The 56807-nt window shown below is 70.1% G+C and carries 51 protein-coding genes and 3 tRNA genes (1 of these 54 running past the window's edge); 22 read left to right on the forward strand and 32 right to left on the reverse strand.

Going from position 1 to position 56807, the window contains the following annotated elements; all coding sequences use genetic code 11:
- The first annotated feature begins 473 nt into the window (after positions 1 to 473).
- Entirely contained in the window at positions 474 to 674 is a 201-nt protein-coding gene (locus M9914_11340; protein MCO5174772.1) for an SHOCT domain-containing protein, read from the forward strand.
- Positions 675 to 730: 56 nt separating this feature from the next.
- Here M9914_11340 and M9914_11345 read toward each other — a convergent pair whose 3' ends face one another.
- Complete coding sequence (locus tag M9914_11345; protein ID MCO5174773.1) at positions 731 to 1048, reverse strand: hypothetical protein; 318 nt, start codon at positions 1046 to 1048, stop codon at positions 731 to 733.
- Between the two features lie 339 nt (positions 1049 to 1387).
- Between M9914_11345 and M9914_11350 the strand changes: the two genes are divergently transcribed.
- Genes M9914_11350 through M9914_11365 form a run of 4 tightly spaced genes read left to right on the forward strand, consistent with a single transcriptional unit; the run spans position 1388 to position 8066 of the window.
- Positions 1388 to 2113: a TnsA-like heteromeric transposase endonuclease subunit gene (locus tag M9914_11350; GenBank protein ID MCO5174774.1), complete on the forward strand. Its 726-nt coding sequence runs from the start codon at positions 1388 to 1390 to the stop codon at positions 2111 to 2113.
- Between the two features lie 26 nt (positions 2114 to 2139).
- On the forward strand, positions 2140 to 4320 hold the full coding sequence (locus tag M9914_11355; GenBank protein ID MCO5174775.1) for a Mu transposase C-terminal domain-containing protein: 2181 nt from the start codon (positions 2140 to 2142) through the stop codon (positions 4318 to 4320).
- A 36-nt stretch (positions 4321 to 4356) separates the two neighbouring features.
- Positions 4357 to 5526 (forward strand): ATP-binding protein, encoded by a 1170-nt coding sequence (locus tag M9914_11360; protein ID MCO5174776.1) that lies wholly within the window; start codon positions 4357 to 4359, stop codon positions 5524 to 5526.
- 32 nt (positions 5527 to 5558) lie between these two features.
- Positions 5559 to 8066 (forward strand): TniQ family protein, encoded by a 2508-nt coding sequence (locus M9914_11365; protein MCO5174777.1) that lies wholly within the window; start codon positions 5559 to 5561, stop codon positions 8064 to 8066.
- A 451-nt stretch (positions 8067 to 8517) separates the two neighbouring features.
- Here M9914_11365 and M9914_11370 read toward each other — a convergent pair whose 3' ends face one another.
- The 5 genes from M9914_11370 to M9914_11390 all read right to left on the reverse strand — a co-directional run bounded on the left by M9914_11370 (position 8518) and on the right by M9914_11390 (position 12648).
- The gene (locus M9914_11370) at positions 8518 to 9318 is read right to left on the reverse strand and encodes a class I SAM-dependent methyltransferase (protein ID MCO5174778.1); all 801 of its coding nucleotides are present in this window, start codon (positions 9316 to 9318) and stop codon (positions 8518 to 8520) included.
- Between the two features lie 78 nt (positions 9319 to 9396).
- Positions 9397 to 10047: a GNAT family N-acetyltransferase gene (locus M9914_11375; GenBank protein ID MCO5174779.1), complete on the reverse strand. Its 651-nt coding sequence runs from the start codon at positions 10045 to 10047 to the stop codon at positions 9397 to 9399.
- 85 nt (positions 10048 to 10132) lie between these two features.
- Positions 10133 to 11362 (reverse strand): MFS transporter, encoded by a 1230-nt coding sequence (locus M9914_11380; GenBank protein MCO5174780.1) that lies wholly within the window; start codon positions 11360 to 11362, stop codon positions 10133 to 10135.
- A gap of 180 nt (positions 11363 to 11542) precedes the next feature.
- On the reverse strand, positions 11543 to 12346 hold the full coding sequence (locus M9914_11385) for a lipoate--protein ligase family protein (GenBank protein MCO5174781.1): 804 nt from the start codon (positions 12344 to 12346) through the stop codon (positions 11543 to 11545).
- On the reverse strand, positions 12343 to 12648 hold the full coding sequence (locus M9914_11390) for a hypothetical protein (GenBank protein ID MCO5174782.1): 306 nt from the start codon (positions 12646 to 12648) through the stop codon (positions 12343 to 12345). The genes M9914_11385 and M9914_11390 overlap by 4 nt, the downstream gene beginning before the upstream one ends.
- An 87-nt stretch (positions 12649 to 12735) precedes the next feature.
- Here M9914_11390 and M9914_11395 point away from each other — a divergent pair, with 87 nt between their 5' ends.
- Together M9914_11395 and M9914_11400 are read left to right on the forward strand one after the other, a co-directional pair.
- Positions 12736 to 13683 (forward strand): hypothetical protein, encoded by a 948-nt coding sequence (locus M9914_11395; GenBank protein MCO5174783.1) that lies wholly within the window; start codon positions 12736 to 12738, stop codon positions 13681 to 13683.
- A gap of 56 nt (positions 13684 to 13739) precedes the next feature.
- Complete coding sequence (locus tag M9914_11400; GenBank protein MCO5174784.1) at positions 13740 to 14030, forward strand: sulfurtransferase TusA family protein; 291 nt, start codon at positions 13740 to 13742, stop codon at positions 14028 to 14030.
- On the opposite strand, the gene M9914_11405 is transcribed toward M9914_11400, so the two are convergent.
- From M9914_11405 to M9914_11420, 4 genes are all read right to left on the reverse strand, one after another.
- The gene (locus M9914_11405; protein ID MCO5174785.1) at positions 13978 to 15747 is read right to left on the reverse strand and encodes an AAA family ATPase; all 1770 of its coding nucleotides are present in this window, start codon (positions 15745 to 15747) and stop codon (positions 13978 to 13980) included. The two genes, M9914_11400 and M9914_11405, sit on opposite strands and share 53 nt — an antisense overlap.
- Before the next feature lie 100 nt (positions 15748 to 15847).
- Positions 15848 to 17440, reverse strand: a complete 1593-nt coding sequence (locus M9914_11410) for a DEAD/DEAH box helicase (protein ID MCO5174786.1) — start codon at positions 17438 to 17440, stop codon at positions 15848 to 15850.
- A gap of 223 nt (positions 17441 to 17663) precedes the next feature.
- On the reverse strand, positions 17664 to 18635 hold the full coding sequence (locus tag M9914_11415) for a hypothetical protein (GenBank protein MCO5174787.1): 972 nt from the start codon (positions 18633 to 18635) through the stop codon (positions 17664 to 17666).
- Entirely contained in the window at positions 18632 to 19330 is a 699-nt protein-coding gene (locus M9914_11420) for a hypothetical protein (protein ID MCO5174788.1), read from the reverse strand. Before M9914_11420 ends, M9914_11415 begins: the two co-directional genes overlap by 4 nt.
- 227 nt (positions 19331 to 19557) lie before the next feature.
- Between M9914_11420 and rpsT the strand changes: the two genes are divergently transcribed.
- Together rpsT and M9914_11430 are read left to right on the forward strand one after the other, a co-directional pair.
- On the forward strand, positions 19558 to 19836 hold the full coding sequence (gene rpsT, locus M9914_11425; protein MCO5174789.1) for a 30S ribosomal protein S20: 279 nt from the start codon (positions 19558 to 19560) through the stop codon (positions 19834 to 19836).
- A 177-nt stretch (positions 19837 to 20013) separates the two neighbouring features.
- Positions 20014 to 20814, forward strand: a complete 801-nt coding sequence (locus M9914_11430; GenBank protein MCO5174790.1) for an RNA methyltransferase — start codon at positions 20014 to 20016, stop codon at positions 20812 to 20814.
- Positions 20815 to 20822: 8 nt separating this feature from the next.
- Here the strand turns inward: M9914_11430 and M9914_11435 are convergent, their stop codons facing one another.
- The 4 genes from M9914_11435 to M9914_11450 all read right to left on the reverse strand — a co-directional run bounded on the left by M9914_11435 (position 20823) and on the right by M9914_11450 (position 25464).
- Positions 20823 to 21500, reverse strand: coding sequence for a uracil-DNA glycosylase (locus M9914_11435; GenBank protein ID MCO5174791.1), 678 nt, complete (start codon positions 21498 to 21500; stop codon positions 20823 to 20825).
- A 116-nt stretch (positions 21501 to 21616) separates the two neighbouring features.
- Positions 21617 to 22060: a hypothetical protein gene (locus tag M9914_11440; protein MCO5174792.1), complete on the reverse strand. Its 444-nt coding sequence runs from the start codon at positions 22058 to 22060 to the stop codon at positions 21617 to 21619.
- Between the two features lie 13 nt (positions 22061 to 22073).
- Entirely contained in the window at positions 22074 to 25202 is a 3129-nt protein-coding gene (locus tag M9914_11445) for a DNA polymerase III subunit alpha (protein ID MCO5174793.1), read from the reverse strand.
- A 185-nt stretch (positions 25203 to 25387) separates the two neighbouring features.
- Positions 25388 to 25464 (reverse strand) — tRNA-Arg (locus M9914_11450).
- 149 nt (positions 25465 to 25613) lie between these two features.
- Between M9914_11450 and M9914_11455 the strand changes: the two genes are divergently transcribed.
- Positions 25614 to 26813 carry an MFS transporter gene (locus tag M9914_11455; GenBank protein MCO5174794.1) on the forward strand — a complete coding sequence of 400 codons (1200 nt, stop codon included), beginning with the start codon at positions 25614 to 25616 and terminating at the stop codon, positions 26811 to 26813.
- Complete coding sequence (locus tag M9914_11460) at positions 26810 to 27658, forward strand: DUF817 domain-containing protein (protein MCO5174795.1); 849 nt, start codon at positions 26810 to 26812, stop codon at positions 27656 to 27658. Before M9914_11455 ends, M9914_11460 begins: the two co-directional genes overlap by 4 nt.
- Before the next feature lie 51 nt (positions 27659 to 27709).
- On the opposite strand, the gene M9914_11465 is transcribed toward M9914_11460, so the two are convergent.
- Together M9914_11465 and M9914_11470 are read right to left on the reverse strand one after the other, a co-directional pair.
- Positions 27710 to 27803: transfer RNA gene (locus M9914_11465), tRNA-Ser, on the reverse strand.
- 23 nt (positions 27804 to 27826) lie between these two features.
- A tRNA-Ser gene (locus tag M9914_11470) sits at positions 27827 to 27916 on the reverse strand.
- A gap of 289 nt (positions 27917 to 28205) precedes the next feature.
- On the opposite strand from M9914_11470, the gene M9914_11475 reads away from it, so the two are divergent.
- A complete protein-coding gene (locus M9914_11475; GenBank protein MCO5174796.1) occupies positions 28206 to 29300 on the forward strand; it encodes a hypothetical protein in 1095 nt (364 codons plus the stop codon).
- Here the strand turns inward: M9914_11475 and fes are convergent.
- The gene (fes, locus tag M9914_11480; protein ID MCO5174797.1) at positions 29279 to 30688 is read right to left on the reverse strand and encodes an enterochelin esterase; all 1410 of its coding nucleotides are present in this window, start codon (positions 30686 to 30688) and stop codon (positions 29279 to 29281) included. The two genes, M9914_11475 and fes, sit on opposite strands and share 22 nt — an antisense overlap.
- A gap of 117 nt (positions 30689 to 30805) precedes the next feature.
- Between fes and fepB the strand changes: the two genes are divergently transcribed.
- From fepB to M9914_11500, 4 genes are read left to right on the forward strand one after another with little or no spacing between them, the layout of a single operon-like run.
- Positions 30806 to 31753 (forward strand): Fe2+-enterobactin ABC transporter substrate-binding protein, encoded by a 948-nt coding sequence (gene fepB / locus M9914_11485; GenBank protein ID MCO5174798.1) that lies wholly within the window; start codon positions 30806 to 30808, stop codon positions 31751 to 31753.
- An 8-nt stretch (positions 31754 to 31761) separates the two neighbouring features.
- Positions 31762 to 32757, forward strand: coding sequence for an iron ABC transporter permease (locus M9914_11490; protein MCO5174799.1), 996 nt, complete (start codon positions 31762 to 31764; stop codon positions 32755 to 32757).
- Entirely contained in the window at positions 32754 to 33839 is a 1086-nt protein-coding gene (locus tag M9914_11495) for an iron chelate uptake ABC transporter family permease subunit (protein ID MCO5174800.1), read from the forward strand. The genes M9914_11490 and M9914_11495 overlap by 4 nt, the downstream gene beginning before the upstream one ends.
- Positions 33836 to 34633, forward strand: coding sequence for an ABC transporter ATP-binding protein (locus tag M9914_11500; protein ID MCO5174801.1), 798 nt, complete (start codon positions 33836 to 33838; stop codon positions 34631 to 34633). The genes M9914_11495 and M9914_11500 overlap by 4 nt, the downstream gene beginning before the upstream one ends.
- A gap of 7 nt (positions 34634 to 34640) precedes the next feature.
- Here the strand turns inward: M9914_11500 and M9914_11505 are convergent, their stop codons facing one another.
- The 7 genes from M9914_11505 to M9914_11535 form a co-directional block, all read right to left on the reverse strand.
- Entirely contained in the window at positions 34641 to 35366 is a 726-nt protein-coding gene (locus M9914_11505) for a putative N-acetylmannosamine-6-phosphate 2-epimerase (protein MCO5174802.1), read from the reverse strand.
- Entirely contained in the window at positions 35363 to 37048 is a 1686-nt protein-coding gene (locus tag M9914_11510) for a DUF4127 family protein (protein ID MCO5174803.1), read from the reverse strand. Before M9914_11510 ends, M9914_11505 begins: the two co-directional genes overlap by 4 nt.
- 16 nt (positions 37049 to 37064) lie before the next feature.
- The gene (locus M9914_11515; protein ID MCO5174804.1) at positions 37065 to 37895 is read right to left on the reverse strand and encodes a carbohydrate ABC transporter permease; all 831 of its coding nucleotides are present in this window, start codon (positions 37893 to 37895) and stop codon (positions 37065 to 37067) included.
- Positions 37895 to 38776: a sugar ABC transporter permease gene (locus M9914_11520; protein MCO5174805.1), complete on the reverse strand. Its 882-nt coding sequence runs from the start codon at positions 38774 to 38776 to the stop codon at positions 37895 to 37897. The genes M9914_11515 and M9914_11520 overlap by 1 nt, the downstream gene beginning before the upstream one ends.
- 96 nt (positions 38777 to 38872) lie before the next feature.
- Entirely contained in the window at positions 38873 to 40183 is a 1311-nt protein-coding gene (locus tag M9914_11525; GenBank protein ID MCO5174806.1) for an ABC transporter substrate-binding protein, read from the reverse strand.
- Positions 40180 to 41676: a DUF4434 domain-containing protein gene (locus tag M9914_11530; GenBank protein MCO5174807.1), complete on the reverse strand. Its 1497-nt coding sequence runs from the start codon at positions 41674 to 41676 to the stop codon at positions 40180 to 40182. The genes M9914_11525 and M9914_11530 overlap by 4 nt, the downstream gene beginning before the upstream one ends.
- On the reverse strand, positions 41677 to 42750 hold the full coding sequence (locus M9914_11535) for a discoidin domain-containing protein (GenBank protein MCO5174808.1): 1074 nt from the start codon (positions 42748 to 42750) through the stop codon (positions 41677 to 41679). It lies immediately after the preceding gene.
- Positions 42751 to 42933: 183 nt separating this feature from the next.
- Between M9914_11535 and M9914_11540 the strand changes: the two genes are divergently transcribed.
- Positions 42934 to 43758, forward strand: coding sequence for a MurR/RpiR family transcriptional regulator (locus M9914_11540; protein MCO5174809.1), 825 nt, complete (start codon positions 42934 to 42936; stop codon positions 43756 to 43758).
- A gap of 3 nt (positions 43759 to 43761) precedes the next feature.
- Positions 43762 to 44634 carry an ROK family protein gene (locus M9914_11545; protein ID MCO5174810.1) on the forward strand — a complete coding sequence of 291 codons (873 nt, stop codon included), beginning with the start codon at positions 43762 to 43764 and terminating at the stop codon, positions 44632 to 44634.
- Between the two features lie 116 nt (positions 44635 to 44750).
- On the opposite strand, the gene M9914_11550 is transcribed toward M9914_11545, so the two are convergent.
- Complete coding sequence (locus M9914_11550; protein ID MCO5174811.1) at positions 44751 to 46148, reverse strand: hypothetical protein; 1398 nt, start codon at positions 46146 to 46148, stop codon at positions 44751 to 44753.
- 132 nt (positions 46149 to 46280) lie between these two features.
- Positions 46281 to 46853 (reverse strand): thiol-disulfide oxidoreductase DCC family protein, encoded by a 573-nt coding sequence (locus tag M9914_11555; GenBank protein ID MCO5174812.1) that lies wholly within the window; start codon positions 46851 to 46853, stop codon positions 46281 to 46283.
- A gap of 72 nt (positions 46854 to 46925) precedes the next feature.
- Between M9914_11555 and M9914_11560 the strand changes: the two genes are divergently transcribed.
- Positions 46926 to 47393 carry a hypothetical protein gene (locus M9914_11560; protein MCO5174813.1) on the forward strand — a complete coding sequence of 156 codons (468 nt, stop codon included), beginning with the start codon at positions 46926 to 46928 and terminating at the stop codon, positions 47391 to 47393.
- A 164-nt stretch (positions 47394 to 47557) separates the two neighbouring features.
- On the opposite strand, the gene M9914_11565 is transcribed toward M9914_11560, so the two are convergent.
- The 4 genes from M9914_11565 to M9914_11580 form a co-directional block, all read right to left on the reverse strand.
- Entirely contained in the window at positions 47558 to 48451 is an 894-nt protein-coding gene (locus tag M9914_11565) for a carbon-nitrogen hydrolase family protein (GenBank protein MCO5174814.1), read from the reverse strand.
- A 25-nt stretch (positions 48452 to 48476) separates the two neighbouring features.
- Positions 48477 to 49448 carry an ABC transporter permease gene (locus M9914_11570; protein MCO5174815.1) on the reverse strand — a complete coding sequence of 324 codons (972 nt, stop codon included), beginning with the start codon at positions 49446 to 49448 and terminating at the stop codon, positions 48477 to 48479.
- Complete coding sequence (locus M9914_11575) at positions 49445 to 50467, reverse strand: ABC transporter permease (protein MCO5174816.1); 1023 nt, start codon at positions 50465 to 50467, stop codon at positions 49445 to 49447. The genes M9914_11570 and M9914_11575 overlap by 4 nt, the downstream gene beginning before the upstream one ends.
- A gap of 97 nt (positions 50468 to 50564) precedes the next feature.
- Complete coding sequence (locus M9914_11580; GenBank protein ID MCO5174817.1) at positions 50565 to 50702, reverse strand: hypothetical protein; 138 nt, start codon at positions 50700 to 50702, stop codon at positions 50565 to 50567.
- A 27-nt stretch (positions 50703 to 50729) separates the two neighbouring features.
- Here M9914_11580 and M9914_11585 point away from each other — a divergent pair, with 27 nt between their 5' ends.
- Complete coding sequence (locus tag M9914_11585; GenBank protein MCO5174818.1) at positions 50730 to 52739, forward strand: tetratricopeptide repeat protein; 2010 nt, start codon at positions 50730 to 50732, stop codon at positions 52737 to 52739.
- On the opposite strand, the gene dapB is transcribed toward M9914_11585, so the two are convergent.
- Both dapB and M9914_11595 read right to left on the reverse strand, forming a co-directional pair.
- Positions 52734 to 53540, reverse strand: coding sequence for a 4-hydroxy-tetrahydrodipicolinate reductase (gene dapB, locus M9914_11590; GenBank protein ID MCO5174819.1), 807 nt, complete (start codon positions 53538 to 53540; stop codon positions 52734 to 52736). The two genes, M9914_11585 and dapB, sit on opposite strands and share 6 nt — an antisense overlap.
- Positions 53541 to 53550: 10 nt before the next feature.
- The gene (locus tag M9914_11595; protein MCO5174820.1) at positions 53551 to 54795 is read right to left on the reverse strand and encodes a winged helix DNA-binding domain-containing protein; all 1245 of its coding nucleotides are present in this window, start codon (positions 54793 to 54795) and stop codon (positions 53551 to 53553) included.
- 188 nt (positions 54796 to 54983) lie between these two features.
- On the opposite strand from M9914_11595, the gene M9914_11600 reads away from it, so the two are divergent.
- Positions 54984 to 56333 (forward strand): MFS transporter, encoded by a 1350-nt coding sequence (locus M9914_11600; GenBank protein ID MCO5174821.1) that lies wholly within the window; start codon positions 54984 to 54986, stop codon positions 56331 to 56333.
- Positions 56334 to 56477: 144 nt separating this feature from the next.
- Positions 56478 to 56807: the start of a hypothetical protein gene (locus M9914_11605; GenBank protein MCO5174822.1), read on the forward strand. Its footprint extends 423 nt past the window's final position; only the first 330 of its 753 coding nucleotides appear in the window; the start codon lies at positions 56478 to 56480; the stop codon falls past the right edge of the window.

A 56807-nucleotide genomic window follows, 5' to 3' on the forward strand; every position in this document is an offset into this window, starting at 1 on the left:
GGGGCGGCTTCATGATGCCCGCCGTGGGTCCCGACTGGAGCGACGAGCAGGTCACGGACGTGATCGCCTACATCAAGGAGTGGTGGACGCCGCAGCAGCGCGCCGCGCAGGCGCGCTTGGGCGGAACGCCCTAGCGGGAGCGCGCCGGCTGTTGGCCCTGGGACATCTGGAACGGAATAGGAGGAACGCGGTGAACACCACGGCATCGGAGTACGCCGCCGCCACGCGACGCTTGCATGACGAGAGCGAGTACCTACCAGTCGACAGCAGGAAGCCTTGGGCCGCGCCGCTTTACGCTGACTTTTCACGCTAAATACCGAGGCACAAAGCTGCAGTAATGCACCTCATTATTGGTGCCGGAAGGAGTTCTCGATGAATAGCCATTGCCAGTCCAGCAAGCAGCTACGGGCGAACGCAGGAGGCGCCCCGTGATGGGGTACGGCGGTTGTGGCCTAGGTGCGGGAGGCTTCGGAATGATCATCTTCTGGATCCTCGGCATTCTCGCAATCGTCTGGGTCGTTCGTGAGTTCGGTGCCGGCAGGATCCGTCCCCGAAGCAGCATCGAGCCGCCCACCGCTCCGCCACAGGATTCGGCGCTCGCGATCCTCCGCGACCGTTACGCTCGAGGTGAGATCGACGAGGAGGAGTTCGAACGGCGCAAGCGGAGCCTTTAAGAGACATGCCCGCACCGCGCGGGGACAGCGCATCCTCGACGCTTTCGGGGCGCAGGTCAGCGTGCGGATCGAACGCCTCGCGCCGGCCGAACAATTGTCGGGCGCGTCACCCTTGGAGGTAATACGCGAGTCCAGTCGGCCTCCGTCACGCGCGGGAGCATCTCGCCCGTCGCCTGGCACGCCGCGCGGCAGTCCTCGTTGAGGCGGATGCAGCGCACCAGGTCAGCCACGTTCGCCTCCCCGAGGCAGGCGTCGGCGCAGGTGGTGCTGGCTTGCGCGCAGGCGTAGCATTCGTCGACGCACTTCGCCAGCACGGAGAACTCGATCTGGGACTGGCGCGGGTGGGCCCGGAACATGTCGGCTGCTTGCGTCATGAGTTGCCTCTCGTCAAAACCTTAGCGGCGCCATCTAGGAGGCCAGGTACGGCTGCACGAGACTGAAGAGGCGTTTGGAGGGCCACGGGCCCGCACCCAAACCTAGGCGTGCCGGCCCAGCCGGCCCTTGGCCGTGAGTCCCGTCCAGGGCGCGGCATGCCCGTGGACCGGTCGCTTTCGATCGTTTCGGTCAGGCAAGTAGTACCGAGGTGTTGGCTCGACGCGGGGGCGCGTCAACCGCAGGTGAAGCACGGGTGGTTCGGTGTTTCTTCTTGGTTTGCGCTCAGCGCGAATACCTAATATTCAGGCATTCTTGGTGTGTTTGGTTTGGAGGCGCAGTTGAAGATCGCCATCTCCTTCCTTGATGCCCAGCTCCGGCTTCACGAGGCGGTCGCCATCGACAACGTTGCGGGCCGCGACTCCATCGGGTACCACTCCATCCGCAAGATTCCCGCCTACAAGGGGCAGGGCCACCTTCCCGGCTTCTATTGGTTCAGCGGCATCAACCAGCTCGTGCCTTACGAGAGCCGGCTCGAGATGTTCACCCTGATGGGGTTCGATTTCGATGGCGGCGTGATAGGCGTTCTTGCTCAGCCGCTGATGCTTCATTTCGAGCGCGGCGGGCAGGCGTTCAGGCACGTGCCCGACTTCCTGGTGTGGCGTGTGGGTGGTGGTGTCACGGTGGTGGACGTGAAGCGCGCGGAGCAGGCTGGCGCGAGCCGGAACCGGCGAGCTTTCGAGAGCACGGAGGTCGCCTGCCAGCACCTGGGGTGGGGCTTCGAGGTGCGCACTGAACCCGATGACAGTTACCTAGCCAACTTGAAGTGGCTGGCCGGGTACCGGCGCCGTCCACCGCGCTTCGAAGCGATGGCGAGAGAATTGATCGCCTGCTGTGCCGATGGGGCGGTTTCGGTCCGCCAACTGCTCGCCCGGATGGAGCAACCACTGTTGGCGCGCCCAGCGTTATTCCACCTCCTTTGGAAACGGGTCCTGAGGTTCGACATGACAGCGGTCCTCAACGAGCGCTCGCTGGTCTACCTGTCTACTAGCGATGTGGCGGCATGAGGCAGCGAGCGAGGCTTGAGGCCGGTGTGAAGATCTGGTGGGATGGCCAACCGTGGACCGTCACCGGATTATTCGCGGGCGAGATCGAGGTGCAGGATCTTCGCGGTAAGCGGGCGCGGATCTTGATGAGCGTGGTCACCGAGGCGCCCGACTTCAAAGTCCTGACGGGCGCAGAGCCTGGGGAGGAGGGCGCGAGCCCCGTCTACTTGGATGCGGTGCCGCCGGAGCTTCTACGGGCAGCCGAGGAGCTGGAACGGCAGCTCATGGAGGCGTTGACGGGGTACCAGCACGGTTCCCGGGCTCTGGCGCTCGAGCATGAGCCGCGTCCGCAGTATGACCCGGAGTTCACCACCGTGCGGCAGCGGACTACCGCCAAGGCGCGCGAGTTGGGGATCGGTTTCAGCACGCTCTGGCGCTACAAGCAGAAGTACGAGGAGCGCGGCCTAGTGGGCCTCGTGGACGAGCGCAAACTGAGTCCGCTGAAGGACTTCGCGCGGGTGGACGACCGCGTCAAGTTGGCTCTCGGGGCGGTGCTGGACGAGTTGACTGAGGAGTCGAACATCCCCAAGACGCAGTTGCGGCGGCGCACGAGGCGGAAGCTCAAGGACTTCTTCCCGGACGAGGCCGTCGAGTTGCCGTCCGAGAAGACGTTCAACAAGCTTGTCGACCGGATGGCGGCCGGGCGCGGCACCTTCGGGGCGGCCAAGGCGCGCCGCAGCATCGCCAACCGCCCTAGCAACCTCTACCGCTACTTCCAGGTGGTGCGTCCGGGCGAAGTCGTGCTGATCGACTCGACCTCCTTGGACGCGTTCGCTCTTGATCCGTTGACCTTCAAGTGGGTGCAGGTGCAGTTGACCATCGCCATGGACTTGTACACCAACTCGCTTGTGGCGTGGCGGTTCACGCCCGTCTCCACCAAGGGCGTGGACGCCGCGCTGTTGCTCTACGACGTGGTGAGGCCCAAGTTCATGCGTAACGGGTGGCCAGAGAACGCCCGCTGGTCATACGTGGGCCTGCCGGAAGCCATCGTGGTCGAGCTATTGGGCGATGCGGATCAGAACCTCGACGGGCAAGCGCTAGGCGGTCTGGCTGGGGTTCCGTTCCTCAACCCGGAAGCCGTGTGGGTGGACCGGGGGCGCGTGTTCATCTCGCGGGCGTTCCGGGACGCGTGCGTGCGGCTCGGGATAGACCTGCAGCTCGCCCGCCCCTACACCCCGACGGACAAGGCGCAGGTGGAGCGACTGTTCCGCACCATCCGTGACAACTTCGTGGTGAACCTCAAGGGTTACAAGGGTCCGGACGTGTACTCCCGCGGCAAGGACGTCGAAAGCGAAGCGTTCTTCTTCATCGACGAGATCGAAGCCGAGTTCGCCGGCTGGGTCGCCACCTACTGGCAGAACCGCACCCACGACGGTCTCGAGATCCCCGACCTTCCCAAGATGGACCTGAGCCCCAATCGGATGTACGAGGAAGGGCTAATGCGGGCGGGCTTCACGTACGTGCTGCCAGATCCCAACCTGTACTTCGAACTGCTGCCGACGGAGTGGCGCAAGATCCAGCATTACGGCATCGACCTGCGCGGCCTGCGTTACAACAGCGAGGTCCTTGACGAGTGGCGCGACGCGCCCTCGCCCTACCCAAACATCCGCGACGGCGCTTGGCCGATCCGCTACGACCCCCGCGACCTGTCCGAGGTGTTCTTCCACGATCCTACGCTGGGCGAGTGGCATGCCATCCCCCGGCATGGCGCTTCCCCCGTCAATCGCCCCTTCAACGACGCCACCCTCAGCTACGCGAAGTCCTTGGTCATCGCGCGCGGTGGCGCCACGGCGGCGGACCGCCGCAGGGAGCTGAACCAGGCGCTCGACGACCTGCTGGATAGGATCGCGGCGCTGGAGGTCGAGGGTCGCAAGGAGCGCCGCCTTGCCGCCGTGCACGCCATGCGCACCATCGAGGCGCATGAGGAGCGGCGGCGCGCCGCGCCCCAGCGGCAGGTTGACAGCGTGATGGAGCCCGACGCGGAAGCCGACCTCGATGACCTCTTCGGCCCCGACGAGCCCCTGCAGAATGCGGGCTCACTCGGGCCCGAAGGCGCGACCGTTCAGGGCTTCCCGGCCGCAGGCGAGCTCGACCCTGAGCCTGAGGAGCCCGGGAGCGAGCCCCGTAAGCGCCTCGCCGTGCTGGACCCCGATGACTTCAGCGTCTAGCGGGGGGCGCCGCCTGAGAGCGGCACTGGGAGGTTGATGACCATAGCCGACGTGGTGGACAACATGCTTGCCAACTTCTCCGACCTGTTGGCCGAGGACGTTCCGTTCGCGCGGGAGAACCCCGAGAACTACGTGGCGTGGCGCGAGTTCGTTGCCAGGCCCGATCCGAAGAAGCCGCTCTTGCCTTCCATGGCGCAGTACCAGGCGATGAGCGACGCGGAGAAGGCCTCGTTCGACCTGGCGCGGAAGATGTACCACAACACCTTCGGGCCGCTCACCTCCCGCACCATGAAGAAGGTTCACGACCAGGTGATCCGCCTCGCGTGGGACAACCTCCGCACCGCTCCCGGGGCCCGTCAGGGCGCGATCGTGGACGGGCAAGCCACGCTCGGCAAGACCACCATCGTGCTGCACATGGGCCGCATCTACGAGGGGCTGGCGCAGCGCGCCTACGAGGGCAAGGGCCTGCACGGAACCCACGTCGAGTTCATCCCGGTGGTCTACAGCAGCGTTCCCTCGAGCACCACGCCCAAGAAGCTGCTGCAGGCATTGAACAAGTTCTACGGCAATCCCTTCGCGGAGCGCGACTCCGAAGCGAAGCTGAAGAGCCGGCTACACGACATCGCCGTGCAGTGCGGCACCAGCCTGTTCATCCTCGATGACATCCACAACCTGCACCGCGGCAACAAGAGCGCCGACAGCGTCAACGACCTCATCAAGGAACTCGCGAACCTGATCCCCGCGACGTTCGTTTACGCCGGCATCAACTGCGAGGACTCGGTGCTGCTGATGGACAGCCGCACCGGGGGGAAGGGCCGCTTCACCCAGACCCAGTACCGCTTCGCTCTGCACAAGGTCGACCCGTTCCCGTACGACGTCCATCTGGCGGGCAAGTCGGCGTGGCTGGAGTTCCTCGCGAGCGTCGAAGAGCACCTGTGCCTGATCGAGTACAGGCCCGGCTGGCTGGTGCAGCAGGAGCGCTACCTCTACCTCCGTACCGAAGGCGGCATCGGCAGCCTGATCCGGCTGGTGCGCGCCGCCGCCAACGCGGCGATCCGGGACGGCAGTGAGACCCTGTCCCGGGCTGGCCTTGAAAACATCCGGCTCGCGGAGGGCGCCGAACGCTACTACGCCGAGAAGAAGGCGGCCCTCGCGGCCATCAAGGACTCCCCGGAAGCGGTCGCGCGCCTCCTCAATGCCTCATGAACCCACTGCCACCCGCGCCTTCGCGGCACCCCATGCCGTTACCGCGTTCCCTTAGGCCAGTGGCGGGGGAATGGTTCGCCAGTTATATCGACCGCTTGGCTCACCACCTCGACGTTCCACTCATCACCCTCCTCCAGCGCGTCGGCATCACGAGCACCGAGCGGATGAGCGACGTGCCATCCGGCTACGGGGCGTACCTCGCTCCCGAAGCCCTGGCGGCCTTCGCGCGCGCCACGCATCTCACCACCGCCCAAGCGAGGGCGCTGCTGTTGGAGCGGTACCACGATGTCTGCCTCGACTTCAGCGCGCTCTACCGGGGCGAGGTGACGCAACTCGGGGCCCTCGGGCTTAGCGAGTGGGTGTACGCCTCCGGCTCGCACCTCTGTCCTGCTTGCATGGAGGAGGACGGCGGCGCGTGGCGGGTGGCGTGGAAGCTGCCGTGGTCGTTCATGTGCGTGAAGCACTCGAACCTCCTGGCGGCAGAGTGCCCGCAATGCGAGCTGCGCTTCGCCGCCTGGCGGCGCGACGGTCAACTGCGGCCCATGTTCGGAAGCCAAGTTCCCAAGCCTGGATTGTGCACGAACACGGGCCCCTCGAGCGGCAAGCGCGGCGTAAGAGCGGGCCAGTGTAGGCACGACCTCAGGACGGTCGACGTCGTACCAGTACAACCCGGGTCGGAGCTATCCCGGGTACAGGCTCGGATCGACGAGGTCTTGGAGGCGGGCTCGGCGACGCTGGCGGGTACCACGGTGGCGGCGCCAGAGTTCTTCCGCGTGCTGCGCGGAACGGTGGCGTTGATCATGTACGCGGCATCGGCCAAGGATGTGTCGAGCCTGGTCGGAGAGACAGCGCCACGCGAGGTGAAAGAGAGCCTGGAGCGCTGGTTCGACACGCGGGATGCGACTCTCGCTAGGCTGCAGCGAAGCAAGGAGGTCGCCGCCCAGGCCGGCGAGAAGCGACGCATCGCGCCGCAGAAGATGACTGCCTTCGCACCAGCCGACCCCGCCTTGATGGGCGGGCTGCTGAGCGCAGCCACCGCGTACCTCGATGCTGGATCGGTCATGGAGGCCGCTCACAGAATGGCGCCCTTGCTCGAGATGGGTAGCGCACGTGGCGGCGGGACCTCGAGCTTCATCACCCGGCTGGGATTGCCGCCGTTCTTCATGCAACTGTATTCGCTCACGTTCGACACGAAGCGCGAGTACCTGTTCGACCCACGTCGCCCCGCCCAGACGGGCTCCAAAGGCAGCTACGCGTTTGAACCGCGGCACATCCCCCAGCTCTTCTGCCGCGACGAATACGACTCCCGGTTCCGGAAGTTCTTCGAAGGCCTGGCTCTCAGGGAGGAGACCGTACGGCTAACCCTGTCAGTCCTTCTTGCGGAGCTGGTGGTCGACGGTTCGCGCGCGGAAGGGCTCAAAGCGCTCGGAGTAGAAAGAAGCGCCGTTCGCGGCGGTGTCGATAAGGCCATCTTCCTGTTACGAGAACGGGGCGCGGCCCTTGAGGCGTTCGCTGAACTGCACGCCGTGGCTGAAGCGCTGTCGACGAGCGAGCGGCTAGTGGACTATGCCCAGCGCCGGACGCGCTTCGCCACCTTCACGTGCGTCCCGCCGGTGGACTGGGCCTTCATCGCCAAGCGGGCGACCATGAACCCCGGTCTAGCGGGCGGTCGAGACGAGTTCGCCGCAACGATGGCGTGGGAGCAGTTGACGGGCAGCGATTGGCGCGGCGCTCCTGCGTTGCGCTTCCGTACAGGGAACGAAGGGGCCTCGCGCGAGACCTACCTCCGCTTCGCGAACTCCGCCACGGCGGAGTTCGCGGCCATGATGGCGCTTTACGTGCAGTACCTCGCCGACGGCGGTGAACTGGACGGGTTCGTGTACTGGGCCAGCCCGGAGATCCTGGAGCGCCACGGCATGGAAGGAGGGTACGGGTTCGGGCCCGCGCACGTGCCGCAGCTCTTCTGGCGGGACCAGTACGACGTTCACTTCGAACGGTTCTTCCAGGCGCTTGGCGTCTCTGCGCCCACCGGGCGCGCTGCGGTCTCCGTGGCGCTACTCGAGCTCGTTTTGAGCATGCCGAGGGCTCAGATCGGCGCGCTGATCGGCATCGACGAACGGAACATCAGAGGCGGCGTTTCGGCGGCATTACAACGGGTGCGGGCCGGTGAGCATGCGGCCGCCTTCGAGGAGCGCCTCACAGCCTCTGCGGCGGCATTGGGCCGCAACGAAGCGAGGGTGGACTTTAGGGAGCGCGGTGCTCGCCTTGCCGGCTTCACAAATGTCCCCGAAGCCGAGTGGCGGGACATCTGCAAGCGCGCCGGCGTACATGTCGGCCGACAAAACGTACGTAGCGCACACGCTGCCGCCTGGATCTGGGGAGAGCTAATGCAGCGAGACGTACGTGACTCACCAGCGTTCAAGGCGCTGGTGCGAAACACTCACCAGGACTACGGCATCCATCAGAAGTTCGTTCGCGAGCAGGTCCCGATCATGAAAGGCGCGCTCCTGGAGTACGGCGAGTCCCTTCTCCACCCTTAGGTCGTGGATGATGTCTGGATGACGACGGTCGCGAGGCCACGCCGATCGCTGCTTCGCTGTGTTTCACGGCGAAGCAGAGAAACACCTGGTGTTTCTCTCGCCCTGGAACCGCTTGCCTTCGCGGGCGTTGATTGGTCGGGTGCCTTCGAGAGTAGGAAATCCTCACTTCAAGTTCCGGGTTGTGCTCTCAGATCATCTTCGGGGCTTGCCTGAAACTTCGTGATTCATCGCTTGTCTGTTCTAAGTTCTAGCGTCATGTCTACACGAGGGTAGAGGACGCCGGTGTAAGAATGGCCCAGGCCGATCTGGCACATGTGGAACCTGCTCGGCGGGGTGGTGAAGGGTTGGCGGCCGCGGGTCTAGTCGGTCTCCGGTTCTAGCCGTCCGGAGCGCTTGGTCGGCACCTGCCGATCAGGGGTCGGTAGCGAGCCGGGCGATGAAGGTCACCCACTCAGGCTCCACCTGGTAGCCGAGCTTCTGGTTGAGCCGCCTTGCGCGCCACTAGGAACAGGAACAGCGGGATGCGCAAGCGCCGCTCGTACTCCTGCTCGCTCTGGAAGTTCTCTCTTGCCGGATGGGATTCGCGAAGCCTCTCGAGCCGTAGGCCACTGTTCTCGATGAGGTCCAGCCAGTCGTTCAGCGTGTGGTGGTACTTGACCACTTCTCGACCCAGCCACTGGTGTGGCCGCGCGCCGGTGCGGAAGTAGTCGTCGACCAGCCAGGAAGTGCGGCGTCCGTCGGCAAGGCTGGCGAAGCTCGACGTGATGACGGGGTGCTCTACCGACACCACCAGCCGCCCGCTCGGGCGCAGCGCCTTTCGTACCTGCCGGAACACACCATCGAGATCCTCGACGTAGTTGAGTGCGAGCCGGGACGTCACCAGGTCGGCGCCGGCGGCCTCGGCGCTCCACTCCTCGATGGCCTGATGATCGACCCGACCGGCAAGACCCTCCAGGTTGTGCCGAGCGAGGTCGGCCATGCGCTCGGACACCTCGATGCCCAGGTACGAGCGTGCGCCTGCTTCGAGCGCTTCGCGACCGAAGGCGGTGGCGCCAAAGCCGAGGTCGATGATGTCGAGTCCGCTCAGGCCGCCGACAAGCCCGAGGAAGGTCGGGCGTTCGATGGCGTCGTTGGGGTTGTCGGGACGCTGCCGGTGCTCGAGATAGGTGCTGGCTACGCCGTCGTGGTCGTAGAACCCTCCATCGTCTGACATCGAGTGGAGGATAAGGCATGGATCGCGATGCTCGGGCACCGCTGGTGGCGGGTCGTCTCCAAGGGTCCATCGCTACCCGCTCGATCGAGTCGCTGCCGAGCTGGCCTTTCCTAGCCCTCACCCCACGAGATCGATCCGCATGACGACCCGCCCAGGCGTCGGCCTACTCACCTCCGTGAGCCCGGCGGAAGCGAAGATGCTCGGCGTTCCCACGAACAGTGGGCCGGCGGGCTGCTTGGCGCCGGGGGTCGTGTGCCGCGCGTAGCCTTCGACGGCGCTGGCGCCGTGGGCTCGCGCGTACTCCACCGCGGCGCGCGCCAAGGCCCGGCTCACGCCCTGGTTGCGGAAGCCGTGGCGAGTGACGAAGCAGGTGATGGCCCAGACGCTGGCGTCGGACTTGACCTCGTCGCGGCCGGCCCAAGGTACGCGCGCCGTCTGCAGGCGGGGGTAGGCCGTGCGCGGCTCGACGGCGCACCAACCGACGGGCTCTTCACCCAGGTAGGCGACCAGGCCGGTGGTGTGCGTGGCCTCCGGGTGGCCGCAAGCCGTCTGGCGCCTCAGGTCGGCGGCTCGTTCGGCACGGGGCGTTGACCGCCACTCCGTGCGCGACAGCTTGAACCATTGACACTGGCAGCCGGATGCGTCCCCGCCCTCGGTGAAGACCGTCTGCAGGTCCTCCCACGACGCCTCGTTGGCCGGCCGGACGGTCACGGACGCGTCGTCGGTGGTCGCCTGATCCGTAGGTGGCTTACGCTTCGTCGTGGACATGGCACAACCTAGCACCGCCGAGGGCGCCGTGCGCGACCGAAGGCACTGCCCGCTGGAACGGGTGAGCCGGTCACGCCTCACAGCTTCAATCGGCTAGTGGCGCCTTCCGATCACGCATCGCCGCCCACTGCGGCAGCAGCCCCGGCAGCGTCGTGGTCACGAAGTAGGCAGCGCCGGCGGTCAGCAGCGAGTTGACCAGCCCGAAGGCCGTCACCAACGACCCGCCCACCAGGCCGCCGAACGGGATGCCCGCCCAGGACATCGACGTCCCTAGCCCACGCACGGTGCCGAGCATGTTCCGTGGGATGCGCTCGAACTGCAGCGCGCCGATGATCGGGTTCAGGAAGCCGCTGCCCAGGCCGGCTATCAGGTAGGTGGAGAGGATGGCGGGGACGCCGGCTCCGAGGGCCAGCACGAAGAAGCGTGGCGCGCCGGCGAGGATGAAGCCCACCAAGTACACGAGCCGGCGGGGGAGCCGGTGGCCCCACGCGGCCGCGACGAGGCTCGAAGCTATCGAGGCGCCGCTGAGCACCGCGGCGAGCAGGCCGAGGAACTCGGGGCCGAGGCCGCGGTCCATGACCCATAGCGGCATCAGGATCGAGAACATGGCCCCGTCGAGCAGATTGGTGATCGCGACCATCCCGTAGATCGCCAGGAGCAGCGAGTCGCGGCGGATGAAGTCGAACCCTTGCTTGAGCCGCGCGAAGTACCCGAGCGCTGGAGCGGCGCCGCCTTCGCTCCTGGAGTCGGGCAGGCCGGCGGCCGTGATGCAGGCGCTCACGGCGGCGAGGACGGCCGTGACGGCGAGGGTCCCGGAGCCGCCCCAGATGCCGATGAGGACCCCACCGATGGCGGGCCCCAACGTCGACGCGGTCCGCTCGACGGTGGCTATCAGCCCCGTCGTCCGCTCGAGCGGAACCCCGGCGCGGCTGGTCACGTCGGGAACGAACACGCTCTTCGCGGAGTTGGCCGGTCCCTCCGCGGCCCCCGCTAGGGCGAGCAGCAGCATCAGGAGGGGCAGGCTCAGCAGGTCCGACGCGTGCAGCAGCGGTATCGCCCCCATCGCGAGCGCGACGAGCGCGTCGCCGAGGACGCTGATCCGCTTGGGCCCGACGCGGTCGATCAGCGGTCCGGAGAGGGCCTGCGCCAGCACGTACGGCGCCATCTGCGCGAAGACCACCATGCCGGTCTGCAGGGCACTGCCGGTCGTGCTGAGCACGAACCAGGGGACCGCCAGTGACGCCAGCCGGGTGCCCGTCCACGCCAGACCGTTCGCGGCCAGAAGCGTGGTCAGGCCGCGCCAGCGGTGAGGCAAAGGATCACTCGCCTGCTGCGGGGTAGGCACGTGGCGTTCAGCCTACCCGACTGGCCGGCACCGCGAGCCTGCTACCAGGTCCAGTGGACCCGCTACCGTCTGCCACGCGACTGCGGGTCCGGGCCGGGTCTCGGCATGCCGAGAGCAGCGGGTGAGGGTCGGCGCCAGTAGCTCTGCGCCTCAGGGCAGCAGGTACCGCCACTCGTCGGCCAGGAACTTCTCCTTGGCGAGCGCCTCGGCCTGCGCCAGTTCGGCAGGCGTGATCTCGTCCTCCCTGAGCCCGCGAAGACCGGCGAAGGTCTCCACGAGCCGATCGATCACGACCTGGCGCGGCAGCTGCGTCTGCTGCCTGAGAGGGGCCACGCGCTTGTTGGCGCTCACGCTGCCCTTGTCCGACAGCTTCTCCCGGCCGATGCGCAAGACCTCGAGCATCTTCGCCGGGTTCATGTCGTACGCCATGGTCACGTGGTGCAGCACCGCCCCGCCGCGCCGCGTCTGGGCGGCCCCGCCGATCTTGCCGGCGGCGGAGGAGATGTCGTTGATGGGCACGTACTCCGCCTCCACACCGAGCGAGCGCAGGCCCTGGATGACCCACTCGTCCATGAACGCGTAGGAGTCGATGAACGACATGCCCTTCACGAGCGAGTCGGGCGCGTAGAGCGAGTAGGTGATGGTGTTCTGCGGCTCGATGAACATGGCCCCGCCGCCCGTGATGCGGCGCATGACGGCGATGTCGTGCCTGGCCGCGCCTTCAGGGTCCACCTCGTTGCGCACGGACTGGAAGCGCCCGAGGATGACGGCGTTGCCTGCCCACTCCCAGATCCTCAGCGTGGGCCGCCTATGCCCGGCGCCGACCTCGTAGGTGAGCACCTCGTCGAGCGCCATGTGGAGCTCGGGCGCTTGCGGGCCCGTGCGGATCAGCTGCCAGTCGAACTCGTTCCAGCGGTGGCGGAAGCGGGTGAAGCGGTCGGCCTCGACGCTCATAGGCGCTCCCGCGGGCTGCCGTCCGTCACGGCGCGCCGGACCGCCACCGCGACCCCGCGCGCGTCGAACCCCATCAGCATGACGTCGGGTCCCAGCTTGCCGTCTATGCGGGCGGCCAGGTCGTCCTCGCCCGCCTCGGCGGGGGCGCCGGTCAGCGCGGCCACGATGTCGTCGAGCGCCTCGGGGGGCTCGAGGAAGAAGTCACCGCTGACGTGGACATCAGTCAGGCGCCCGTCGCTCAGTTCCAGATCTACCACCACCAGCTTGCCGCCGGGTTGTTTGAACTCGCCATGCAGGGGCATGAGGACGATGATATCGCCGCCAAGCCGCCGCCCAGGTTGACCAGGGTCAAAGCGTAGTAGTCGGCTCGGGATTAATCTGCGCTTGACATGGCAGACCTGCCCGTACCGACCGTCCCCGCTGTCGCGAGTAACGTGGCGGCGCGCCTCGCGAACGCGAGCGTCGAGGTCAGGACCGAGACGCCGCTCCTCCCCAAAGCCGCCTTCTTCCTCATCTCGGTGGCCTCGCTCGTGGGCGTCTACTTCACGGGTAGGCTCCACGGTCTCGAGGGCGTGGGGCTCGTGTGGCGGTGGCTCCACTTCTGGGGTCTCGCCCTGGCGTCCGGCATGCTGGCGTGGCGCCTCTTCTACCTGCGGCGCTCGGAGAGCGGCCTGAGCGACGAGCACGTCGGCGCGCTCTTCCGTGACCTCCTGGGGCAGGTCGGCGTGCTGCGCCGTTTCCTCGTCCCGCTGCTCCTGGTTGGAGCTCCGGCACCCTGGTTCGTCGCCTACCTGAGCCCGTGGCAGGCAGCGGCGCTAACGACCATCAGCCTGGCGACGGCCCTGGCCGTCCTCGGAACGCACGAGCGCCGGTCCGCGGCGTTCGCCGCGTTCTCCCTCGGCCTGGCGGGCCTCGCGCTCTGGGGCTGGTCGGACAGCGCGGGCCTCGCCCCCTTGGCCGCGATCAGGACCGTGCACCTCTGGGCGTTCGCCGCCTGGCTCGGGGGCGCGCTCTTCAACCTCGGCGCCGCCGTGCCGTCCGGGCGGCGCAACGCCAACCTCGATGCCGTCGTCGCCGGCGCGCGCCAGCTCGAGCGCTTCAGGTGGGTCGTGCGGACCGCCCTGCCGACGGTCATCCTCACGGGCGTGTGGATGGCTCTGCGCTACGGGGGCGTCACGAGCCCGTTCTGGCAGGCCGGTCTCGGCCTCCTCGTGCCCCTCAAGCTCGTGCTCATCCTCGCGCTGGTCGTCATCTTCATCACGTGCCCGCTCTACCGGGCGTGCTCGCCCGTTCGCGGCGTCTGCAACCTCGAGGACCTCGAGCCGGTCGGCCGATGAGGGCGGGCGGGGCAGTGGAGCGGCGGTCTGGCGGCCGGGAGGCACCGGAGCGGCCGGTGGCGGGTCCGGCCGGGGAAGGTGCCGTCCACAAACTGGACAACCGGGGCTCGCCCTGCTCGCTCGGCCTCCTGCGCGTGAAGCAGAGGCTCGCGGAGATGCCGTTGGGCGACGTCCTCGAGGTCGCCACGCGCGACCGCTTCGCGCCCTACGAGGTGCCGGCGTGGGTGGAGCGTCAGGGGTTGGAGCTCGTAGCGCTCTGGCGTTCGGGCTTCTGGCTCTTCTCGACGACCACCTTCACGATCCGTAAGACCGTCGCCGTGCTGCCGCCAAGGCAGAAGGTCGTCTAGCCGAACGTCCACCGGACCGCGCCATCGCGCCGGCCAGCTTCAGCACGCCGTTCCACCGCCGCTCCAGCTCGCTGGTCGGCGGGGTCCTGGCTTGGCGCCTCAACCGCTCCGCCACCGCTCCCCGGCGCGCCTCCAGGAAGACGTACTCGCGCTTGGCGCGGGTGAGCGCCACGAACAGGACGTTGGCCTCGGCTTCCTCGTCGGCTGCGTCCTTCCCGGCGATGCCGAGGCTCTCGGGGCGCAGGAGGAGCACCCGCTCCGCTTCGCGCCCCTTCGCCTTATGGATGGTGGAGAGGAGCACGCCGTCGCGGACGCCCTCGCGTGCGAGGAGGTCGTGCGCCAACGCCTCGAGCTCCGCGAACGTCAAGGACGGTGGCCGCAGCAGCGACGTCAACCGGCGCTCGGCACGCCGCTCCTGCCCAGCCCGCAGCAGTAGCGCGAGGGCGTGGTGCGCGTCCGCGCTGTCGGTCAGGCGCGCCGGCAACGCCGAGCTCGTGAGGAGCTGCCGCTCGAGGTGCGCGGCTTCCTCGCTAGCGTGTCGCTCGACCAGGCTCACGGCGGCGGCCGGCAGGCGCTCGGCGCCGCCGAACACGGTCCGCGCCAACTCCAGGACCGCGTCGACGATCTCCTCGCCCAGGACGCGCGCCGGCACCCCGGCCTCGGCGAGCGCCAGGGCGGCGCGTAGCAGCGGCGCGTTGACGCGGCTCAGCACCAGATCGCCGGGCCTCGCACCGCGGGCCAGGTCGCCCTCGATGCCGAAGCGCACGGTCCCCGGCCCCGCACCCGGAGCGGGCTCCATCTCGGGCGCGAAGCGGCGGGCGAGCATGACGTGCCTGACCGGGCAGCGGTACGAGACGGAGAGCGGCAGCACGGTGGCGCCCGTACGCTCCCCGACCCGCTCGAGTGAACGGCGGTCCGCGCCCGCGAAGGCGTAGATGGCCTGGCGCGGGTCGCCGACGAAGAGCGCCCGCGCGCCCTCGTCGACGAGGCGCAGGACGAGCTCCAGGCTCATCCTGCTCAGGTCCTGCGCCTCGTCGACGCAGGCGAAGTCGTAGCGCTCGAGCGGGTGACGGTCCGTGGCGGGCAGGTAGACCATGTCCGTGAAGTCGACCTCGCCGCTCGCCGCCGCGTGCCTCCCCTCCGCCAGGAGCGGAGCCAGCAGCCCTACCAGGTCCGGCAGCGTGGCCTGCGGCACCGGGCTCTCCAAGCCGTAGCGCGTCGCGAGGGCCATGAGGGCGGCCGCGTCCGTCGGCTCGACCAGCTCGATCCGGGCGAAGTCGGCCAGCGTGGCCAGGAAGTCGGCCACCGTCCCGGACGCGAGCTCGGGCGCGCGCGCCTCGAGCAGCACGAGGGCGAGCCTCCGGTACTTGGTGACGGCAGGCGGCCGGTTGGCCACCGCCGGATGGCTCCGCACCAACGCGGCGCGCCCGAGGGCGTGGATAGTGGTGGCCTCGACGCCGGGCGGGAGGCGCGCCCGCAGCTCGGCGGCCGTCGAGCGGTTGAAGGCGAGGAAGCAGGCCCTCGTACCCGGCGGCAGGCGGCGTGCGACGCCGACGAGCGTGGTCGTCTTGCCGCTCCCGGCGGTGGCCATGACCAGCCCGTTGCGCCGCGTCTTCTCCACGTGCTCGAAGACGGCACGCTGGTAAGGGCTCGGGGAATCCGGCGCCGGATTCCGCCCCGCGGGTCGCTTGGCTTCGGGCTCGACGGCTGTGTGCATGAGAAGGTCCCGCCTGCGAGCATCGCTCGGCAGCGGGACCGCGAACTAGCGGACCGGGCCTAGGTCTGTTGGGTGCCGGCCCGGTGGTCGCCTTCGCGCCTCAGTCCTGGCGGACGGCTTCCTGCCTGCGCGGACCGTTGCGCCGGTGCTGCGGCGGCCGACCGCTCGCTCCGCCCCGCTCGCCGCCCCGGTCGTCCGCTCGCTGCTGACGTTCGTGCTGCGGGCGCCTCGCCTGCCCGCCTTGCGGCTGGGACTGGCCGGAGCGGCCTTCGCCTCGGCCGTTGGAGGCCCGTGAGCGCTCACCGCTTTGCGCGCCGCCGGAAGGCGGGCGCTGGCCGGCGGGTGAGCCGGCGCTGGCCTGCTGGCCGCGCGGGCCGCGGCTGCTGCCGCTGCCGGAGCGCCGCCTGTTGCCGCCGCGGCGGTCGCCGCCTACGCTGCCACCGCGGGCGCTGCCGGCGCTGCCACCGCGGGCGCCGGAACCCTCGCGCTTGCTGTCGAGGGCCTCGAGCTCGGCCACCGGGCCGGCGTAGCCGTCCACGGGCCGCCGTTCGATGCGCATGTGCAACCTCCGCTCGAGCTGGCGCACGTTGTCGAGGTCGTTGATGGTGACGAACGTGAGCGCCTCGCCGCTGCGCTCGGCCCGACCGGTGCGGCCGATGCGGTGCGTGTAGGCCTCGGGCGTGTCGGGGAAGTCGTAGTTGATGACGTGCGACACGCGGGCGACGTCGATGCCGCGAGCCGCGATGTCGGTGGCGACGAGCACGTGGTACGTGCCGTCCTTGAAGCCGTCCAGCGCTTCCTGCCTACGCCGCTGCGAGAGGTTGCCCTGCAGCTCGGCGACGAAGTGGTTCGCCTTGTCGAGCGTGGCGGCCAGGCGCTTGGCGCGGTGCTTCGTGCGGGTGAAGACGAGGACGGAGCGGAGGTCCTTGCCCTTGAGCATCTTGAGGAGGAGGTCCGTCTTCGCGGCCTCGTCCACCGGGATGAGCGCGTGGTCGATGGTCTCCGCCGGGGCGACGCGGCTGATCTCGACCTTGAGCGGGTCCGTGAGGAGGTCGTCGGCGAGGTGCGCGATCTCCTGGGGCATGGTGGCGGAGAAGAGGAGCCGCTGGGCCTCTACGGGAACGGCCTTGAGGATCTGCCTGACGGACGGCAGGAAGCCCATGTCGAACATGTGGTCGGCCTCGTCGAGGACGAGCGCCTCGACCTGCGTGAGGTCGGCGTTGCCCCGCTGCATGTGGTCGAGGAGCCTGCCGGGGCAGGCGACGATGATGTCGGCCCTGCCGCGGAGCGCGTCGACCTGCGGCTGGAAGCCTACGCCGCCGTAAACGGTGGCGCTGCGCAGGCCGGTCGCCTGACCGAGGGTGCGGAACTCATCGTTGATCTGCTCCGCGAGCTCGCGCGTGGGGGCGACGACGAGGGCGCGCACGGTGCGGCGCTTGCCCCCGCCGCCGTGGCGGGCGCCCAGGGAGCCGACGGGACCGGTGCCGAGGAGCAACCGGTGGAGGATCGGGAGGACGAAGGCGGCGGTCTTGCCGGTGCCCGTCTGGGCGAGGCCGAGCACGTGGCGGCCGGCCATGGCCTCGGCGATCGTCTGCTGCTGGATGGGCGTGGGCTTCGTGTAGCCCGCGGCGCGCACGCCGAGGCCTACCCGCGGGTCCAAGTCGAACCCGTCGAACGAATCTTGGTTTTGCATGCTGTTGTGTGTATCCTTCCTGGCCAACCACGAGCCAGGAAAGTTCAGGGCAAGCGGAAAGCGCGTAGCCACTCTACGACATCGCCGCCCAGCACATGTCGGATGGCCGACATCGCGCTCGGAGACGCGCTTGCCGCCGGGCCCGCGACGAGGCGTCGACCGCGACGTCCTGGATCGCGCCTGTGGGTGCGCTGACCGCCCGACTCGCCCGGCCGGTCCACACCTAGCTCCGAGCCGCGCCGGTCGCCGACCCGTCGACCTCCCGCAGGATGGCGCCGATGGCCGCCGCGGTGGCCGTCTGGTTGTCAACGTCGTCGCCGTTCGCGAAGGCCTCGTCGTCAAGGTAGCTGTCCGGTCCGTTGTGGCGCATGGGTCCCAGCGCCACGTTCACGAGGCGCCCGTCGCGCCGCAGCCTGTTCCAGTGTGAGCCGCGCGCTATCGGCCACCGTCCGGGGAACAGGACGCGCCCGTACAGCGGGACGCGGTCGATGGGGCTCTGCAGGTGGTAGAGGCGGTCGAGCGCGTCGAGCCCGGCGTCGCTCGCCATGACGCCCGCGAGCGAGACGACCGTGAGCGGGGCGTCGAGCGCGCGCTTCAGGAAGCGCGCGGCGACTATGCCGATCTGGACGCCCCCGCTGTAGCCGAGGATCGTTATGGGCACGCCGCTGCCAGGCACGTACCCCGCCCGCAGTAGCGAGGTCAGGATGACCTGGGCCTCGCCGCGCCCGTAGACGGAGCCGTAGCGCTGATCGGCGGCCACCAGGACCTGGAAGAGGTTGCGGATGTTGATGCTGAACGCCAAGAGCGAATGCTTGCCGGCGAGCTTGTACTCGAACATGCGCCGCCAGAAGCGCGCTAACGGGCGTTCGTCGAGCAGCCCGACGTTGCGCACGGAGTAGGGCATGAGGTCGCCGAGGATGACCGCGTGCGGCAACGCGTCGTCCAATCGGTCGAGGAGCCCCTGGACGTCGTCGTAGTTCTCGGCGCCCACCTTGGCGATGCCGTCCAGGTACACGACGAACTGCCGCGGCTCCTTGTCACCGCCGATCCGGCGGTACGCGGCGTGACTGGCCTCGTGCGGGTGCTCGAGACCTTCGCCGTACCAGCCCGCCCACCAGCCCAGCGTCTCGATGGGCGAGAGGAGCAGCGACAAGGTCAGCGCCCCGATCGCGACGGCGATGATGAGCGCGATCACGCGGCCCCGCCCGCCTTGCCGCCGGGCCGCCGCCTGGTTCTTGCGCGCGGCTCGGCGAGGCCCGGTTCGGGCGCCGAGTCGATGAGCTCGAGCCACTGGTGCCTGTTGGTCACGAGCGGCACTCCGGCGGCCTGCTTGCGCGCCAGCCTGGCTAGGGCGATGAGGGGCCGACCGACGGTGCGCTGGGCGCTGACGAGGATGAGCGCGCCGAGCGCTACGGTCAGCAGCGCCTCGAGGGGCGCCAAGCTCAGGCCTTCGGCCACGCCGACGATCGTGGCCACCACGCTCCAGATCCAGAGCAGCACGGAGATGGGCAGCCCCAGGTACGGGATGAACGAGAGGTAGCCGAAGAGGCGCGGCGCCTGGCCGAGCGCGACCATGCCAGCCACGAACGAGAAGGGTACTTCGATGCGAAGGGCGTACCGCGCCAGCAGGTAGACGGAGAGGGCGAAGAAGAGGTAACCGAACGCGAAGATCAAGGCCGAGATCAGGAGCGAGATGGCGAAGCGCCGCGGCGAGACCCGGTTGACGAAGAGCACTACGCTCTCGCCCACGGCCTCCGAGAGGCCGGCCGCGAGGAGGACGTAGAAGGCCAGCCGTAAAGCGCCGCCTCCCAGGCGGAGGAGCTCGGTGGTGCCCGGCCGCAGGAGGAGGGTGTCGCGGATGAGCGCGATCGCGGTCCCCAAGTCGAGCATCATCAAGACCCTATCAGTAAGCGAGACAGCGCGCGCTTCTTGAGTGGACCGTGCCGATGTGCTAGCATCGCCAGGCTATCGGCACCTCGAGCCGAGGGTTCGTCGCGGACGGAGTCCGCTGCGGGCCAAGGCGATGAGGGCGCGGGGCCCGGCCGGGACCCAAAGGATTCCAAAGCGCCAAGCAGGGGCGGAACAGCCCATGCGTAAAAGGAAGAACGAGGAGCAACGTGTCACAGAACGCATCCGCGATGAAGCGCCACCGCCAGTCCGAAGAACGGCGCCTCGCCAACCGGGCCAAGAAGAGCACCATCCGCACCTTCACCAAGAAGGCTGTCGCCGCCGCGGAATCCGGTGACTTCACCGCCGCCGCCAAGTACCAGAAGGTCGTTCAGGGCTTGGTCGACCGCGCCATCAAGTCGTCCACGCTGCACGCCAACACGGCCGCGCGCCGCAAGTCGCGCCTCGCCAAGCGCATCATCTCGTTGCAGCAGGGCAAGGCCCAGTAAAGCGGTACTGACGAACGGGCGGCCCGTGAAGGGTCGCTTTCGCGAGAACCGGCGGGTTTCGACCTGCCGGTTCTCGCTATATGCATGCCCAGCAGACGTCCTGGCGCGGGCGTGAGGCCGATGACGCGGCGTCGCTTCGGGGAGTCGTCGTTCCGCACGCCTGGTTATGCTGACCGGATGAACGCAGTACCTTCCGAGGGCGCCGACAACCGTGCCGGGCCTAGGGTCGTGCTCGTGCGCACGAAGGAGTCCGCGAACATCGGCGCGGCCGCGAGGGCCATGTTCAACTTCGGGCTGCACGACCTGTGGCTCGTGGCGCCGCGGTGCCGCGTCGATCACCGGTCGTACGACCTCGCCACCCACGCGGAGCCCGTGCTGAAGGGCGTCACCCAGGTCGGCACGCTCGACGAGGCCCTCGCGGACGTCACCCTCGCCTTCGGGACGAGCGCGCGACCACGCAAGGCCGAGAACTACCAGGTCATCACGCCGCGGGCCGCCGCCGCGAAGCTCGGTGGCGACACCGCCGTCGTCTTCGGCCCGGAGGACCATGGGCTGGCCAACGAGGAGCTCACACGTTGTCAGGCGCAGATCGTGATCCCGACCGTGGACTTCGCCTCGCTCAACCTCGCCCAGGCCGTTCTGGTAGTCGCGTACGAGTACGCGCAGGCCGGCGGGCGCCCCGAGGCGCCCGCGCTTGCCGGGGACGGCGAGTCCGGCGACCCCAGGCACACGCCCGCCAGCCGCGACCAGCTCGAGCGCTTCTACGCTCAACTGGAGGAGACCATGCTGCGGATCGGCTACACGGACGATCGCCGTGCGCCTGGCATGCTGCGCGTGTACCGCGGGCTCGTCGACCGCGCCGAGCCGACGGCGCATGAGGTCGCGGCTTTCCGCGGTCTGCTCAGCCAGGTGGTCTGGGCCACGGGGCAGGCAGAGGCGAGGTCCGAGGCACCGCGTTCGGGTCCGGGCGAGCCCTGAACCTGCGCTCAAAGTCCGGCTAGCGCTTTGGCCTGGCCGAGCACGTCGTCGAACATCGCCGGCGTGAGCCTGCCTGTGTTGGTGTTCTGGAAGCTGACGTGATAGCTGTCGATGAGGGTGAGGGCGCCGCTCGCCTGCCCGCCTGGCAACCCTCCCAGCTCATGCACCGCCCCATGGGCGAACGGATGGGCCGCCAAAGTGGTGCGCAAGCCGCGGGAGCGCCATACCGAGAGCGCGGCGTCGTGCCCGATCTTGCCGATGGCCAGCGCCACGCGGGCCGAGCTCAGGCCATCGAGGTCATGGGCCAGCCAGCGCCGGCAGTCGACCAGCTCGTCGCGCTCCGGCTTGTTGCCGGGCGGGACGCAGCGCATGGCCGCGGTGATCCACACGCCCGTGAGCGTGAGCCCGTCGTCTCGCGCGGTGGCCGCCGGCTGCGACGCCAGCCCGGCGCGGTGCAGGGCTGGGTAGAGGAAGCCGCCCGAAGCGTCGCCGGTGAACATGCGCCCTGTGCGGTTGCTCCCGTGGGCGCCGGGCGCCAGGCCGACGAGGACGAGCTTGGCGTCCGGGTCGCCGAAGCCGGGCACGGGCGCACCCCAGTACTGCGCGTCGCGGTAGGCGCGGCGCTTCTCCCGCGCGACGCGCTCGCGGTACTCGACCAGCCGGGGGCAGAGCCGGCACGAGGCCAGGGCGGGCGGGTATGGGCTAGTGGCGGGGCGGGAAGTCCCAACTAGTTCAGCCTTTACATTTCTGCCCGGTTTCCGTTAATCCTTTGACAGTCGACACGTGGACGTCGAATCAACCTCTACGGCATCTCGCTCATCGGCTCTACTCGCGCCTCGTAGGGATCGCCCACGGCCAGACCAGGTACCGCGCCCCTCAGCTGAGCGAGCGCGTCCGCGAACCAGGCGGCGAACCGCTCGAACGCGAACGACGGCGCTGCGCTGCCGAGCCACCAGTCGGTCGGGCCGGTGCCGTCGCCCGAGTCGAGCGACCTAGCCGCCTCCTGGCAGTCGGCCAGCGCGAACCGGCACGCCTCGACTACCTCCGTGATCTCGTCGCCCGTCAGGCGATCGAAGCGGCCGGCGTGCGAGAGGTACAGCTGCTGCGTGCAGACCGCCCGCATCCACGCCTGGTAGAGGGTGTCGTGCTGGTCGCCGGTGACGCCGGCGGTCGTGAGTAGCGCGTCCATCAGGATCGTGTGCGCAAGGTCGTTCTCGAAGCGGGTGTGGGTTGCTGGTCGGGTCATGTGCTCCTCCTGGTTAGCCGAACTCGTAGCCGTGCACGGTGACTGGTGAGTCCAGTTGCGCTAGCGTCTGGGCTTTGAGCGTGAGTTGGTGGCCGGTGTCCTCCACGGTGGCGTCGGCGACGATCAGCGCCGCGTCACGTAGGAGCGTGCGGTGCGTCTCCCACAGTTCGGGGGAGATGATGAGCTGCGCGCGCGTCGGACCGTCCTCGAGCACGTAGAACGCGAAGCCGTTGGCGGTCTGTGGTCGCTGCCGGCTCACGACCAGCCCGGCGGTCCTGACGACTGACCGTAACGGCTTGCGGCGCAGGCTGGCCAGCGGCAGGCAGGCGAGCTCGCGGAGCTGGTCACGCAGCAAGTCGAGCGCGTGAATCTCCAGCGTCGAGTAGCGCATGGTGGCGTGATCCCACGTAAGCCGCTCACCAAGCTCAAGCTTGGGAAGCTCGGGCGTTTCTGGCAGTGGGTCCAGGATGCGCGGCGTGTCCGACCATGGCAGTTCGCCGAGGCTGCCGGCGCGGTAGAGCTGCTCGCGGCGTTCACCCAGGGCGTCGAACGCCCCGGCGCGCACGAGTAGTTCGAGCTGCTCGCGTGGCAACTGCCGGCGGCGGGCGAGATCGTCGATGCTGGCGTACGGTCCGTGCACGAGGCGCTCGTGCAGGATGCTGCTGGCGGTGTCGGTGCTGATGCCGGTGATGCTGGTGAGGGGTGGTCGTACGCCCTTGGTGCGCTGGCCGTCGACGACGCAGCGCTCGCACCTGTAATGCCCACCCGAGGCGTTCACGTCCAGGGGCAGAAACGGTACGCCCCAGTTGCGTGCCTCCTGGCGCTTCGTGGCCTGCGACCACATACCGGGCTCCTCGTTGAGGATGGCGGCCATGTACTCGGCCGGGTAGTTGACGCGCAGCCAACCGCTAGCGTAGGCGTGCACGGCGAACGCCCAGGCGTGCGACTCCGCGAACCCGAACCCCTGGAAGCCCTTCACGGCATCGAACACCCGCTCCGCCTCCGCAGCGGTGGCACCGACGTACCGTTGCGCGCTCGCGATGAACGCCTGCCGGTCCGGCTCGATGTCCGCCAGGTCGGTCCAGGACGACACCTTCTTGCGGAACTTGTCCGCTTCGATCCAGGTCATGCCGGCGAAGTGCACGGCGATGCGCAGCACGTCCTCCTGGAAGAGCAGCACCCCGTACGTCTTCGCCAGGATCGGCTCGAGGCTGGGGTGCCAGTACGTGACCTTCTCGCGACCCTGACGCCGCTTCAAGTACGGGTGCACCGTGCCCGACTGGATAGGCCCGGGCCGGATGAGCGCCACCTGATGCGCGAGATCACGCAGGTTACGGCTGCGCATGGCACGGCTCGTGTGCTGCTGGCTCGGACTCTCGACTTGGAACAGGCCGAGGGTGGCGCCCTCACAGATGAGGTCCCACACGCGCACGTCGTCCGGCAGCCGCGCCAAGTCGAGCCACACGCCCTCCATGCGCACGACCTCCTCGCGGGCCCGCTCGAGCGCCGCCAGCATGCGCAAGCCGAGCAGATCGAGCTTGATCAGGCCCATCGCCTCGGCGTCGTCCTTGTCGAGCTGCAGCAGCTTGATACCGCCACTCGAGCGTTCGAGCGGCGAGTAGTGGGTGAGCGGGTCGCGGGCCAGCACCACGCCGCCGGCGTGCGGCGCCAAGTGCCGGACGTGCTTGCGCTCCATGCTCGTCAGGAGCCCGAGGAGCACGTCCACGACGGGCGCGGCGGCGAGCACCTCACGAAACGCCACGTCCGCCCGCGCAGCGGCGGACGGTCGGAGGCCGCGGAAGTCGCGACCCAACGCCTTGGTGAGCAGGTCGCGGACCTCAGGCGGGATGCCCAGCGCGCGGCCGAGGTCCTGGATGGCCAACGGCAGGCGGTACGTGATCTTGTTGCACACCATCGCCTCCGTCTCCGCCCCGAAACGCTCCTCCACCCACGCCAACACCTCATCACGCCGCGCAGACGAGATGTCGATATCCACATCCGGCATGCTCGTCTTGCCCGTGTGCAAGAAGCGCTCGAACAGCAGGCCGTGCTCGATCGGATCGATCATCGTGATGCCAAGCAAGTAGCACACGACGCTTGCAGCGGCCGACCCGCGACCGGCCGCAAGGATCCCGTGACGCCGACAGTAGTCGGTCACCTCGGCCGCCACCAGGAAGAAATCCGCCAGGCCGAGGCTGCGGATGGTGACTAGTTCCTCCTCGAACCGCGCGCGAGCGTCGACTAGACGGTCGCCGGGGTAGAGGCGGGTGAGGGCGGCGTAGCAGCGCTCCTCGAGGTGACGTTCGGGCGCCTCACCGCCCGGCACACGCGCCTTCGGTGGCGTGAGCCGCTCCGGCAGCAACTGAAAGGTCGCGCTCTCGGCGATCCAGTCGGCGTTAAGGACCGCGTCCGGGAACGGCAGGCGCTCCACGACCTCCTCGGGACTAGCTAGCGCCTGACAGGAGTTCTGCGGGCGCCTAGCGTGCGGCTGCTCCACCGTGATGCCCAGGCGAGCGCACGTGAGCGCGTCGTACAAGCGGTAGTCGTCCTCTGTGGCGTAGCGGACCTCGGGCGCGGTGACGACAGGCAGGCCGAGGCTCTGCGCGAGCCGCCGGATGACGCGAGCACGCCGCGAATCCCACCGGTACTGGTCGTGAAAGAGCTGCACGTAGAACCGCTCAGGGAACGCACCCTGCAACTGCCGGAGCAACTCCTCGAGCTGCGTCACGCGGCGCTTGGCCAACAGTTCGGCCACGACGCCGTCGCGTGGGCCGGAGAGCAGGATCACGTCCTTGGTGTTGGCCAGCAGCACGGGTAGGGGCACGTCGCGCTCTTCGCGGACATGGGCGACGCTCAGGAGGGTGCAGAGCGTGCCGTAGCCGGCGCGTGAGGCGGCCATTAGCACCATGGGGTAAGGCGTGCCGTCGATGCTCACCGGCACGGTCGCACCGATCAACGCCCGGACGCCGTGCTCGCGAGCAGCCTCGAACAGCTCGACGCCGCCCGTGACGTTCAGGTCGTCCGTAAGCGCCAGGTACCGGTAGCCGAGTTCGGCAGCGCGCCTGACCAACGTCGTGGGGCTGGCCGTGCCAGCGCCGAGGCTGTAGTACGAGTGCACATTGAGCAGAGCGGACAGACGCACGAGCACCTCGATCCGGGGGCGGCGCGCTGGCCAGCTCCCTGGTGCCCGAAAGATTACCCGCGGTAAACCAGGGTGTCAATGATCGAGAAGGGTCATTCCCGGTGCATTCTGCTACCGACCTGCTACCGGAGCACCTAAAGGCGAACGGCGCCTCCTCAGAAGCGCCGTTCCCATCGTGCTTTTCGTGGTGCGCCCGAGAAGATTCGAACTCCTGACCTTCTGATCCGTAGTCAGACGCTCTATCCAACTGAGCTACGGGCGCGTGTCACCCGGCCTCGCGGCCTGGGCACGAAAGGATATCACGGGCGGGCGGCGCTTGTGCAACTAGGTCGGTCGTGAACGCGTACGAGGGCAGCAGCCGATCGGCCCCTTGGCGTACGCTGACGAGGCCGTGAGCCGGCACCGGATCGCATGACGACGCCTCTCGATAACGCCAGGGCCCCCGTGCTCCACCGCGCCAGGGTCGCGGTCTCGGCGCTCTTCTTCTGCAACGGCGCCATGTACGCCAGCATCCTGCCGCGTTACCCAGAGATCAAGGCGGCCCTCCGCCTGAGCGACGCGGCCTACGGCCTCGCCATCGCCGCCCTGCCGGTCGGCGCGCTGCTGTCCGGCTTGGCCGCGGCGACGCTCGTCCGGCGCTTCGGCTCGGCCCGGTTGGCGGCTTACGGGTCGGTGGCGTTGGCGCTGGCGATCCTGGCCGTCGGACTCTCGACGACACCGCTGTTTTTCGCCCTGGCCCTCTTCGTGGTCGGCCTGCTCGACTCCGTTACCGACGTGGCGCAGAACGCGCACGGTCTACGGGTGCAGCGCGGTTACAGGCGCTCGATCATCAACGGCTTCCACGCCATCTGGTCGCTCGGCGCGGTGGCGGGCGGCCTGCTCTCGGCCGGCGCCGTCGCGCTGCGCCTGCCGCTGGTGGCTCACGTGTCGCTGACTGGCGCGCTGTTCTCGGCGGTCGCGCTCATGGCGCTGCGGTCATGCCTACCTGGTCCTGACGAGGCGGGCGGGCGTCCGGGGAAGACGGACGGGGCTTCGATTACCGGCAGCTTGGCCGCCCTGCGGCGTGTCGCTCCGACCGTGGTGGCGCTCGCGCTCATAGCCATCGCCGGCGTCACCGTCGAGGACGTCGGTGGCAGCTGGTCGAGCCTGTACCTTCGCGAGTCGTTGGGCGCGCCGGGCGCCCTGGCGGCGTTGGGCTACATCAGCCTGGTCGGCTTCCACTTCCTGGGGCGGTTGCTTGGCGACGGCACGGTCGATCGCCTCGGCCAGCGCGCCGTCGCCCGGTTGGGCGGTCTGCTCGCCGCGGTCGGCATGGGCGCCGCCCTGGCTTTCCCCACGGTGCCGAGCACGCTCCTCGGCTTCGCGGCCGCCGGCTTCGGCGTCGCGACGCTGGTGCCCGCCGCGTTGCAGGCCGCCGATGCGCTGCCCGGGCTGCGGCCCGGCACCGGGCTGGCGCTGCTCACGTGGCTGATGCGCCTCGGCTTCCTGCTCTCCCCGCCGGTCATCGGCCTGATCTCCGACGCGAGCGACCTGCGCACGGCGCTGCTCGTCGTGCCCGTCGCCGGGGTGCTGGTGTTGGCGTTGTCGGGCGTGTTGCGGCCGCGATCGTGAGGGTCCTCGACGGTTCGGCTCCGGTCGCCCGCCTCGGCGGCTACGCTCTGGAACTACTCCACTTCGGCCTGAAGAACGCCCGGGCCTGCGTCTTCCCGGTGTTCGTGTTCGCCATGTTGGCCCTGTCGCAGCTGGTGCCGCTGCCCATCGCCCGCTACGACTTCATGCTGTGCACCTGCCTGGTCATGCAGGCGGTCATGCTCGCCACCGGGCTCGAGACGCGCGACGAGCTGAAGGTCATCACCCTCTTCCACCTGCTCGGGCTGGGCCTAGAGCTGTTCAAGACGCACGCGGGCTCATGGTCGTACCCCGAGGCGGCGCTGACGAAGGTGTGGGGCGTGCCCCTCTACAGCGGCTTCATGTACGCCAGCGTGGCGAGCTACATGATCCAGGCCTGGCGGTTGCTTCGGCTGCGGTTCCTCTGCTGGCCGCGGGCTCGTCTCGTCGCGCCCCTCGGCGCGCTCATCTACCTGAACTTCTTCACCAACCACTTCCTGCCCGACCTCAGGTTCTGGCTCGTGGCGGCGGTGCTGGTGGTCTTCGGTCGCACGTGGGTGGCCTTCACGCCGCTGACCAAGGAGCGGCGCATCCCCCTGCCCTTGGCCTTCCTGTTGATCGGGGTGTTCGTGTGGTTCGCCGAGAACATCGCCACCTACTTCGGCGCCTGGCAGTACCCGCACCAGGAGGACGGTTGGCACCTGGTGAGCCTCCACAAGCTCTCCTCGTGGGCGCTTCTCGTGATCGTGAGCATGATCGCGGTGGTGCAGCTCAAGCGCGTCAAGGGCGGCAGGGCCGACGAGCGTCAGGACGTGATGCCCTGGGCTTCGGTAACTGACCCAACATGAGAGCCGGTCTGCACGAGACCGGCTTCCGGTGCCCCTGAAGGCGACTTAGTTTGGCGGAGAGGGAGGGATTTGAACCCTCGATGGAGGTTTTGGCCCCCATACTCCCTTAGCAGGGGAGCGCCTTCAGCCGCTCGGCCACCTCTCCACGTTGCCCTGCTGATCGTACCTTGGCGGAGGGTGAGGGATTCGAACCCCCGGACGGGTCACCCCGTCTACGGTTTTCAAGACCGCCGCCTTCAACCGCTCGGCCAACCCTCCGGTCAACCGCTGAAGCACAACATAACCCTGCGGCAGCTCCCTGCGCCCGTCCGAGACCCGGCGCGCTCCTAGGGAGAACAGCGTCCGGGACCGTCCGTCCGGTCAGCGTAGGCAAGTATATGTGCGCCTTCCAGGGGTGTCAACGACGAGCTGTGGGTCTCCTCACGCCACGTTCGCGCCCGCTCCCCGCATACTCCGGTGGAAGTTCCACCGCATGGACCGGCCGCGGGGCGGTGCCGGGTCGCGCCCGCGGTGCGGGCGGCCCTTACGACGGGCTCTGGAGGAGAGTATGCGCAGGACCACCCGAACTTCTTTCAAGGCGACGACGTTGGCGCTGCTCGTCGCCTTCACCCTGGTGAGCTGCAGCACTCCGGCGCCAACGCCGACCCCGAAGAGCGACCTTGATCTGGAAGGGTTGTGGCTGGTCACGCCCGGCCCAGGCACGAGCTACGGCAGCGGCGGCACCACGACGTTGAGGTTCGGTGCCGGCTCCGGTGGCGCCGCCACCTTCTTGAGTCGCCTCGATGCCAGCGACGTCACGGTGTGCAACCAGCACATCTACTCCGTTCTGCCTGGAGACGTGGTACTGCTGGCCGGCACGTACTACACGGCGGAGCCCACCACGAACGAGGTCGTGTTGAAGAACTCGATCGATACGATCACCCTTACGCGCGTGACGGGCACCCCGCCGGTCGCGGCCTGTGGCGAGGCGGAGGCCGAAGCCCTCTTCGCGACGGACGCGGGCGTCGGGTCTTGGAGCACGCTCAGCGCCGTCGGTCGCGTCCTCTACTTCAATCAGCTGGATGGCGCCATCGTGGGGTACGACACCGCGTCGGGCGCGCTGGGCGCCCCGCGCTCGTACTCGTGGAGCGGCCATAACTGGGCGGTGGCCGCCCGCTCCGACGACCTGTTCTACGGTCACTGCGCCTGCGGCGGCTCGACCTCCCTGGAGTACTTCGACCTCGCGACGGACGCCGGCATCGTAGACATCGACTATTACGGCACCATCGGCGAGTTCGGCATCAGGTACGGGTACTTCGACGGTACGAACCCGGTCCTCGGCGGCTCGCTCTGGTCCGGCCCGTCACGTTCCAACGCGCTCGTCACGGTGGATGCCGACACGCTCGTACCGATCGCCGACCGCACGATCCTGGACGGCTTGAGCCCGGCCGCGCTCACCCTGCATGACGGCGAGCTGCTTGCGCTACTCTCCGACAGGATCGTCGTCGTCGGCGATGACGGCCGGGCCGAGCGGACCTACAAGGTCGCGGGCATCGGCCCGCGGTCCATGCGCGGTATCGCCTCCGCGGGGGGCACGCTGTACGTCCTAGCCAGGGATGACAGCACCGGCTGGGCTCACATCTACGAGGTCGAACTGGAGTAACCCATCAGCCTGGCCAAACCCTCGGCCAACGAGGCGACCCACCAGAGCCTGTCGTGACCGCCGTTGAACTCCAGGTAGCCGAGGTCGTAACCCTTGGCTAGCAGCACGTCGCGCAGGTGGCGGGTGTGCTGCAACATCCCGCGCTCGTGCAGGCCGACCTCGAGCCGGAACTTCACGGGCAGGCGCTCGGCCCAGGCGAAGCAGCGGTTGAGCCAAGCGGGCTCTTCGCCGAGCGCCCGCGTCGTCGGCCACCAGAGCGAACCCGACTGGCTGTAGGCGTTGCCGAACCGGTGTGGCGCGCGCAGCGCGGCGTAGGCGGCCGTGAGCCCGCCCAGGCTGGCCCCGGCGATGATCGTGCGCTCCGGCGCGAAGGCCAGACCCTCAGCGGCCAGCCGTGGGAGCAGCTCTTCGTCCAGGGCGTCAACGAACGCCGGCGAGCAGGCGAGTTCCCTTAGGCGCGTCGGCACGTCGACGGAGTCGATCAGGACGGCGGTCATGGGCGGCAAGAGGCCGGCGGCGATCGGCGCGTCGAGCACGGCGTCGATCAGGGCGCGGCGCGCCCAGTCCTCGCCGTCCGTCATGACCAGCAACCAGTCGCCTTGTCCGGCCGCCGACGTGTAGGTCCACACGGAGCGTTCGTTGCCGAGGAGCGCGCTCTTGAAGCGCGTCTCCTCGAGCCTGCCCGAGGCGACGCGTCCAGAGCCGCCTTCGACGACGGAGGCGCCGTTCGGGACGCGCTTGGAGGCGGTCTTGGGGGCCGCGTCCGAGGCGGCGCCGGTGGCGCTCACCGTGGTCGCCGGCACGCCGGGCAGCTCGACCCACGACCCGTCGGTCACGAGCGCCTGCCACGCGCCCGCGCGTCTATGCAGCGGGTCCGGTCGGGCGCACGCCTGGGCGCCGGACCAGCGCTCGAGGTCGGCGCGGGGCGTGCCGCTGCCTGCTGCCAGCGAGCGCTCCACGAAGGCGAGCGCGCCGGCGGGCGGTTCGTCCGGCGGCGTGCCGAGGGCGTAGCTCGCGCGCCAGTCGGAGCGCATGCGCAGCGTCAGGTGGCGCAGGTCGGTGCCTGGCATGCGGCGGAGCACGCTGTCGGAGTAGGCGTCGGGCTCCGTGACGCGGTTGGCCAGGAGCACCACGTCCTTCGCCGGGTCGCCCTCGCGCGCCACGAACGTCACGAGAAGCTCGTCCGTGGAGTCCGGCGCCGGCTCGACGAGCGGGGTGCCGACCGCCTCGACGTGGCGCCAGAAGTCGGCGAGGGCGCCGTCGCCGCCGGTGGCGAGCGCGCGCCCGAGCGCAGCGATGGTGGGGCTGCTGGCGAGCTTGGGGCCCGGTCTCTGATGTTTGGGTGGGACGGTGATGCCAGACGCCGGGCGCGGCAGTGGGTCTTCCATCGCCTAATCTTGACCGATTTACTCAGGATACGGTAGCGTCGCACCGTCGAACGTCCGGCGCGGCCGGACCCCGGCGCGCGCCGCGGCCCGTCACGGACAGGAAAGGACCATCACGACATGACGACTTCAACAGGTCGTTTCACCCTTCGCAGCCTCCTCTTCGTCTCGGCGCTGGCGCTCGTGGCTCTCGGCTCCGCCCAGGGCGCGAGCTGGCCCCGCGCCTTCACGAACGCCGACGGCACGACCACCGTCATCCCGAGCCAGCCGCAGCGCATCCTCTCCACGTCCGTCAGCGTCACGGGCAGCCTGCTCGCCATCGACGCGCCCGTCGTCGCCAGCGGCTCCGCCGGTAACGGGACCTACTTCGCGCAGTGGGCCAAGGTGGCCGAGGAGCGTGGGGTGGTGAACGTCTGGCCGGCCGGCGCCGTCGACCTCGAGGCAGCGTACGCCGCGGAGCCCGACCTCATCGTGGTCTCCACGAGCGGCGCCGACTCCACCCTCGACCAGCTCGCCGAGCTGCAGGAGATCGCCCCGACGATCGTCGTCGACTACGGCGGTCAGACCTGGCAGGAGCTCGCCACGCAGCTCGCCGCGGCCGTCGGCAGCGAGGCGCATGCCGCCGAGGTCATCGCGGACTTCGACGCCTACGTGGCCGCCGCCAAGGTCCGGATCCACGTGCCCGCCGGCACCGCCAACATCATCAGCTTCAACGGCGCCGGCACCACCAACCCGATCGCTCGTGCCGTCGGCGCGCATGCGCAGCTGCTGAGCAGCCTCGGCTTCCTCATCGAGGACCCCGACCCGGCATGGCACACCCAGGCCACCCTCCGTAACGACTTCGTGTGGGCCGAGTTCGAGCGCCTGACGGACCTCACCTCGGAGACGACCTTCCTCTTGCGCTTCGGCCCCGACGGTGTCGCGTCGTTCGTGTCCGAGCCCGTCCTCGCCAACATGCCGTCGGTGAAGGCCGGTCAGGTCTACGGTCTCGGCGTGAACTCGTTCCGTATCGATTACTACAGCGCTACCGAGATCGTCGACGGCATCGTCGCCGAGTTCGGCAACTGAACAACCTCGTGGCGCGCCGCCCGCTCGTGGTGGTCGCCGGCGTGGCACTCCTGGTGGTGCTCGCCCTGCTCAGCTTCGGGGTGGGAACCAAGCCGCTCGCGCCGAGCACCACCTGGGACGCCGTCTTCGCCTTCGACCCCGCCAACTCCGACCACCTGCTCGTCAGGTACCTGCGCCTGCCGCGGACGGCCCTGGCCGTGGTGGTCGGCTGCTGCCTCGGGGTGGCGGGGGCGGTCATGCAGGCGCTCACGCGCAACGCCCTTGCCGACCCCGGCATCCTCGGCGTCAACGCCGGCGCGGCCGCGGCGATAGCCGCGGCCATCGCGTTCTTCGGGGTCACGAACGTGACGGGCTACATGTGGTTCGGGCTCCTCGGCGCCGCGCTGGCCGGGGCGGCCGTCTACTTCCTCGGCGGCATGCGGCGCGGGTCGAGCCCCGTGAGGTTGGTGCTGGCGGGCGCGGCGCTCTCCATCGTCCTCCTCGCCCTCACCCAGGTCGTCATCGTCAACAGCGAGGAGACGGTGTTCGACCAGTTCAGGCACTGGACGGTCGGCTCGCTCCAAGGGCGCGGGACCGGCGTCGTACTCCCAGTGAGCCTCCTGGCGCTCGTGGGCGTTGGAACGGCGTTCGGCCTGGCCAAGGCGCTCAACGCCGTGGTCCTCGGCGAGGAGATAGGGAGGTCGCTCGGCGCCGACCCCGTCAGGGTCTGGAGCCTGGCCGCCCTCGTCGTGATCCTGACGAGCGGGGCGGCCACCGCCGCCGCCGGGCCGGTCGGTTTCGTCGGCCTCACCGCTCCGCACCTCGCGCGCTTCGTCGCGGGCCCCGATCATAGATGGGTGCTACCCGTCTCCATGCTCTTCTCCGCGATCCTCGTGCTCGGCGCCGACGTGCTGGGTCGCGTCGTGGCGCCGCCCGGCGAGGTCGGTATCGGGATCATGGTCGCCCTCATCGGTGGCCCGTTCTTCGTGTACCTGGTCCGCAGCCGCAAGCTGGTGCAACTGTGAGCGCGCCGGCCGCGCACCCGAACGCCACGCCGACCGCAGCCAAGCATGCCGCTCGCGGTTGGGTCGTGTGGCGCTGGCGCGACCTCTCGCTCGCCTGGCGGCCCAGGCAGGCCGCGGTCGTGATCGCGCTGCTGGCCACGACCGCGCTCGTCGCCGCCGTCGCCATGACCGTAGGGACCTTCCACGTGGCGTTGGCCGACGTCTTCGCGATCCTCGCCGGCAGGGGAGAGGGCGGCGTCGGGGAGCGGATCGTCATGAACATCCGGCTGCCGCGCGTCCTCGCCGGCATCTTCGCCGGAGCCGCGCTCGGGGCGTCCGGAGCCGTGTTCCAGTCCGTGTCGCGCAACGCCCTCGGGTCGCCAGACGTCATAGGCTTCACGACCGGCGCCGCCACGGGCGCCATCTCCCAGATCGTCCTCTTCGGCGGCGGCCCCAACCAGGTGGCCGCCGCGGCCGTGATCGGCGGGGTGCTCACGGCGGCGGTCGTCTACCTCCTGGCGCTCAAGGGCGGCATGGTGGGCGGCTACCGCCTCCTGCTGACCGGCATCGGCGTCGGCGCCGTCCTCGGCGCCCTCAACGGGCTGCTGCTCGTCAGGGGCGCGCTCGACGACGCCGTCAACGCCAACCTCTGGCTCGCCGGCTCGCTCAACGCGCGCAAGTGGACCCACGTGTACCCCGTCATGCTCGGCACGCTCGCGCTCGTGCCGCTGCTCGCCCTCGGGGCCAAGCGCCTCTCGCTCATGGAGATGGGCGACGACCTCGCCAGGCAGCTGGGCGTCGCGGTCGAGCGCACGAGGCTGCTCAGCGTGTTCGGCGCGGTCCTGCTGGCCGCCTTGGCTACGGCCGCCACCGGCCCCATCGCCTTCGTCGCGCTGGCCGCGCCGCAACTGGTCGTACGCCTCGGCGGCCGCTCCGACCTGCCGGTGATCGGCGCCGCGGCCATGGGCGCCTGCCTGCTGGTGGCGGCCGACCTCCTCACCCAACTCGCCCCCTTGGGCGCCAACCTCCCGATCGGGCGCATGACGGGCGTCATCGGGGGCGTGTACCTGATCTGGCTGCTCACCCGCGGTCGGAACCTATGAGCGAGCTGCTGGCCGCCCGAGAGGTGACGCTCGCCTACGACGGCGCGACGGTCGCCCGCGACGTGAGCGTCGCCGTTCCGGCCGGGCGCGTCACCGTCATCATCGGTCCGAACGCGTGCGGCAAGACCACGTTGCTGAGGGCGCTGGCGCGCCTGCTCGCACCGAAGAGCGGCAACGTCGTGCTGGACGGGAAGGACATCCGCAGGTACGGCACGAAGGAGGTCGCCAGGCGCCTCGGGCTGCTGCCGCAGGCGATGACGGCGCCCTTCGGCATCACTGTGGCCGACCTCGTCGCCAGGGGGCGCTTCCCGCACCAGGAGCTGTTCAGGCAGTGGTCGCCCGCGGACGAGGAGGCCGTGCAGGCGGCCATGCGCCTCACGCGCGTCACGGCGCTGGCGGAGCGCGAGGTCGACGAGCTCTCCGGCGGCCAGCGCCAGCGCGTGTGGCTGGCCATGGTGCTGGCGCAGGCGACGCCCCTCATGCTCCTCGACGAGCCGACCACCTACCTGGACATCGCGCATCAGCTCGACGTGCTCGAGCTCTGCCGCAAGCTCAACCGCGAGGAGGGGCGCACGCTCGTGATGGTGCTCCACGACCTCAACCAGGCCGCGCGCTACGCGGACCACCTCGTCGTCATGAAGGACGGCGCCGTCGTGGCCGAAGGCGCCCCGGCCGACGTGCTGACGGTCGAGCTGCTCGCGCGCACTTTCGCCCTCGAGGCGCGCATCGCGACCGACCCGGTGTCCTCCACGCCCATGGTGATCCCGGTCGCCAGCCTCGAGCGACACGACTGAGCTTGCGTTACCCGATGCCGGCGACGAACCGCTTGGCGAGCGCCAGCGTGTCGGTGATGGCCGTGCCGACCACCACCGCATGCGCCCCGGCCGCGAAGGCCGCCTTGACCTGCTCCGGTGTGCCGTACCGCCCCTCGGCGACGACCGGCCGGTCCTGCGCCGCGGCCAGGGCGGCGACAAGCGCCAGGTCCGGTCCGTTCGGCGGCGGCTCGCCGTTCGTGTAACCCGAGAGGGTGGTCGCGACGAGGTCGGCCCCCGCCTCCGCGGCGGCCACGCCTTCCGCGACGCAGGAGACATCGGCCATGATCGGCAGGTCGAGGAAGGTGGCGCGGATCTGTCGGATGAGCTCGGCGGCGCTCGGCGCCCCCGTCCCCGTGCGTGGCCGCAGCGTCGCGTCCACCGCGACCAGGTCGGCGCCGGCGGCCACCAGCGCCTCGACGGAGGCGAGGCCGGGCGTGATGTAGGCGACGGGGTCTATGTCCGGGCGCTTGTCGATGCCGATGATCGGGACCGAGACGTTCGCCCTGATCGCGGCCACGAACGCCGGGCCGTCCGCCCGGATGCCGACGGCGCCGGCCAGCTCCGCCGCCCTCGCCATGGCCGCCATGTGGCTCGGGTGGCGCAGCGGCGAACCCTCCGGCGCCTGGCACGAGATGACGAGGCCGCCGCGCAGCGCCGCGATCACGGCGCGCGTACGCGGACGGGCGGTCGGCGAGACCGGCAGGGCGCTCACGCCGCCCCTCCAGCGCGCTGGCCGCCCGGTGCCGCGCCCCGTTCGGTACCGCGTTCGTCGGTGCGCTCGATGGCGTAGTCGATCTCGAAGACGCGCTGCCATGGGAACGCCAGGTGCGTGACCCGGTAAGGCAGCCCGAACCTCAGCGACTCGGCGTCGAGACCCGCGCGCGCCTGGTCGGCCACGGCGCCTTGCCGTGCCGCCGGCACGAACCCGCCCAGCCCGAGGGGCTTGAGCTCCGGCTGCAAGAGGAGGCGGGTGCGCACGCGCGCCTGGTAGAGCCAGTCGTCGACGAGGCGGGCCGCGACGGCCAGCTCCAGCGCCGCGCGGTCCGCGCCGAGGGCCGCCAGGCAGCCGAGCGTCACGGCCGAGCCGAGGGCGTTGCCCGCCGTGTTCCAACCCCCGTAGCCGGCGAGCAGCGGCAGCGCGCCGTCGGTGGCCAGCCCCGTCATGAGCAGGTCGTCCGCGCCGTTGACATGGGCCACGTCGGCGAGCGCGACGAGCGCGGGGCCGTCCAGGAGCGCCCGGAGGGTGTCGCGGAAGGCCGGCAACGACCGGTCGAGGCCGTCGACGGGCGCCTCCGCGGCGGCGAGCCAGGCCTGCTCGTCCTCGGTCAGCGCGCCGGGGTGCTCGGCGGCGTAGCCAATCGCGTGCGACGCGCCGCCCTGCCCCTGCGACCGCGAGGGGCTGTTGACGCCGAGCCAGAGGTCGACCGGCGCGCCGGGGGGCAACTGCACGGCGCCGGCGGCGCGAAGGTGGACGGTGACGAGGTCGCCGAGGGGCCGGTCCTCGTACGCCGTCTGGACGTCGGCGCCGCGCCGCGACGCGTAGAACGCGCTCACGCGCGGTCTGCGCCCGATCACCCGCGAGGCGAGGCGGGCGATCAGCGCCTGCGCGACCTCGTCGGCGCCCGGGTAGACGAGCACACGGTCGTCCAGGCCGCGGCGCCGGACCTCCGCCTCGAGGCGGCGCCGGTTCATCACGTTCAGGCCCCACTCCGCCGTGTCGTCCTGGTTGAGGACGAGCGTGTCGATCACGCCGTCCGCTACGAGGTCGAGCGCGGCCAGGTTGACCGCGAGCGTGCGCTGCCTGATGTCGAGCTGGTCCTGCCAGACCTCGGCGGGCAGCTCGGCGCGCAGGCCGGCGAGCTCGCGCGCTTCCTCGGCGCTGAGCGCGTCGGCGACGGCGCGATGCTCCAGCACGGAGCGCCGGAAGATGGCGCGGCCGTACGAGCGGTAGTAGCTCGGCTCCTCCGCGTCGTCGTCCTCGCGGCTGACGCGCTGGATGCTGCTGAACGCGAGGATGGGCAGCCCGGGTGCGGCCTCCCGCATGCGCCTCAGGACCTCCAGGCGCCCCAGGGCGCCGCCGAGGTCGTTGCCCGACTGGCGCGACGGGATGAGCCCGCCCCAGGCGAGCGTGTCGAGCGCGATGACGGCGCCTAGGGGTCGTCCGGACGGGCTACCGGAGGCGCCACCGGAGGCGCCTGCCCCGCTCGCGGCGGCCAGGAGCCAGTCGGCCAACCCGGCCACGTCAGCTGGCGTCTTGCGGCCACCCAGGAGGGGGGTGGGGCTGGCCAGGCCCCAGCCGAGCGCGTCGGTGAGGAGGCGCGGGTAGGCGGCGTTGATGGGGCGCTCGTCTAGGGGGATGAGCAGCAGAGAGTCGATGGTCGTTGATCCCTTCATGGTCGGTGCGCGGCGCTCAGCCCTTCACCGCGGAGGTCGACACGCCCGCGATGAACGTCTTCTGGGCGAAGAAGAACAGGAGGATGATGGGCACGCTCATGAGGAGCGAGCCGGCCATCAGGAGCGGCCAGGCCGCCGCGCGCGTGCTGGCGAGCTGCTGCAGGCCGATGGCGAGCGTGTAGAGGCGGTCGTCGGTCAGATAGATGAGCGGGTTGAGGAAGTCCGTCCAGGTCCAGATGAATATGAACAGCGATGCCGTGGCGAGCGCCGGCTTGGCGAGCGGCAGGACGATGCGCGCGAAGATCTGCCACTCGCTGGCGCCGTCGATCCGCGCCGAGTCGGAGATGTCGTTCGGGATCGCTGAGTAGAACTGGCGCAGCAGGAAGACGGCGAAGGCGCTGCCCGTGAGCGCCGGTACGATCAGGGGCAGGAACGTGCCGACCCAGCCGAGCTTCTGGAACATCACGAACTGCGGGATGAGCGTCACCTGGGGCGGCAGGACCATCGTTGCGAGGAGGCAGTAGAAGAGGAGCTCGCGGCCCGGCCACTTGATGCGGGAGAAGCCGTAGGCCACGACGGCCGAGGAGGCCACGTAGAACGCCACGCTCGTCACGGTCACGAACACGGTGTTGGCCAGGTAGCGCAGGAACGGGATCTCCGTCATGAGGCGCCAGTAGTTGGACCACATCACGGGCGCGGGCACCCACTCGGGCGGGATGGCGAACACCTGTGCGTCGGTCTTGAGCGACGTGGAGATCATCCAGACGAACGGCGTCAGGAAGAAGACGGCGCCCGCGACGAGCACGACGTAGACGACGAGGTTCCAGAGGCTGTTGCGGCGGCGCATCAGCTGCGCGCCTCGTAGTAGACCCAGCCGGACGTGCGGAAGACGCCGACGAGCGCGACGGCCGTGATCGCGAGCAGGACCCACGCCATGGCCGAGGCGTAGCCCATCCGGAAGAACTGGAAGGCGTTCTGGTACAGGTAGAGGGCGTAGACGAGCGTGGAGTTGGACGGGCCGCCGCCCGTCATGATGTAGATGTTCGTGAAGGCCTGGAACGACGTGATGATGCCCATGATCAGGTTGAAGAGGATGACGGGGGAGAGCATCGGGAGCGTCACGAAGCGGAAGCGTTGCCACCTGCTCGCCCCGTCGAGGTCGGCCGCCTCGTAGAGCGCCACCGGCACGTTCTGCAGCCCGGCCAGGTAGATGACCATCGAGCCGCCTACGCCCCACAGGCTCGCGATGATGAGCGCCGGCTTGGACCAGGTAGGGTCGGCGAGCCAGCCGGGGCCGTTGATGCCGAGCTGCCAGAGGAACTCGTTGACGGGGCCGTAGTCCGGGTTGAGGAACCAGCGCCACAGGAGCGCGGCCGCCACGGCGGGCACGACGCTCGGCAGGAAGTACACCGTGCGGAAGAGCCCCTGCAGGCGCACCTTGTTGTTGAGGAGCATCGCGATGACCAGGCTCAGGCCCAGCGAGAACGGGATGCCGATCGCGGCCAGGTAGAGCGTGTTGTAGAGCGTCTTGCCGAAGAGCGGGTCTGCGATCAGGTCTGTGTAGTTGCGCGCGCCGATCCACCTGGGGGCGGACACGACGTTGTAGTCGGTGAACGAGAAGTAGAGCGAGGCGAGCACTGGGTAGACGGTGAAGACGACGAACCCGATGAGCCAGGGGGATACGAAGGCCAACCCCAGCCAGAGGTCGCGGCGCTGCCGGCGGGTCATGGACCTAAACACGTTCAGCCGCCCGGTGCGGCGCCGGCGTGGGCGCGCGTCCGACCGGCCGGACGGCGCCGGCGCCTCTGGCGAGGGAGGGGTTCATCAGCGGTACTTCTCCAGTTCGCGTTGCACGTTGCGCTGGGCCGTCTCGAGCGCCTCGCGGGCCGACACCGTGCCGTCCTGGACGGCGGCGAGAGCCTGGTTGAGTTGGTCGCTCAGGTACAGGCCGACGGGGAGGCCGGGCGGCGTGTAGACGTAGCCGGTCAGCAGCATGTCGATGTACGTCTGCATGTGCGGCGTGATGGTGTCGGCGAAGACGGGCATGGCCAGCGCGTCGCGCCGCGGCGGGATGTTGGCGAGCGCGGCCGCGAAGCGCGCGGACTGCTCGGGCGCGCTCAGCCAGAGGAGGAAGCGCGTGGCCTCGGCCTTGTGCGTCGCCTGGGCCGGTATCACCCAGAAGGAGCTCTGCACGGGCGTGACGTCGTCCCGGCCCCCTTCGGGCGCCGGGAAGTTCGTTACCCCCCAGTTCAGGTCGAGGGCGTACTCGCGCGTGAACGCGACCTCCCACTGGCCGCCCTCCTGCATGGCGATCTGCCCGCGGTAGAAGGGGTTGAACGGGCTGGCCATGTCGCCCCACCCCGCCTGGAAGCGGCGGATCTTCGCGATGTCGTACTTCTCGTAGAACGCCGCGAGCCATTCGAAGGCGGCAACGTTCCCAGGGTGGTCGAGGGTGACCTCGAGCGTCTCCGGGTCGTAGAGCTGCCCGCCGAAGGCGTAGCAGTAGATGGCCGTGACGTTCGGGTAGAACCCCAGGCGGCGCATGTTGCCGCGTGCGTCGACGGTCGTGAGCTGCTCGGTGAGGGCGTCGAGCTCCGCGATGGTGCGTGGGGGCGCCTCAGGGTCGAGGCCGGCCGCGGCGAAGACGTCCTTGTTCCACATGAAGGCGTAGACGTTGATGGTGGTCGGAATGCCGTACTTGGCGCCCTGGTAGGCGCCGTACTCCCAGATGCCGGGCAGGTAGTCCTCCGGGCCGACGCCCGCGGCGCTCAGGTCGGCCGTGAGGTCCGCCAACGCGCCGCCGTAGCCGAGGGGGACGACCATCCAGTCCCAGACGGTCACGAGGTCGGCGGGCGCGCCGCCGGCCAAGGAGGCGAGGATGCGCTCGCCGTCGCCGATGGGCACGAACGAAGAACGCACCCTCACCTCGGACTGGCTGGCGTTGAACTCGTCGACGAGCGCCTGCAAGGCCTGCCCCTCGGAGCCGCCCCAGGCCTGCCAGAACGTGATCTCGGTCTGGGCGGACGCTGCGGAGAGGAAGAGGGCGCCGAGCAGCGCGAGCCAGGCGCTGGCGAAGCGGTCTCGGAGTGGCCGGCGGGTGGGGCAGCTGGCGGGCAGCATGGTCACGCTCCTCACGGGTCGAGCTCCTTCAGGTACGCCAGGTAGTCCTGGTAGAGCTGGGCAGCCGCTCCCCCGGCGCGCGGGCTCATGTGGTCGGGGAAGGCGAACGCCACGAACTTCGCGACGAAGGGCGCCTCCAGCTCGAGTTGGCTCCTCACCGTCGCCATCTTCGCGCTCGTGGCCTGCCAGGCGAGGTCGTCGACCGGCCAGCCGTGGGTCTGCTCGAAGACCTCCAGGTCGGACCAGAGCTCCACGCCGTGCGCGTCCGTGACGGCCTTGAGGGCGCGGTAGACGGGCACGCCCTCCGCCACGGTCGTCCGCCGCGTGCCGACGCCGTCTTGCATGGCGATGACGTCGAGATCTGCCTGCGCGAGGGTGGTGTCCCACCAGGCCGCGTACGCCGCACCGTCCGGCCGCATGCCGAAGTATGGCGCCACCATCACCGGGCGGCCGACCTGGGTGTGGGCGGCATCGGCCATGGCGGCGAGGTAGGTCGTCATGGCCTCGTGGGCCGCGGGCGTCACGAAGCTCCTGTCGTCGATCTCCTCGGGCAGGTAGTAGCCGACCAGTGCCGGCGAGGCGCCGTAGAGCCTCTCCAGCTCCAGCATGAGCGCCGTGTTGCTGGCGGAGGAGGCGGTCGGGTCGAACTTGCCTTCCCAGTAGGCCGGGTCGAGGGCGAGGCCGAGCCACACCCGGAAGCCCGCGCCCTCTGCGGCGGCGAGCAGCTCGCCGATGGGGTCCCACGTCCCCATGTCGGTCCCCGCGGTCGTGCCGGCGTTCCAGCCGGCGGGCTGGCCGAGGTTCAGGTAGCGCGAGCCGTCGCCGGAGACGGCGACGGCGACGGCGGCGGGCAGCTCGACGGCCGAGACGTCGGAGCGCATGAACTGTACCTCCACCCGGTCGAAGGCCGTCGGCTCGCCCAGGTCGAAGTCGACGACGATCTCGCCGCCAGGCGACTGCCAGCCGACCATGTCGGACCAGGCGAAGTTGGCGCTCCCGTCCGTGAGCTTCCCGCCCGTCGCGGCGTCCGGGTCGAGGTAGGTGCCGGACGGACCGGGCGTGAGCACGTAGCCGCGGCCGGCCACCACGTCGCGGCCCTGGTCCAGCACGCGGACCTCGGGGATCATCGTCCACTCCTTGCTGTTGGGCGTGACGAGGATGCGCAGGTGCGTCGCCTTGGCCGGCGCGTCTGCCTGCCAGGCGAGAGTGGCGATGGACTCGTTGGGCGGCAGGGCCGCCGCCGGCGGGGGCGCGCCCGGGATGGCGGCGATCGTCGGGAAGTAGCTCACCTCGCCGTAGCGGGCGTACTGCACGATCAGCGTGTCGAAGCCGACCGAACGCATGTGCTCCAGCTCCGCGCGCCACCCGTCCTCGCCGAGCGTGGCGAGCTGGTAGTTGAGCTGCACGAACGTACCGGTGAGAACGGGCCTCGTCTGGGCGAACGCCGTGCTCGCCAGGGCGATGGCCCCGGCGAGCACGGCGTCACGCAGCTGTCTGCGCTTGGTCATCTACTCAGCCGCTTCCTGTACCTCCGGCACTGCGGCCCCGGTCTGCACGACGACCTCGGCGAGCATGATCCATCCGGTACGGTGGCGGATCTGGAGCTTGACGTAGCGGCCGCCGACGGGCTCTTGCAGGTCCTGCCAGTAGACGGAGTTGATGAGCTCGTTCATCGCGGGGGAGGGGGCGGTCTTGGCGGCGAGGCCCACGACCTCGAAGTTCTCGCCGTCGTCCGACACGGACACGAGGATGCTGTACGGCAGGTTGACCGCGGAGGCGAACGAGCGCATGAACAGCCCGGCGACGCGGGTGATGCCGTCGACGTGCTCACCGAGGTCGACCACGACGACCGGGCTGAACGTGGCGTCGGCGATGCCGACCATGTCGCCCCACGCGTACGCGTATGAACCGTCGGTCAGCTTGCCCCCGTCCGGGTCGGGGTAGGCCTCCGAGGCCGCGGGCTGGAGGGAGTAGGTCTTGCCAAGGGCCACGTTCACGGCCTCCGCCGTGGCGGGCGCGTTCGCAGAGCCGGCGGGGAGACGGTCGAGCGGGATCGAGCCGTTGCCGACCTCGAGCTCGGCCACCATCGCCCAGCCGGCCGTGGGGAGCAGCTCGACGCGCACGAACTGACCGTAGCCCGCCCACGCCTCGTCGGCCCAGACGAGCGTGCCTACCGTGTCGTTGGCGATCTCGCCTTCCAACGCGACGTTGGCCAGGCCGAGGTCCTCCCACAGGAGGCCGTCCTCGGAGACTGACACGATGGCGGTCGGGAGGCCGACGGCGGAGCCGTCCGAGCGCATGACCTTGAGGGCCACGTAGCTGATCGAGTCGTAGACGGCGCCGAGGTCGACGGTCAAGGCGACGGGCTCGACGCCCTCGAAACCGACCATGTCGGCCCACGAGAAGGCGTAGGCGCCGTCCGTGAGCTTGAGGCCGTCCCCGTCCGGGTACGCCTCGGCGGCCGGGCGGCTGGACGTGACGAGCTTGCCTGCGGCGACGTCGAAGTCCGCCGACTGCGCGAAGGCGAGCGCCGCGGAGAGCGCGAGCGCCGCGGTTAGGAGCCTGATCGACTGGAGTTGCATGCGGTCCTCCTGGTGGGTGTCGACCGACCGCCTACCGTAGCCGGCCGCCGCATCCCGGATTGAGCAGGGCTCAAAATTCGTGAACTTGATATTGAGCCACACTCGTTATGGCATGCTAGGTGTGGAGGGTAGCTCTGTCAAGGGTCGGACCTCCCGCCCAGGGCTGCACGCATCGACTGCTTCATGTCGCGCCTGTTGACCAAGCTCCGCGCCTCGCTCCCCGACCTCAGCCCAGTGCTGCGGCGCGTGGCCGAGTACGTGCTCGAGCACCCCGACGCGGTCATCTACCACAGCGTCACCGAACTCGCCGAGGCGGCGCGCAGCAGCGAGGGCAGCATCATCCGCTTCTGTCAGGACCTCGGCTTCTCCGGGTTCCAGGAGTTCAAGCTGACCCTGGCCGTCGAGTCGGGCACGCCGAGCCGCACCTTCGAGCCCAACGGCGAGACGAACCTCATGGCCAAGCTCGCGCACCACGCCGCCGGCACGCTCGCCGAGACCGCGACGCTCTTCGAGCAAGACGTCTTCGAGACCGTGGCCGAGCGCCTGGCCGCCGCGACGCGTATCGACGTCTACGGGGTCGGCGCCTCCGGGGTCGTGGCGCAGTACTTCGCTTACAAGCTCCTGCGCTTCGGGCTGACGGCCCAGGCGTACACGGACATGCACCTGGGCTCCATGAGCGCCTCCAACCTCTCGCCGACGTCCGTCGCCATCGGCATCTCCAGCTCGGGCTCCACCATCGACACGCTCCAGGCCGTCAAGGTCGCCAAGGCGGCGGGCGCCTTCACCGTCGCCGTCACGAACAGGCTCAAGAGCCCTCTCGCCAAGGTGGCCGACCGCAGCCTGTTCGCCTCGCCCCCCGAGTCGCCGCTCACGGGCGGCGACGTCTTCGCCAAGATCGGCCAGCTCCTAGTGCTTGAGGGGCTCGTGCGGCTCATGGCGGAAGCGGACGACGAGTTCAAGGAGGGCGTGCGGCGCACGGCCCAGGTCGTCGCGGACAGGAGCATGTGAAGCGTGGCGCAAGCCCCCGTACTCGCCATGGACGTCGGCGGCACCAAGCTGGCAGTCGCGCTCGTGCGTGGGGCGGAGGTCGTCGACCAGGAGCTGGCGAGCACCCCTGCCAACGACGGTCCGGAGGCGGTCGTCGCGGCGCTCGGAGTCGCCGCGACCAGCCTCCTCGCGCGCGCCGCCGAGGCCCCGGTGGCCCTGGGCGTGGCTTGCGCGGGCTTGGTCCGCGCCGGCAAGGTGCGGGCCGTCAGCCGCGACCTGCTGCCCGGTTGGGACGACTTCCCGCTCGTGGAGCGGTTGGAACGCGCCCTCGACCTGCCCGCCCTTGGCCTGCCCGTCGTGGCCCTGAACGACGCGCAGGCCGCGGCCTACGGTGAGGCCCTGCACGGCGCCGGGCGCGGGCGCGGCTCGTCCTTCTTCGTCACGGTGTCCACCGGGGTCGGGGGCGGCTTCGTCGTCGGCGACCGGCTCTGGCAGGGGGCGACCGGCCTCGCCGGCCACCTGGGCCACATGGGTGGCGGCGTGCTCGAGCGGATGACGTCTGGCACCGCGCTGGAGCGCAGGGCGGCGGAGTTCGGCCACGCCGCCACCGCCCGTGAGATCGTGGCCGCCGCCGATGAACGGCAGCCGTGGGCGCGCGGCCTCCTGGAAGGCGCGGCGGCGGCCCTCGCGGCGGCGCTGGTGGACGTGAAGTACGTCGTGGACCCCGAGGTGATCGTCCTGGGCGGCGGCGTCGGACTGAACCCCGCGTTTCGGGCGGCGCTCGAGGTCGCCTTCCTCGGCGTAGACGAGGCACTGCGGACCCCGGTGCTGGCGGCAGAGCTCGGCGCGGCGGCCGGGCTCGTTGGTGCGGCGGCGTGGGCCGGGAAGCGCGGCTAGGACCGCGAGCAGGTCGGCGCGCGTGGCGAACCCCATGTACCTCAGGTCCCATGCGAGCCAACCGCTCTCGTCGCCCGTGAGCTCGTGGAGCCAGAGCACGGGACCTGTTCGCACGCTCAGTCGCCCGGAACCCGCGCCAGCCTGCCCAAGGTCATGTCCACCCCGGCGGCGCAGCCCCTGACCGTCGGGTCGGCGGCCGACGGCGTCCAGCCCGCGCTGATGTCCTCGGCGCGGTAAGCGATGAGCGCCTCGCCTACGGGGGTGACGGCCACGGCCGGCTGCCTGAAGAACCAGTAGCCCACGTTGCAGCCGCGGTAGAGGAAGATGTCGTCCGCCGGGAGGTCCTCGCCCGTCTCCACGGTGACCGCGCCCCAGTCGTCCGACCCGGAGCGGCCGACGCAGTCGTTGTCGCACGTGCCGAGGTAGATGTTGGAGCCGTGCGTGTACACGAGCCTGGGGTGCTCGGCGGCCGTGAGGACGAGCTGGAGACCGTCTCCCAGCCGCAGCGCCGGCTCACCCGAGACGAGGGCGATGGCCGTCCAAGCCTCGCCTTCGGCGGCCGTGCAGTCCGCGTCGCACTCGAAGTACGCGAGGAAGCGCTCGCCGTCGTTCTGGCCAAGGAACGCGAGGCGCGCCCCGCCCGCGGCCGTGACCGCCAGGCTGACGGACGGCTGGATCTCCTCGACGTAGCGGTCGAAGAACGCGTGGCCGAGGCCGATGCCCGGCCAGTTGTCGACCTCCTCGGAGCCGCAGTCGGCCTCGCACCTCAGGTAGGCGACGAGGTCGGCGCCCTCGACGGTGATGACCGCCGCGACGTGCGCCACACCGCTCGGGTCGTACACGAACGTGGGCTCGAGCCAGCTCTGCTCGCTGATCAGCCCGCGTCGCCAGCTGGCGGGGTCGAGGCAGCTCGCGTCGCAGGCGAAGAACAGCGTGCCGGGGTCGGGGGCGAAGAGCCCGAGGTAGGTCTGCTCCGCGTGCATGAGGAAGCGCGGGTGGCCGTCGGGGTCGAGCGCGAACGCCTCGCCCGTCAGCTCCCAGCCGCCGTCATGCGTGTAGACGTTGGCGAGCGACCACGCGCGGTCGTCGCGGCAGTCGCCGCTGCATTCGGCGTAGAAGACGGAGTCGTGCGTGGCGAGCAGGAGCCTCGGCCTGCCGGCGCCGTCGAGCGCGACGAGGGCGTTGCCGACGGCGCCGGCCTCGCCCGTCTCGAACACGACGGTCCACATCTCCTCGGCGCTGCCGCAGCCGGGCGGGCAGTAGGCGTACACGGCGCCGGCGGCGGCGACGAGGGGGTAGACGAGGTGGAGGCCGCCGTGGGCGTCTGCCCGCACGCGCGGGTCGCCGGTGTTGTAGACCTCGTCGCCGGTCGGCAGGAAGAACGGTTGCGCGAGGGCGCAGGCGGCGAAGCCCAGCACCAGCCAGACGAGCGCCAGGCGTGAGGCGCGGAGGGTGGGGCGGGAGCGTCTCGGGGCGCTACGTGGCGCGGTAAGGGAGGCTCTATTGGCTCGCATAGCTGGACCATTATGCCGTGACGGGGGCGGCCACGGAACTTGCCTGCGGGTGGCCGGGGAACGTGCGTGCCCGGGCAGTCCGGCGCGAACGGTTCGGTAGTCGCGGGGAACGCGCGTTCCGGGGCCAGACACTCAGCCGAGGAACCGCCGCGCCTCGTCGGGGGTGGGCAGCCGACAGGAGTCCTTGCGGCCGAACCACCGGTAGCGGCGCTTCGCGACGAAGTCGTATACGGCGTCGCGCAGCCCCACCGGCAGGACGACGTACACGCTCAGCACGGGCCAGAGCCCGTTCAGGTGCTTGAGGAGTCGCAGCACGGCGGTGGAGCGGTCGTAGATGCGGCCGCCCTCGATCAGGAAGACGGTCGGCGGGTCGTCGTTCGCGCGCTCCGGCAGCGAGCCGTGCGGGAGCTGCGCCGCGTAGCGGGCGAGCAGCGCCACGCCCACGTCCGACTGCAGCGCGGCGAAGCGCACCTTGCCCTGCGGGTCGCGGTCGATCACGAAGCTAACGGCCGCGTTGCAGAGGTTGCAGACGCCGTCGAAGAGGAGGACGGGGCCGGCCTCGGAAGGGGCCGTTACCTGTGCGTCGATCCCAGGGGCCGCCTCGGCATCGACCACGGAGCGCGCGGCCTGCGCGTCGACCCCGGTGGCCGCCGCCTCACGACCGGTTGTCGCTTGGCTCGAAAGCTCGTCCGAAGGTGCCGTCACGCTTCAAGTCTGCCACGTCCCTGTCGTGCGGTGCGTTCCGGTGCAGCGCGGCGGCGAGTACACTCCCGGCGTATGAGCCTCATGCAGCGGTTGATCGGGGCGGCCTTGCGGCCCCGCGTGAAGAGTAAGGCCAAGGGCAAGACGTTCGAACGGCTGGCCGAACAGCTCGTCGCCTCGCGTGACTACCTGATGCCGCGGGTTCTGGCGGCCAAGGACACGCCCGGCAACAGGGAGGTCATCAACCACTGGCTCGGCATCGAGCGTTGGAGCCTGAGCAACGCGCAGAGCTGGGAGGACCCTCCCACCCCACGGTCGTACCGCCCCTTCAGGCTGCCGGAAGGCGCGACGCTCGCCGAGCTGCAGAACGGCTTCGCCGGCGCGCGCGAGGCGAGCATAGCCAGCGCGCGGGAGTTCGCGCGCAGCGGCGTGAACCCCGAAGCCGTCGTGACCCACAAGGACCTCGGCCCGCTCACCCTGCTCGAATGGTTCCAGTACATCGACGACCACTCGCGGCGCGAGGTCATCCGGCTGCGGCGGTAGCCCCACCGCCGGCGCCGCTGCCCGGGTTCGCGAAGCGAGCGATGGTCGCGGGGTCCGCCGGTCCGGATGACGCCACCCACAGCGCCCCGTCGTCGCCGATCGCTACGAGCATCGTGTTCGGCAGCCCGAAGGCGATGACCGCCCGCCCGCAGGCCGCGCCCCCGTCAGCGCCCCGTCAGCTTCAGTTCGCCGAGGCCCTTGAACACCTCGCCGCGCTCGAACCCTTCCTGGTACGGCGGGAAACGCATGCCGTAGTCGCGGAGCTGCTTCCACGTCTGGGCGATGCCCAAGGTTCCCGTCTCGCGGGCGCGGGCCACGTCGTCGAGGTCGATGCGGTGCACGAAGAACGTCTCGCGCTCGCCGGCCTGGTGCAAGACGAGCCCCTCCGGGCCGACGAGCAGCGAGCGTCCGCCGCCCCAGGCGCCGACCGCGTTGACGTCGAGGAAGTACACCTGGTTCGTGATGGCGTGGGCGCGGCTCAGCACCGTCTCGAGCTCGCGGTCCTGCGTGGTCGTAAGGGTGGGGTGGAGGATGACCTCTGCGCCCATCCAGGCGAGCGTCCGTACCGTTTCCGGGAACCACATGTCGTAGCAGATGGAGAGGCCGAAGCGCCCGACGCCGGGCACGTCGAAGACGCCGTACTCGCTGCCGGCCTTCGCCTCGGCCTCGAACGGGTACCAGGGGAACAGCTTGCGGTAACGCGCGACGATCTCGCCGGCCGGCGAGATGGCGACGGCCGTGTTGTAACAGGCGTCGCCCTCCGTCTCGTAGAGCGACCCCGGCACGAGCCAGCGGCCCAGGCGCTTGGCGAGCACGCACAGCTCGTCGGTGAGCGGTCCGGGGATGGGCGCGCGGCAGAGCGCGTACTCCTCGCGGCTGGGTAGGCGCCCGAACTGCGCGACCCCGGAGGCGGCCAACTCGGGGAAGACGAGCATGTCCACCCACGGGAAGGAGTGGACGATGCGCTGCGCCACGACGGCCATCTTGGCGATGGTGGCCGACGGGTCCCACGGCTCGACGGCCATCTGCACTGCGGCCAAACCGAACGGCCGGCTCACGAGGCGGCCCCGGTCGAATGAGGTCTCATCTGTACTCCTTGGGGTCGAAGAGGTCGCGCAGCGCGTCTCCGACGAGGTTGAAGCTCAGCACGGACAGGAAGATGGCGAGGCCGGGGAAGGTGCTCGTCCACCAGGCCGTGCGCAATAAGGCGCGACCGTCCTCGATCATCAGGCCCCAGTCCGCCGCCGGCGGTTGGCTGCCGAGCCCGATGAAGGCGAGGCCGGTTGTGGCGAGGATCACCGTGCCGACGTCGAGGGAGGCCTGCACGAGGATCGGGGTGACGGAGTTGGGGAGGATATGCCGCAACATGATCTTCGGCGTGCTCGCGCCGAGCGCCCTGGCCGCCTCGACGAACGCCTGGTGGCGCAGCGAGAGCGCCACCCCGCGCACGAGACGCGTGTACCACGGCCACCAGGAGACGGCCAGCGCGATGACGGCGTTGGTGAGGCTCGGGCCTTGGAGCGCGACGATGGCCATGGCCAGGAGGAGGGAGGGGAAGGCGAGGAAGAGGTCGCAGACGCGCATGATCGCCTCGTCGACCCAGCCTCCCGCCAGGCCGGCGATGGCGCCGAGCGGCGCCCCGATGGCCACGGCCAGGAGCACGACGATGAGCGGAGCGATCAGGGCGGGCCGCACGCCGTAGATGATGCGGCTCAGCACGTCACGCCCGAGCCGGTCCGTGCCGAGCACGAACTCCTTGGACGGTGCCGAGATGCGGGTCGAGACGGACGAGCGCCCCTCGCCCATGGCCGGGTAGGGCGCCAGCTTGGGCGCGAACGCCGCCACCACGATGAGCAGGGCGACGCAGCAGATGCCGAAGACGGCGAGCGGGTCACGCTTGAGAACCGAGAGCGCACGCTGCCACGTGCTGCGCGGCGGCGCGAGGTCGTCGTGCGCGGCCTCGCCAGGCTCGCGACCGCCCGTCTGGCCGACGGCCAGCCCGCCGGCGAACATGCGCCAGCCGGCGCCGGTGATGCCGGAGCCGCCGCGCTTCACGCCACCCTCACGCGCGGATCGAGGAACGCCTGACTGGCGTCGACGACGAGGTTGACCAGGACGTAGCCGGCGGCGCCGAACAGCGTCATGCCGAGGATGGCGGGGTAGTCAACGTTGAGGAACGACCTCACGGTGAACGAGCCGAGGCCGGGCCAGGCGTAGATGACCTCGACGTAGAACGTCCCGGTGAGCATGAACGCCATGGTGAGCCCGATGACGGTGAGCGTCGGACCGATGGCGTTGCGCAGCGCGAAGCGCCCGAGCACCCGCCTCTCGGCCACCCCGTAGGCGCGCGCAGTGCGGATGTAGTCCTGCGACAGCACCTCGAGCATGGCGGCGCGCGTCATGCGCGTCACGAGCCCGATCGGGTAGGCGGCCAACGTCACGGCCGGCAGCACGATGTGAGCCAACGCGTCGCGGAAGGCGGTGAGGTTGCCGGTCAGAAGCGTGTCGAGGAGGTTGAGCCCCGTGACGTTCGTGATGGGCGCCACGAACCGCAGGCCGGCGTCCACCCGTCCGGCGGACGGGAACCAGCCTAGGACGTGCACGAAAACGAGTTGCAGGAGCAGGCCGAGCCAGAAGGCCGGCAAGGAGACCCCGATCACGGAGGTGACGCGCACGACGGCCTCGCCGAGGCTCCCGCGCAACCGGGTGGAGATGACTCCCAAGGGTACGCCTATGCCGACGGCCAGGACCATGGCGGCGAGCATCAGCTCCAGCGTGGCTGCGATGCGCGAGCCGAGCTCCTGCGTGACGGGCCGCTTGGTGGCGAGCGAGTTGCCCAGGTCGCCCCTGGCGAGCCCGCGCATGTACTGACCGTACTGCTCGACGATCGGCCGGTCGAAGCCGAACCGCTTCTGGATGTCGGCGATCTCGGCGGGACGGGCTCGCGGCCCCAAGTACAAGGCGGCCGGATCGGACGGGATGATCCGTGTCAGGGCGAAGACGATCGTAGCCACCCCGGCGAGCACGAGGAGGGAGAACACGAGGCGACGGGTGATGAACTTGAGCAGTTCCACGGGGTTCCAGTGAAGCCGGCGGCCGAGGGCGACCGGGGCTAGTTCAGCGGCCTACCGCCGTGTGAACGGCGGTAGGCCTTGCTCTCGAGGCGGAGAGTCAATCCGCTAGGCGGATCGGGTAGAAGAACGTCGCGAACGGGTAGTTGATGTTGTACTCGAAACCGCTCAGGTACGTCGGGATGGCGTACCACGCGCCGGCGTCGAGGAAGTACAGAGGCGCGGCGAAGCGCTGCACCGCTGGCTGCTCCGGCTGGGCGAGGAGGTGGAAGCCTCCCCCGAGCTGCGTCTGCTGTTGGGACGGGTGCTCAGGCAGCGCGGCAAGCTGCATGAGGCCAGCGCGGTGCTGAGGCGCGTGGGGGAGACGCGCGCCTCACCGTCCACGGGCGCGGCGCTCACGGAGCTGGCCATCATCGCGCGCTCCCAAGGCGATTACCGCCGCGGTGCGGAGTGGGCGCGGCAGGCGGTCGCCGCGGCCGGTGCCGGCACGGCGGCGACGGAGGCGCGCGCGACCGCGCTGATGGAGCTCGCGCGCTGCCGGTGCCACGCGGAAGGGATGCTCGTAGGGCGCCAAGTGGCCGAGGAGGCCGTCGAGGAGTTGGCGTCCGCCCCCCGGCCAGGCGTCGACAGGCGGCTCAGGGCGTCGATGCTCGGCTCGCTCGGGCAGATCTGCTGGTGGCAGGGCGATGTCGCCGCCGCCGTGGGGTACCTGGAGGAGGCGTTGGCCGACCTAGACGACGTCGGCGGCCTGCGCGCCGCCGACGGTCTGCACGCCGCGGAGGTACGCCTCGCCCTCGCCAGCCCGACCCTCTACACGCACGACCACCGGGTGGCGCGGCGCCACGCCGAGCAGGCGCTGGCCACCTTCCAGCGGCACGAGGCCAAGGAGCGCATCCCGGCCGCGTACGCGGTGCTCGGCAACGTCTACACGCGCGCCGGCGAGCTGGACCGCGCCGAGGCGCTCCTGCGCTCGGCTATCGCCCTGGCCGACGAGATCGACGGCGCCAGCTACGACCGCGTCATGGCCGCCGGTTACCTCGCGCACGTGCTGGAGCTCCAGGGCCGCCTGGCGGAGTCGGCGCAGGTGGCGAGCGAGGCGCTGTGGGCGTTCGACGGCGGGCCCGTCGGCTACGAGGTCTACGTCTGCCGCAGCGTGCTGGCCGACACGCACCTGAGCGCGGGCCGGTTGGACGAGGCGAAGCGCATCTACGAGGAGTTGGTCGAGATCGGCGAGGAGCGGCAGTACCGGATCCCGCTCGCGCTCGTGTACTTCGGCCTCGCCTACATCGCGCTCGAGCGGGGCGAGTCCGCCGGCGTCGCCCAGGCCGAGCGCGCGTTCGGCATGCTGGCCCCCAGCCACGCCTGGCGTCTCGTGGTCGACCAGGGGCAGCGCGCGGAGCGCGTGCTGGCCGCCGTCGGACCCGACCGGCCGTTCGACCCATTCGTCGAGCGGGTGACGGCCGCGCTGGGAAAGCGGCGCGTCGGGGACGGGGCGGCGACGGCGCACGTCGAGGGTGACGATGTCGGCCATGCGGACGTGGAGGTCCAGTTCCTCGGCGAGCTGCGTGTGCTCGTCAACGGCGAGGCGCTGCCGGCGCGGGCCTTCACCTCCGGCAAGGCGCGCGACCTACTCGCTTACCTGGTGGCGCGCAGGGACGAGACCGTCACCCTGGAGGGGGCGCTGGCCGACCTATGGCCGGACGAGCCGACAAGGGCGAAGACCGCCCTGCATACGGCCCTCTACCGCCTGAGGAAGGCGCTCCAGCGCGGTCCGGAGGACACTACGCGCTTCGTGCTCGTCGAGGCGGGCCGCTACCGGCTGGACACTGCGCGCTTCGACGTCGACGTGGACCGCTTCGAGAGCCTCGCTTCCCAGGCGCGCGAGGCGCCGGTCGCCAGGCAGATAGACCTGCTCAGCCAGGCCGTCGCCATGGTGCGGGGCGAGATCCTCGCGGGGCTCGACTACGCGTGGGTCACCCCCCTGCGCATGCGCCTGACCGAAGCGGTCGCCAACGCCCTGCACCGGCTCGGCGAGCTCCTCCTAGCCACGGGGCGGGCGCAGGAAGCGCGCGGCGTTGCCTCGCGCTACGCGCAGCTCGATCCGCTCGACGAACGCGCCCACCTGCTCTCCATGCGCGCGCAGAAGGCGCTCGGTGACCTGATCGGCGTCGAGCAGACCTACCGGCGGTTGGTCGAGCTGCTCAGGTCCGAGTTGGGGGTGCAGCCGACCGCCGAGACGGAACGGCAGTACCGAGACCTGCTGACGCGCTCATAGCTCCAGAACGGCGTCGAGCCCCCTATGCAGACCGGTCAGCGCGCCGACCTTGCGGATGGCAAGGAGCGCGCCGTCCACGTACGGCTCGGCGGAGGCCCCGGCATCGTGGCGGATGGTGAGACGCTGGTCGGGCAGGCCGAACACGACCTCCGCACCCAGCCGATAGCCGGGCAGGCGCACGGCGTGCACCTGCGCCCCACCCAGGGTCGCGCCGCGCGCGGCGCGCTCCCCGACGGTCTCGGCGATCGGGACCTCGAGCTCCTGCTCGCCCACGGCGCCCAGCCGGCTGGCGAGCTCCCGCGCCGTACCGCTCGGCGCGTCGCGCTTGCCGGCGCTCGCGTAGTCGATGATCTCCCAGTGCGGGATGTGCTTGGCTGCGGCTTCGGCGAACTTGAGGAGCAGGACGACCGTGAGGGCGAAGTTGCCGCATGCGAGCACGCCCCTGCCCGCCTGCCTGGCCGCAACGTCGATGTCGGCGTAGTCGTGATCCGTCAGCCCCGAAGTGCCGACCACCACGTAGGCGCCGTGGCGTAGGGCGGCGAGGACGTTGGCCTTGGCGACCTGAGGCTTCGTGTACTCGACGAACACGTCGCACGGCCGCGCGTCCAGCGCCTCCTCGGCCGTGGCGAACACCGGGGCGGTCAGGGTCTGGTCACCGAGCGCCGCTCCCACCGGTCCGCCTGCCGCGGAGCGCGACACGGCGGAGACGAGCTCCAGGTCCGTGGTCGCGGCCACGCCCCATGAGAGGGCGGAACCGGCCCAACCCGTCGCCCCCGCGATGCACACCTTCAGTCTGGTCATGCCCGCCAGGCTACCGCGGGGCCGGGTGCGCTCGGCCGACGGACGACGCCAACTCGCCCGCCAGGGTGCCGACGGGCTCGACCTCGACGTCGGAGAGCGTCAACCAGTCGGCCATGGTCCGTAGCTCGCTCGCCAGGGCTTCGGCGACGGCTCCGGGGGCGCGCCGCTTGGCGCCGGGTGCCGGCGCCTCCTCCGCCCAGGCGGCTTTCACGACGAGGGCGCCCGCCTTGCGGTCGGCCTTCAGGTCCACGCGCCCGACCATCTGGTCGCCGAGCAGGAACGGGAGCGTGTAGTAGCCGTACTTGCGCTTCGGGGCCGGCGTGTAGATCTCGATGCGGTACTCCATGCCGAACATCCGTTCGAGCCTGTCGCGGTACCAGCACGCCGGGTCGAAGGGGGAGAGGAGCGCGGCGCCCGTCGCGCGGCCGGGGTCCAGCGCTACGGAGGCCAGGAGGGCGGGCTCCTTCCACCCCTCCACGCGCACCCAGCGCGCGAGCCCGCGCTCGACCGCCGAGGCGGCCAGCGGTTTGGCGACGGTCGGCTTGATGCGGAAGTGGTCGCCGAGGTCGCCGACCGTGCCGATCCAGTCGGCGCGGAGCGCGCGGTCGAAGAGCTCCTGCAGGGCCTGCAGTTTCGGCAGGCCCGGCGCGTGGGCGGCGTCTCCCCACACGTGCGCGGGGGTGGCGTACAGCCTCTGGAAGTTCGGCCGCCCGGCCACGGCGGCCCTGCCGGTCATGAACAGATACTCCAGGGCGTCCTTCGTGGCGCTCCAGTCCCACCAGCTCCCGCGGTTGCGGCGCGGCTCCTCCTCGAGGTGGGCGAGGTCGGCGCTCGTCAACGGCCCCTTCTCGTGCAGTTCGCGCTCTACCGCGGCGATGAGCTCCCAGCGGCCGTCCTTCTGCGCCTTCTCTAAGTAGCGGCGCCACCGCTCGTCGAAGTGCTCCATGCGGTGGCGCAGCGCCGGCAGGAGGTCGCGCGGCATGACGGACGCCTCGTGACCCCAGTGCTCGAACGTCTCGCCGGACGACCAGAGGTACTCGTCGAGCTTGGCCGTGTCGTAAGCGCCGTGACGCGAGTAGAGGGGTAGGTAGTGAGCGCGCGCCAGGACGTTCACGCTGTCGAGCTGCAGCACGCCCTGGCGGTTCAAGTAGTCGCGCATGCGCTTCCGGCTGGCGGGGCCTGAGCGCTTGCGCGCCAGGCCTTGGGCGGCGAGGAAGATGCGCCTCGCCTCGGCTGCGGTCAGCTTCTCGGTCACGGGCCTAGGCTAACGCGGCGCGCTCCGGCCGCGCGGTTCGGCGGCGGGTCGTTCGCCCGGGTGGCCGCGCTCAGGTGGGTGCGCCCGGGTGGGTGCGCCCCGGTGGGTGCGCCCGGATGTGCGGTGAAGGAGCGCCCGCCGGCCCGAGCGGGACGGTCCACTCCCGCGGTCCGCTACATTGGGTGAACATGCTCGGTACCCGTTCACTCCCCAGGGCTTTGCGTCCGTTCGAGACGGGCCAGTACCGCTTGCTCGCCGGCGCCCTGGTGGCGTCGCTCTTCGGCTCGGGCGTGTGGGCGGTCGCCATGGTCTGGGAGGTCATCGCCCTGGGCGGCGGGCCCACCCAGCTCTCCGCCGTCGCCGCGGCCGGGGCGGTCGGCATCCTCGGCGCCGTGCTCATCGGCGGCGCCGTCGCGGACCGCGTGCCCCAGAAGCGCATCCTCTTCACGGTCGAGTTCTGCAAGTCGCTCGTCGTCGGCACCGTGGCCGTGCTCGCCCTGACCGGCAACCTCGAGGTCCGCTACCTCGTCGTGGCGGCGCTCGTCCTCGGTGTGGCCGACGCGTTCTTCTACCCGGCCTACTCCGCCCTGCTGCCCGCCATCCTGCCGCCGCAGCAGCTGCTGGCCGCCAACGGGCTCGAGGGCATGTTGCGCCCCGCGATCCAGGCGGCCGGCGGGCCGGCGCTCGCCGGGGTGCTCATAGCCGTCAGCTCACCGGCCCACGCCCTCCTCGGCGTGGCGCTCTTCCAGCTCCTGGCCGCCGTCGGGCTCCTCTCGCTCAAGCGGACGTCCGTCCGGCGTGACGTCGCCTCAGGCGGCAACCCGCTCGTCGCGGCTCTGACGGACATCCGCGACGGCCTCCTGTACATGGTCAGGACCCCGTGGATCCTGGCGACCCTGCTCTTCGCGTGCGTCATGCTGCTCGTCATCATGGGACCCATCCAGGTCCTCCTGCCGTTCATCGTGCAGGGCCGCCTCGGCGGCGACGCAGGGGCGTTCGCGGCCACGCTGGCCGCGTACGGGGTGGGCGGCGGGGTGGGCTCGCTGCTCATGGCCTCCTGGCGGCTGCCGCGCCGGTACCTCACGGTCATGGTGCTCCTCTGGGGCCTCGGGAGCCTGCCCCTCCTCGTGGTCGGCTTCGTGACGAGCCTCTGGCCCCTCCTCGCGACGATGTTCGTGATCGGGGCGGTGACGTCCGGCGCCAACGTCATCTGGGGCACGTTGCTCCAGCGCAGGGTGCCGCCGGAGCTGCTCGGCCGCGTCTCGAGCCTCGACTTCTTCGTCTCCCTCGCGCTGATGCCCGTCTCGATGGCGCTCGCCGGCCCCGTCGGCGAACGCCTCGGCATGACCACTACGTTCGCCGTGGCGGCGTTGGTGCCGCCCGTGCTGGCCGTGATCGCCATCTTCGCGGCCCGCATGCCTCAGGACGAGTTGGCGCATCCGGTGCATGACGCGCACCCGCCTGGCCACGCCTTGGCGCAACTGGCCGACGAGGCCCTCGGCGTCTCCGGTGAGCTCCAGGAGGACCAGGGCCCCTAGGGTCGGCTGGCGGCGCCTTCGCTAGGTACGCGGGATGTCGCCCGGTTCCGCGCGTGCGCCGGAGGCTGGGGTTCGGTAGTCCACGACACGTGAGCGTTTCCTTCGCTGATAATAATTAGGAGTCCTAATTGATTGGAGGACTCCATGCCCACATCCGTCCGTTCGTCCCTGACCGCCAAGTCGCTACTGCTGGCGTTCCTGCTCGTGGTCGCAGGCCCTGCGGCCGCCCAGGTCGCCCCGGAGCCCCTGGCCATGACGCCCGACCTAGACCTGCAAACGGCGTCTGTGACGTACCTCGAGGACCTGGACCTGCTCGTGTTCGAGGTCGAGGTGGCCGGCGCCGCGGGGGGAACGACACCGGCGGCCCGCGGGCAGGTCGACGGCGCGCCCGTCCTCGCCTACGCCTTCCCGACGACGCTGCCTGCGACCGCGGTCGGCTTCGGCGCCGTGGACGGCGTGCTCACGTTGGCCGTC

Source organism: Trueperaceae bacterium (genome assembly GCA_023954415.1).
In the GTDB taxonomy this organism is placed as follows: domain Bacteria; phylum Deinococcota; class Deinococci; order Deinococcales; family Trueperaceae; genus JAAYYF01.

What these genes read in the sequence shown, in the direction of transcription:
- M9914_11375 (MCO5174779.1), bottom strand. Translation starts at nt 10,047, where the DNA reads ATGTCCACGACGAAGCGTAAGCCACCTACGGATCAGGCGACCACCGAC.
- M9914_11405 (MCO5174785.1), bottom strand. Translation starts at nt 15,747, where the DNA reads ATGCACACAGCCGTCGAGCCCGAAGCCAAGCGACCCGCGGGGCGGAAT.
- M9914_11600 (MCO5174821.1), top strand. Translation starts at nt 54,984, where the DNA reads ATGCTCGGTACCCGTTCACTCCCCAGGGCTTTGCGTCCGTTCGAGACG.
- M9914_11410 (MCO5174786.1), bottom strand. Translation starts at nt 17,440, where the DNA reads ATGCAAAACCAAGATTCGTTCGACGGGTTCGACTTGGACCCGCGGGTA.
- M9914_11345 (MCO5174773.1), bottom strand. Translation starts at nt 1,048, where the DNA reads ATGACGCAAGCAGCCGACATGTTCCGGGCCCACCCGCGCCAGTCCCAG.
- dapB (MCO5174819.1), bottom strand. Translation starts at nt 53,540, where the DNA reads ATGACCAGACTGAAGGTGTGCATCGCGGGGGCGACGGGTTGGGCCGGT.
- M9914_11500 (MCO5174801.1), top strand. Translation starts at nt 33,836, where the DNA reads ATGAGCGAGCTGCTGGCCGCCCGAGAGGTGACGCTCGCCTACGACGGC.
- M9914_11360 (MCO5174776.1), top strand. Translation starts at nt 4,357, where the DNA reads ATGACCATAGCCGACGTGGTGGACAACATGCTTGCCAACTTCTCCGAC.
- M9914_11430 (MCO5174790.1), top strand. Translation starts at nt 20,014, where the DNA reads ATGAACGCAGTACCTTCCGAGGGCGCCGACAACCGTGCCGGGCCTAGG.
- M9914_11455 (MCO5174794.1), top strand. Translation starts at nt 25,614, where the DNA reads ATGACGACGCCTCTCGATAACGCCAGGGCCCCCGTGCTCCACCGCGCC.
- M9914_11530 (MCO5174807.1), bottom strand. Translation starts at nt 41,676, where the DNA reads ATGACCAAGCGCAGACAGCTGCGTGACGCCGTGCTCGCCGGGGCCATC.
- M9914_11520 (MCO5174805.1), bottom strand. Translation starts at nt 38,776, where the DNA reads ATGACCCGCCGGCAGCGCCGCGACCTCTGGCTGGGGTTGGCCTTCGTA.
- M9914_11340 (MCO5174772.1), top strand. Translation starts at nt 474, where the DNA reads ATGATCATCTTCTGGATCCTCGGCATTCTCGCAATCGTCTGGGTCGTT.
- M9914_11440 (MCO5174792.1), bottom strand. Translation starts at nt 22,060, where the DNA reads ATGACCCGACCAGCAACCCACACCCGCTTCGAGAACGACCTTGCGCAC.
- M9914_11560 (MCO5174813.1), top strand. Translation starts at nt 46,926, where the DNA reads ATGAGCCTCATGCAGCGGTTGATCGGGGCGGCCTTGCGGCCCCGCGTG.
- M9914_11515 (MCO5174804.1), bottom strand. Translation starts at nt 37,895, where the DNA reads ATGCGCCGCCGCAACAGCCTCTGGAACCTCGTCGTCTACGTCGTGCTC.
- M9914_11385 (MCO5174781.1), bottom strand. Translation starts at nt 12,346, where the DNA reads ATGAGCGTCGAGGCCGACCGCTTCACCCGCTTCCGCCACCGCTGGAAC.
- M9914_11390 (MCO5174782.1), bottom strand. Translation starts at nt 12,648, where the DNA reads ATGCCCCTGCATGGCGAGTTCAAACAACCCGGCGGCAAGCTGGTGGTG.
- M9914_11475 (MCO5174796.1), top strand. Translation starts at nt 28,206, where the DNA reads ATGCGCAGGACCACCCGAACTTCTTTCAAGGCGACGACGTTGGCGCTG.
- fepB (MCO5174798.1), top strand. Translation starts at nt 30,806, where the DNA reads ATGACGACTTCAACAGGTCGTTTCACCCTTCGCAGCCTCCTCTTCGTC.
- M9914_11420 (MCO5174788.1), bottom strand. Translation starts at nt 19,330, where the DNA reads ATGCTCGACTTGGGGACCGCGATCGCGCTCATCCGCGACACCCTCCTC.
- M9914_11540 (MCO5174809.1), top strand. Translation starts at nt 42,934, where the DNA reads ATGTCGCGCCTGTTGACCAAGCTCCGCGCCTCGCTCCCCGACCTCAGC.
- M9914_11395 (MCO5174783.1), top strand. Translation starts at nt 12,736, where the DNA reads ATGGCAGACCTGCCCGTACCGACCGTCCCCGCTGTCGCGAGTAACGTG.
- M9914_11510 (MCO5174803.1), bottom strand. Translation starts at nt 37,048, where the DNA reads ATGAAGGGATCAACGACCATCGACTCTCTGCTGCTCATCCCCCTAGAC.
- M9914_11365 (MCO5174777.1), top strand. Translation starts at nt 5,559, where the DNA reads ATGCCGTTACCGCGTTCCCTTAGGCCAGTGGCGGGGGAATGGTTCGCC.
- M9914_11535 (MCO5174808.1), bottom strand. Translation starts at nt 42,750, where the DNA reads ATGCAACTCCAGTCGATCAGGCTCCTAACCGCGGCGCTCGCGCTCTCC.
- M9914_11550 (MCO5174811.1), bottom strand. Translation starts at nt 46,148, where the DNA reads ATGCGAGCCAATAGAGCCTCCCTTACCGCGCCACGTAGCGCCCCGAGA.
- fes (MCO5174797.1), bottom strand. Translation starts at nt 30,688, where the DNA reads ATGGAAGACCCACTGCCGCGCCCGGCGTCTGGCATCACCGTCCCACCC.